Raw genomic sequence first — 55,774 nt, forward strand, 5'->3', positions numbered from 1 at the left:
TACTTCACCCGCGTGTAGGCGGTTCCGGTCGTGGCGCCGTACGCGGTGTCGTTCGGTTCGGTGCCCGCGTAGGTGCGGGTCTCGGCGGTGCGGCCCAGGACATCGGTGATGGTGCGGGTGGCATTGCCGCCCTTGACGGCCGTGGTGGCGGTCGAGTCACCGGTGTAGCTGGTGGCGGTCGACCAACGGTCCTCACCGAAGACGGTAAACGTGCTGGTCGTCGGACGTGCTGCCTCGTCGTACGTGGTCCGCGTCAGGGCCGGGGTGTGGGCGTAGGAGGCGCGGGCGTACTTGCCGTCCGGAGCGTTGAGGTTGTCGTAGATGTCGGCGTACGTCTCGTAGGCGAGGCCACGTGAGTCGTAGCGGGTGTCGGTCAGTACGCGGCCCCCGAGCGGCGACTCGGTCTGCGTCTGGAGGGGGCGCAGGAGTGCGTCGGTGATGGCGTAGCTGGTCCGGTAGGTCTTGTTGTCGCCCTTGATGGTGGCCACGGAGGTCCAGGGCTGGCTGCCGCGGGCGAAGTTGTAGGCGTACTTCGCGTTCGGAGTGTCCGTTTCCTTGTGGCGGTTGGGCGCCCAGGTGCCGGTGATGCGGCCGAGTGCGTCGTAGCTGTTCTCGGTCTTCTTGACGTTGGCGTCGAGGATGCTGGTGACCGAGCCGCGTGCCGGGTCGACGTAGGTGTACGTCTTGTGGGACTGGCCGTTGGAGGCGAGCTTGGGGGCGGCGACAATGGTGGAGGTGAGCGGGCCGGCCGCTGCAGGGTAGTACGTCGTGGTGGTGGCGTTGCCCTTGGCGTCCGTGACGCTGAGCGGCCGTCCGAGGGTGTCGTGCGTGGTCCTGGTGACCGTCTGCCAGCCGCCGTCGAGGGCAGGGGTGCGGTCGTTCGTACCGATCGCGGCCGGGTATGCCTTGGCCCTGCCGGTCCAGGTGGCAAGGCCTCGGGTCGGGGACTGGGAGGCCGACCAGCCGGTGGCCGTCGCGTTGTCGTACACGGCCGCCGTGTCGGAGAGCACGTCGCCGCGGGTCTTGGAGTCCGCCGGGAGGTTCAGTTTGTCGTCGGTGATGGCGGCCCCGGAGCTCAGGCAGGCGGATCCGACGACGCGGGTGCGGGAGACGAGACTGGTGAGTCCCTTGTCCGGGTTGCGCGCGTACCAGACCCGGGTGCAGGTCTCGTCCCCGGTCTTGGCCTGGTCGCCGATGGCTTCGGACTGGGTGACCATGCCGTACGTGTCGTCATAGGTGTGCGAGGTGTAGCTGCGGCGCCACGTGTTGCTGAGGGGCAGATAGGTGTAGGCGTAGGTGCGGCCGGTGCGGACGAAGTACGCCTTGGCGTTGGCGTAGGACCGCTGCTGGCTGGCGGTCAGCTGGTTCCAGAAGTTGTTGACCGTGACGCTGACCGGCTGGGCACCGTTGTAGGTGATTTCCTCACGCAGGGACCCTGCGTACTGGTCGTAGTCTGTGGCATCCGACACGTCCAGGCCTGCCACGTCGATGCCGGCGACGGTGACGCTTCGGGTGGTGGTGTCCTTGCGTTTGTCGCCGTGCATGCCCTGCATGTACAGGCGGACCGTCTTGGACTGGGGACGACCGGCCTTACCGGTGTAGGCGGTGACCTTCTGGTAGCCGCGCCAGCTGGACCAGCTCCGCTCCTTCTCCGGGGTGAAGGGGTCGTCGTTGTAGTGCCAGCCGGGGCGCTCGTAGGTGTAGGAGTTCTCCACCGTCTCGTTCTGGCCCGCGGGGTCCGCGGTGGACACGGAGATGACGTTGTACTTGTGGAACCAGTCCAGTTGCGAGTCGCCGCCGTTGATGTCCCAGTACACGGGGTAGCAGGACAGGCTGTTGTCGTCCTCGGCCTTCGGCATCTTGCTGCCGCGGACGCACTCCGGCTCGGAGAGGGTGACCGTGGTGATGGCGCCGGTCTCGGTGGTGATGGTGTTGATGCGGGGACGCTTGAACGGGAGGACGTTTTCGCTGTCGGAGGCCACGCGGTTAGGCCGCATGTGGTAGCCGAACTCCACCGGCGGCACGGTGACGGTGCCGCCGTTCTTGCCGGTGCGCTGGAGCGACTTGAGGGTCAGCGTCTTGTCGGACGGGTTGCCGATGTCCGCGCCGTCCAGGAATTCGTAGGTCAGGCTGTAGCTGTCGACCAGCTTGTACGCGTCGGGCTCGGCCGCCGTGGACCATACGTTGGTGTCGATCCCGGTGAGCATCTTGCGGGTGAAGAACGCGGGCCCGGTGGCCAGGCAGTCGGTCTCGTCGGCTGTGCAGATGGCATCGAAGGGGACGTCCGGCCATCTCTTCGCGGTGTCCTCGGTCAGTGAGGAGCAGTCCGTTGCGGTGCAGCGTTCCTTGTAGGTGAACTCGACGGTGCCGGAGGGCTTGCCGGTGAACAGCGTGTCGGAGCGCTGGCCGTACTTGATCTCTTCGAGGTAGCCGCCACGCGTGTAGGCGGCGAGCTTCGTCTTGTCGCCGTTCTTGGCGTAGTGGTTCGTCTCCGCCTTGTACCAGTAGGTGGAGGCGTTGCCCTGGATGTCGGTGACGAGGTCGAGGTTCCAGCGCCATGCCTGGGTCTTGGCGCGGCCGGAGAAGCCTGTTCCGGAGGAATATCCGGGCTCGCCCGAGTCGTCGCCAAAGACGGGGACGGTCCAGACCGAGTTGGTGCGCTCGGTGCCCGCACCGGGGAGTTTGTTCAGGCCGAAGGTGTAGGTGGTGCCGTCGCCGGTGACGACCTTCCAGTACTCGCCCTTGCCGTCTCCCTTGCCACCGACGATGTCGTCGCCGTCGTCGCCGTTGTCGGCGCCGGTCTCGTGGGTGACCCGGGAGGCGTCGTCGTTCTTCAGGTGCCAGACACCCTTGGCGTCGTCCCTGACGAGTTCGGTGGACTTGCCGTTGAGGACGAGGGAGGCGTTCTCGTACTTCCAGCACTGGTCGGACTTGTCGGGCAGGGCGTTGTCCCCGTCCTCCTCGCAAACGCCGTACTTGCGCTCGATGTAGGAGGAGGTGAGGTCGAACCCTTCACCGAGCATGGAGCCCTGGTTGTTGGTGTTCGAGGTGCGCCCGTCCGTGCTGCCGGAGTTGTAGGAGAGCGAGAGCGACGGGGCGGGGCCGGCCGCTGCGGGCGGGACACTGATCGGGTAGGACCAGGTGAATGCCCCTGAGGAACCGCCCGCTTCCCAGCTGGAAGAGGCGGCTAGGGGGGTTGCCTTGTAGTCACCGGACGCGGATGCCGGAGCATCGGCGGTAGCCGTCACGGCGAACACACCCGCCGTCGGAGCAGCGCTCTTGGCAACGGTCGTCTGCGCCAGGGAGACCTGCGCGGAGACGCTCTGCTTCTTCGCGTCGTTCCTGGACGGGACGGGCGTCTGCGTGCGGCACTCGGCCTTCTGCGGGCTGCTGAGCGCGCAGGCGGGCAGGGAGACCAGGCCGAGGCGAGATCCCCAGTTGCCACCGATCGTGTCGGCGAAGGTGGAGTAGTCGACGTTGATTCCGGCGGTGCCGGGGGATTCGGCCGAGGCGGTGAACACGATGCCGGTGACACCCGCGTTGCGGGCCGTCTTCTGGTCCAGCACGTTCACCGTGGCGGCGCCTGCGGCGGCAGCGGCCGGCTTTCCGCCGCGCGCGGCGGCCTTCGCCGGGCGGGGGGCTGTCACCAGGACGGGGCCCGTTCCCGGCTTGCCGGATATCTTCTGCGTGCTGTGTGAAGCCTTCAGCCAGTGGGCGGCGCGCTCGCTGCGTGCCTGTGCGGCCTGCTTGTCGTTGGCGGCTCTGTTCTTCGCCACCCGCTCGCGGGCCTCCTTCGCGCCGAACGCGGAGACCGTCCTGACCTTGCTCACGCGTGGGGCTGGGACGTCCGGGCGCCCCAGCGGTTCCGCCGCGACGGCAAGAGGGGTGAGACCCGCAGGCACGGACAGGATCAGGACCAGCGCTCCGACCAAGGGGATGCGGAGTTTCCGGGTGCCCGGGGCAGAGCGGCGTCTTCCGCCGTGTTTCAGAAACGAGGGGAAGGTTCTGGACACAGACACGTCTTCTTCTCCAGGGGATGCCGCCGTCCGGCAACGAGCGGCGGCGATGTGGCGGAGCGGGGCTGGAAGCTGGCGGGGGCCGTCATGAAGTCCGGCCCCCGCTCCATGCGCGGTCGGGTACGGGGCAGGAAAGGTCAGGTGCCGACGATGTCGCTCACCTGGGCTTCGTCGCCCAGCGCTCCCGACCAGATCCGGATATCGCCGATCCGCCCGGGCAGGTAATTGCCCCAGGCGCCGAGGTATCCCTTGCCGACGGAGAACTCACCGGTGCCGACCTGCGCGGTGTAGGCCACGGGATCCTTGCTCTGGGGGTCCGCGGTGAGATAGAGCTGAATGGTGCCGTCCTGGGCGTCGTAGATACCGGTGAGGCGGACCTCGGAGTCGAGGACGGCGTCCTCCCCGCTGACGACTGACGCCCCTGTGCCGTCCGCGGTCAGGCGGCCGAAGTGCCACTGGCCCACAGGCACGGTCTTGTTCACGGGGTTGCCGTTCTCGTCGATGACCGGTTCGTCGTTCTCGTCGAGCGCGGGTTCCTGCCGGGTGCCGGTCTTCTCGAACCACAGGCTCCAGGAAGATCCGGTGGCCGTGCGCTGGCCGAGGATCTGGGCTCTGTAGCCATCCGGCTTCTTCACCATCCCGGCGGCGTCGACGACGGCCTGCGTCGTCACCGTGAACGAACCCGAGTCATCGACCACCGGGCCCGACGCGCTCCCGGCCCCTGCTGTGCCGTCCAGCACCAGTTCGTCGCCGACCAGCGAGGCGCCGGAGGAGAGAGACAGAGTTCCGTCGTAACCAGGCGCGCTGTTCGTCAGGGACGTGCCTGTTGCCTGAGCGGGGTTCCACGAGGCGACGAGCTCCGCCGCAGGCTTTCTGTCTGCGTCGAGAAGCCTGCTCTCCTGCTTCACCTGCAAGTCGGTCAGTGCCTCCTGCCACACCGCGGCTTCATCGACCACGCCCGGGAAGTAGTCCGCGTACGTGCCCGACGATTGAGCGCGACCGATCTGCAGCGGACCGGTCGCCGCCCATGACGCTGCGAAGGGTGTGGTGCCCTGAAGCCGACCATTGACGTACAGACTGATCGTCTTGTCCATGGAGTTGAACACGCCTGCCAGGTGGGTCCACACCTTGGGCACTGCCTGGTTCTTGGAGCTGACCCGTTGGTAGGACGGCGTCCCGCCGGCCGGTGTGTCAGCGGTGGCCTCGCGGAAGGACCACTTCTTGGTGCTCTGCTCGTAGCCCAGGTGGAACGGACTGCGATTCACTCCGTTCTGACCCAGCACGGTGGCGTCCTGAGAAGCCGAGCCCAGGCGGACCCACGCGGCCACCGTGTACGAGGCGCGGGTGTCGATGACGGGACCCGCTGTCGCGGCGTAACCCGTGGTGCCGTTGAGACTCAGGCCGTTGTCCGTGACCTTTTCGGCCGGGGTGCTCTCCGTGGCCGGCTTGACCGTGATCTCGCCACGGCGTCCCTGGGTCGTTCGGACCGCGCCACCGGCGAGGGTGGCGTTGTCCTGGAGCTTCGGGTCGGTGGTGGAGGAGTCCACCGCCTCGTTCCCCGTGTCGTGGAAGTTCCATCGTCCGACCGGCCCGTCGCCCTCCTTGACGACGAAATCAACGGAGTTGTGGGCTCCCGGGCCGTTGTTGTCCTTCGCCTCTACATCCAGGGTGATCGTGCCCGAGGTCGGCGGAACAGGAGCGATCTTCACGGTCGCTCCGGGCACGTAGGCCGACCATGCCGTGTCGGTGGACAGCTTGTACCGGTACGCGGTGTTGACGTCCCCGGCCGCCGGGCCGAGGGTGAAGGACCCCGCCTGGCCAGGCTTGCCTCCTGGGACACACGCGTTCGGCAGGCACAGGCTGTACGGGCCGGTGGCGTTGAACGTGATGGTCGGGGGCTTGGGTGCCTTGCTGTCGACCTTGAAGTAGCACCAGCCGGTTGTGGAAGCGTTCGACGGACCGGCCAGGTATTGAGACCCGTAGTACGACCGGATCCAGGCCCGGTAGCGGTACACCGTGTTCTCTTCCAGTGTTGCGGAGAACGAATCGGTGGCCTTGAAGTTGTCGCCGACCGGAGTGGACGGGACCAGCATGTCTTCCACTGCCTTGGTCCAGGTCGTGCCGGTCTTCTTGTCCAGGGACATGACGATCCGCAGGCTGGCCCCTCGTTCTCCACCTGATTCCGTTTGGGTCGTGGCGGTCAATGCGGGGGTGGGATCGGTGGCGATCGCCGGGGCGGACTCGTTGGTCGTGCACGTCTGGCTGGACCCCGTGACCAGGCCGATGGCGCTCGGCTTGGCCGGCTTGCCCACGTAATCAACGCTCAGGACCGCGTCGTCGTCGAAGCGCTTCCACGAGACCGTGTCCTTCTCGTCCTTGGCCATAAGCATCAGCGTCAGGCGTGAGATCTTTCCGGCGGCGAAGTTCCGAACGGTCGGCGTCAGGTTCTCGTCCGGCTCCGCCGCGTTGTCATGGAACTTGATCGGAGCGCGCGGCTGGGACGGACTGCAGTTGCTGCCGCGGCCCGCGGACACGTTCCGGTCGCCCATCTGGTCCAGCTTTGTGGGGCCGGGCCACTTCGACGACGGCGAGATGTTGTTCGTACGCTCCAGATCGACCCACCGCGCGTCGCAGGAGAACGACCACGTCTCCGTGATATCGAACCGGGCGTCCAGAATGTGCTTCCCCTTCAGATTGGCCGGGTCGAATTCGAAGTACATCCGGTTCACGTATCCGCTGCCGCAGTAGTACGAAATGCCGCCGATCACCGCGGATCCGCACTTGCCCACGCTCATGCCGTTGTCGCCGCCGGAGAAGTTCCAGAACACGTCGCCGTCCGAGGACAGCACGGTGCGCTCCGACTCGTTGAGCTCGATCGACGGATCGATGTACAGCGGGAAGTCCGACTTGTCGGTGGCCGACAGCAGTTCAGGGTCCGGCGTGACCGTCACGGTCTTCTCCGTGACAGCCAGATCGAGAACCGAGGACGTGTCGCCCGCCCCAGGGCCAGCCAACGGGTCGCCTTCCTCTGCAGGGCCAGCCGGCACCGGCTCGCCCGCATCGGCCTGGGTCGGCCCGGCCAGGTACAGCGACTGCTGCGCGGCGGCGGGGGCGGCGTCGTCCCCTGCGGAGTTCCACATCCGTGCCGCGGGTGAACGGAACACCGGACGCCCATTGCCGTCCAGCGCGTCCACCCCGCCCCCCGCTCCGGCCCGGACCGTCAGGTTCTCCGCGCCGAGCCGGTATTCGATACGGTTCAGCGCCGGGTTCGCCGCAGCCTCGGCCGTCTTCACCTCCAGCACCTGGCGGAAGCCCTCGACCGTCGCGGTGAGGACCAGATCCACATCGGGCAGAACGTTCTCGTACACAGCGCGGGCGCCATCGAGCCGCGGAGCGGGCAGGGCGCCGGGCCAGCCCAGCGACACCGACTGCGTGCCCTCAGCGATCGTGACCAACTCTCCGTCAGTGCCGCCGGAGGAGAACGAGAGGCCCACGGCAGCCGCCTTCGGACCGACCGAACCGTCGGTATTCTTCACCAGCGTCGCGTCGGGTTTCACCCAGCCACCGCCCTGGGTGGCGACCCGTACCGGCGCAACCGACTTCTCCAGCGTGAATGTCGTCCCGTCAGGGTTCGCGAACACCGTCTCCCGCTCTGTCCGCTCCTCCACGACTTCCACACGCTCACCCGATGCGGCCGCCGCCCTCGACTCCGGTGAGGCCGATTCCTTCGCAGCGTCACCGACCGCTGCGGGAAAGGCTGTTGCCTGCCAGGTCAGAGCAGGTACCGAACCCATCACCGTGGCCGTGACGGCCAGCGCACACACACCGTGACGCGCTCGACGCCACAACCCACCGTTCACAGATCCCGCCCCATTACCCACATAGCCTTCACAAAAGTCAGCCAAATGTCGGGGCGAGATCATGGGCGGTCAAGAGTGACGTGCGTCACTCCAACGGGGGCTTGCGGCAGCTAAGCCGCCGAGCCCGCCACGCGAGTGCGGCCGACCCGACCGCGAGAAACAGGCCGTGAGGTACTTAAATTCATGGAAGCGCTTGCCTCAGTCGACCGCTTCGTCCCCCGACCCGCTCGCGTGCGGCAGGCGGGATCTCTACCTCAAGCCGAACCATCTTCCGCAATGCAAATCTCACTCAAGCCGCGTCAAGGCCCTGCCAAAGGGGGGCACGCGGACAACTTGCGGAGGCACAACTACCAATCGGAGGAGAGCAGAAGGAAGTCACCGCCACGCCAAGCCGACCAACGCATCGCCACTCTGCGTGACGAATCCGCAACCACAACGATTCGGGTGAGGCTCAGCCAGGTCGTCGGCACACGAGCTGCCGAACCTGAGCCACGGGGACCGGCAGCGGGCTTTCAACGAACCGCAGAGTCCGGGCGCCGCCTCCCACTAGCAGGCGGCCACCACCTCCTGTGCCGAGTGGACCCGCGTGTACGCTGCCCGGAATCCGGACCGTCCCCGATGAACGGATCGACCTCGTGCACGTTGAATTCACCGGCCGCGTCATCGAGTGGCGGGGGCCTTCGCCGTTCTACTTCGCCGCCGTCCCCGCCGAACAGGCCGCCGACATCCGCGAGGTGGCCGCGCTGGCCACGTACGGCTGGGGCGCGGTCCCGGTGGACGCGCGCATCGGCGAGACCGCCTTCACCACGTCGCTCTTTCCCAAGGACGGCAGTTACCTGCTGCCGCTGAAGAACGCGGTCCGTAAGCCGCAGGGCCTCTCGGCCGGTGACGAAGTGACCGTGGCCATGACCGTTCAGCTGTAGCCGTCAGACGGGCGGCATCAGGTCGCTCTCGCTGATGGTGTACGCCAGCTGGGGGTAGACGAAGTCCGATTCATTGTTCTCACGGCGCCGCAGTCGGTAGAACTCGCCTCTCTGATAGTCGTCGGCCGACACGAGGCGCGCACCCTGCGGGAGGTACGCCTTTCCGTCGCGAAACCGTACGAAGGTCTTCGACGTCCGGAACGTCACGCCCAACCACTGGTTGTCCGGCGTCCCGACGGGCGCGTCCAAGACGATCTTGTGCCGAAGTCGCCGATTCGATTCGACGGAGAACGCGACGATGCTGTTGTGGGCGAGGGGGATCTCGAACTTCTCGCCCTCGGACCCCTTCGATTCGAAGATCAGCTTCCTCGGCGGGCCCGCTTCGGGGTGTCGGTAGCAGGAGAAGACGGCGATGAACGACTCGTCGGCCAGATCGAGGGCCTGGTCGGAATGGCCGCCCATGGTTCTGTAGGCGTTCGTGTAGCTCTCGATGAGGGCGTTGTTGAAGCCGACCGGAAGCGCCGCCCGTTCTTGAATCCGTTCTTGGATCTGTTGCGCCAGCCGTTCGTGCACCGCCCGGAAACGCTGCGCCGGACTGCTGTATCGAGTGGTGGTACGTACGAGAGGCACACCGTCCGCCTCGTCGGCCCTGGTGAGCACGGCGCCTCGCCGGCCTTTTCCCACGTCTTCCAGACGGGCCGACTCGGACAGCTCCGCAAAGGGATTCTCCTCGGTCGGCAGAGCGTACGAGAGAATCTCGTCCGAGATCCTAGACGTGGGGGGCAACGTAGTCTCCCGAGTTCATGCTGAAGAGGAATTCGTCGCCGTATTCGATGAAGGACGAGGTCCTGTTCTCCTCGGCGTACCGCCTGCGCAGCTCGTCCATGCCCTCCGGTGTGGGTGGCCCCAGCTTCACCGGATCTCCGTCTCCGGCCGCTTTGAGGTACGTCTGGCCGTCCTTGTGAACGGCTTCGGCGCTCGAACAGCGCACCACGTATCCCAGGCGGGTCGGGAGCAGTTCGGCGTCCAGCGACGAGGGCCGGATCTCGTGCGTGTACAGGCGGTTGGTGGACAGCGGCATGAAGAACACGGAGCCGGGGTGGAGAGTCAGGGTGAACTGCGCGGGCAGTGCGATCCCGTCGTGTTCCGCGGTCGGATCCTTGAGGCGGAAGTGGAGTCTGGTCAGCCCGCTGGCGCCCTTCACGCCGTAGTCGAAGGCGTCTTCGGCCAGGGGCTTCAGCTTGTCGAGCCGGTCGTAGAAGGTGCAGAAGGCCATGATGCCGTTGGCGGGCATGTCCTTGGTCTTGTCGGCATGGGCCGAGATCTTGGCCTTGGACTGCTTGCGCCCGGCCGTGGCAAGGGTGTTGTGGTAGATCTGGGCGAGAACGTGATTCAGCGGCGCCTGGTTCCGGAAGACGGCGGCGGCCTCGCGGTTCAGCTCCTCGACGATGCCCGTGTCGGTCGGGCGGAAGCCCTCGGTCGGCCCCGAGAGGTTCGTGGAGCACCGGAGCAGGCGGAAGTGCAGTTCGTCACCGTTCTGTGTGACGGGCGTCAGATAGATCCCGCTGCGACGGGCCGTTCCGGGCTTGGTGGACTCCGTCAGGGACTGGAATTCGTGCTCCGCACCGATCCGCCCGAAGTGATCGGCGCCGAGGCCGAAGAAGCGGCGGTAGTACACGCCGACGCCGTGTACGCGGAGGGGAACCCGGCCGAGGTCGACGGGGGTCCAGGGTCTGTCGTCGTCCTCGTGGTAACCCTGCGACAGCTCCTGGACCACGAACACCCGAGCTGCCGCCCGCAGTTGGCCGGTGCTGAACTTGGACACGTCGCCGCACAGGTAGACGGTCCGCTGCGCGAGGTCGGTCGAACCGGAGGCAAGGTCCTCCGGCGTGATCGTGGACCCGAAGAAGTCCCTGACCACGTCATGGTCCCGCAACGCCGAAGGCGCGACCAAGATGTTGCCCGCATCCTCGATGCGGGCCTCCGCCGACTCCGTCGTGTACATCAAACCGCACCTTCCATTCGCACCGTTCGCACTCCGGACACGGACCCGCGGAGCCGCCCTCTCCTCAGCGCTCCCGCGTGTACGTCACGATCCACGCGACGGTGAAGACAACTCCGAGCACCCCCACGCCGAAGATGCCGGCGGCCTTCCAGATCCCCTCCCCGGCCATCGCGGCGCGCACCCCGCCGGCGAGCCCGCCGACGGCCATGGCGACGCCGAGGACGAACGCCCGTGATCCCCGGGGGCTCAGCCAGTGCGACAGGCTCGGACGGCGGCGGCCGGGCGGCGGCGGGCCTGCGGAGTGCGTCACCGGTACCTCACCTTTCCCGGTTCTGCCGGGGCTTCCACGCGGGTGTCACTGAGTTCCTTCTTCGACGGGGTGTAGTAGAAGTCGATCCCCGTCGCCACCACGGCGACCGGTGCACCGAATATCTTGCCGCCGAACTTGCCGATCGAGTTCATGAACGTGGGGCGGTGGTGCTTCCCCTTCACGTCGCTCAGGATCGATCCCTTCTCCAGATGCTTGCTGGCCTCGCCCGCGGCGTAGGCGGGCGAGCCGCCGATGAGTCCCTGCGCCGTGCCGTTGAGGTCTCCGTGCAGGAACGACTCCCCTGCACCCATCCAGGACCGGTAACTGAGGAACTCGGCAATGGGTTTGATGGTGCCGCTGCCCCACTTCTTGGGGGGCTCGTACTCCGTCTTGTCCAGCTTCGTCCGCTGTTCCTGGACCATGCCCGTCTTCGCGTCCTTCAGCGAGCCGTAGTGCATGCTGCTGAACTCGTGCGGGTCCTTGGTGAGGTCTCTCAGTCCCCAGGCGCAGAGCGCGTCGGCGTCGACCGCGCGCTGGAGAATGGCCTCCAGCCGATCGACGAGTGCGTCGACGTCACCCTGGGCCGCGCTGGAGCCCTCCGGGTGCGTGATGACTCCGTCCGGGTCGATCTTGAGGCCGTGCGGCGGGTTCTCGTAGATCGTTTCGAGATCGGCCTTGGCCCGCGTCAGCTCACCGTAGGCGTCCTTGAGGATGTTGACGATGCTCTCGGCCTGGATCACCGCATCGGTGAACTCGGCCGCCGTCCTCGTGACGAACGGCTTGGTGACGGAAGCGTTCTCGCCCTTCCAGGCCGTCCCTTGCGCATAGGTACTCATGTCCCCCGCGTCCTTGGCGAGTTCCTTGAGCTTTTTGACCATGGCGACCCAGTCGTCGATCGCCGAATCGAGCGGCTTGGTCTTCAGGTTGAGAAGCTGCTGGAAAACCAGCACCGTGCACCTCGCCCGGGTGGGGAATGAAGGACAGTGAGCAGAAAGGGAAAGAAGGGTGGATCAGATGATGGGGCCCTCGGCCTTCGGGATCGAGGGCTTGGTGTCCTCTTCGGGGACGTCGTAGTAGCCGACGATCTTGGACGCGCTGACCTGGGCGGCGACCCATTCGTCGTCCTTCTTCTTCGACGCCTTCGAGAAGTCGAGGTGGTTGGAGATGTGCGCGCAGGCGTCGGTCAGCGTCCCGACCTGCTTGTCCCAGGCCTTGGATGCGGCGGTCAGCGCCTTGCCCATCTCGAACCCGTCCGACGCAAGGCTCGTACCGGCGGCCTCGGTCGTGGTCCGGGCGTGCTTGCCGTCGGCCTTCAGGTTGTTGTGCAACCGGTAGGCGAAATGACCGATCTTGCCCAGCTCGTCGTCGTGGACGACGAGGTCCCCGCCGGACGGCCCCGCTCCCGGGCCCTCGGCCGGCGCGCTGTTCAACTGCATGCGGGCGGCCGCGTCCGCCTTGAGGCCGGCCCACTCCTCTTCGAAGGACATGAACCCTCCCGTTGATCGCGATGGCTGGTCAGCTCGGGTCGGAGCCTCGGCAGTTGACCATGCTAATCCGTCACGCGTTCGGATCGACGGGGCGCCCCCGTCGGCCGGAAAGCAGAGCGGGGTGCCCCTGTCCGGCGGACAGAGGCACCCCGTGCGGGCCGACGTGCGCGGAGGTCAGCAGCCGCCGCAGTTGTAGAACGTCACGTCCCAGTGGTTGCCCTCGTCGGCGTAGACGTTGCCGGAGCCCGCCTGGTACTGGGGGGCGCCGTCACCGCGTACACCGATGTAGGTGAAGACGTTGTGGACGTAGTTGGTGAGGCAGGTCGACTTGGCGAAGTCGAGCTTGTAGCCGTTCCAGTGCGAGTACGTGCCGCCGGCGTGCCCCGTCTCGGTGCCGCCGGTGATGTTCAGCGCGCAGCCCGTGGCGCCCTTGAGGGTCTGGGCGCCCTGGGCGGTGGCCAGGTTGAGCTGGTCGAACGAGGTGCAGGTGGCGACGTTGCGGTCGGAGCAGCCGCCGGAGGACGACCAGGTGACTCCGGAGGAGCTGAACCGGGCGGTGGCCTCGGCGTGCGTGAGCTTGGTGGCGGCGTGGGCCTGGGGGGCGCCACCGCCGAGGACACCGACGCCCGGGGCGAAGAGAACGCCCAGGACGAGGGCGAATGCGGTCAGGACGGGGCGCAGTCTCATATGGGACAGCATGGGGGGACTCCTCCTGCTCATGACAAGTAAGGGCATGCAGATACTGCCCGAGTTCTACGCGCGTCCGCCAGAGGGGGACGGCAACGACCGGCAGCAATTGAGCCGACGTTCGGCCCGCGTTCACAACACCCCCACTCCTAGATGTTGAAGGTTGAACTAGATCGCGCTACAGTCATTCTCGTTGAAGGTTAAACAATCACTTCGACCCCGCTCGATCACGTCCCCCGAGGAGGAGCCATGGCTCTGTTCAACCGCAAGAACAACAACGCCCCGTCCGCCACCGCGACCATCGCCCCCGCCGTGGACCCGGCCCTGGCCGCCCTCACCGGCGAGTACGCGATCGACCCGGCGCACAGCAGCATCGGCTTCACCGTGCGCCACGCGATGGTCACCAATGTGCGCGGCTCCTTCGGCGAGCACGAGGGCACGCTGAAGCTGGACGGCTCCGACCCGGCGAACTCCACCGCGTCCATCGACGTCAGGATCGCCAGCATCGACACCGGCATCGCCGACCGCGACGGCCACCTGGTCAGCGGCGACTTCTTCGACGCCGAGAAGTTCCCGCTCATGACGTTCCGCTCCACGCACGCCGAGCAGCTCGGCGGTGACACGTACCGCGTCACCGGTGACCTCACCATCAAGGACGTCACGCGTCCGCTCTCCATCGACCTGGAGTTCAACGGCTCCGCCACCGACGTCTACGGCAACGAGCGGGTCGGCTTCGAGGGCAGCGCCGACATCCTGCGCTCCGACTGGGGCCTGACCTGGAACGCGGCGCTGGAGACCGGCGGCGTGATGGTCAGCGACAAGGTCAAGCTCAACTTCGACATCTCCGCGATCAAGTCCGCCGTGACCCAGGCCTGACGCCCCACGCCGCCCCACGCCTGAACCCGAGCGCGCCCGCTCTCTCCTCCCCCGCCGGGGAGGGAGGCGGGCGCTCGGCGTTGCGGGGCGGGCCCGGCCGGGGTCAGGCGCGGCGGGCGGCGACCGCGCGGTTCACGTCGTCGGTGATCAGGTCCGCGTTGATCGCGGCGGCGGCCTGCACCCCGGCTGCGGCGGCGATCACGACCTTGCCCTTCGGATCGGCGACATTGCCGGCCACCCAGATGCCGGGCACCTCCGTCTCCCCGGCCGGATCGGCGGCGACGTACGTACCGATCACCTCGCCGCCCATCTTCAGTTCGGCCGCCCCCAGGCCCAGACCCGCCAGCACGTCCGCGCGGCCGATGAGGCCGGTCTGCACCACCACGGCCTCGCGCGGGACCACCCGGCCGTCGGCCAGCCGCACCCCGGTAAGCCGGTCGTCCGTCACTTCGAGGCCGGCCACCTCGCCGTCGACCACGGCGATGCCGCGGGCGGCCAGCTGCTCGTACTCTTCGTCCGTGGGCTCGGGCCCGGTGTGGCGGAAGAGAGTGATGTCCTCGCTCCACTGGCGCCACATCAGTGCCTGGTGCACGGCCAGCGGGCCGGTGGACAGGACGCCGATCGGGCGGGAGGCCACCTCCCAGCCGTGGCAGTACGGGCAGTGCAGGACCTCGCGCCCCCACCGTTCGGCCAGGCCCGGCACCTCGGGCAGTTCGTCGACCAGGCCGGTGGCCACCAGGAGCCTGCGCGCCACGACCGGGTCCCCGTCCTTCCGTTCGACCCGGAATCCCGCGCCGTCGGGCAGCCGCTCGGCGGCCACCACGGCATCCTGGACGACCTCTCCCCCGTAGCGGGTCACCTCGTCCCGGCCGATGGCCAGCAGCTCCGAGGGCGGGGTGCCGTCGTGCCCGAGGTAGCCGTGCATGTGCGAGGCGGGGGCGTTGCGCGGGTGTCCCGCGTCGATCACCAGCACCCTGCGCCGCGCCCTGGCCAGGGTCACGGCTCCGCTCAGTCCGGCGGCGCCGCCGCCGATCACCACCACGTCGTAGGGGCGGTCCGCGCCGCCGGTCATCTCCCGGTCGCCGGTCGCGCCGCCGGTCATGTCGCAGGTCGCATCGCCGGCCATGTCGCTCATGAGGAGCACCTCCCTTTCGCCTTGTCCTGAGAGGGTCCGCGACATGGCGCGAAATCAGCAAATATCATTGCTGGAGTGGCAAATCATGCGGGAGGTGGCGCTAGAAGCCGTCGAGCAGCGGCTCGTCCGACCCGGACTCGCCGACCGCCTGCTCGGACCAGATGACCTTGCCCGTCTCGGTGTATCGGGTCCCCCAGCGTTCGGCGAACTGGGCGACGAGGAACAGGCCACGGCCGCCCTCGTCGGTCGTCGCCGCGTAGCGCAGATGCGGGGAGGTGCTGCTGCTGTCGGAGACCTCGCAGATCAGGTTGCGGTCGTACAGCAGGCGGACCTCGATGGGCGCCGTGCCGTAGCGCACCGCGTTGGTGACCAGTTCGCTCAGGATCAGTTCGGTGGCGAACGCCTCCTCCTCCAGGCCCCGGTCGGTGAGCCACTGGGCGACGTTCTTGCGGACCCCGGCGACGGCCGCCGGGTCGGTGGCCACCGCCCACTGCGCGACCTGGTCGGGATCGAGCGTGCGGGTGCGGGCCACGAGCAGCGCGACATCGTCGTTCGGCCGGTCGTGCAGCAGTGCGTCGAGCACGTCGTCGCAGGTCTCCTCCGGTGTCCGGTCGCGGCCGGCGAGGGAGTCGCGCAGCAGGGCGAGACCGGTGTCGATGTCCCGGCCCCGGCGTTCCACGAGCCCGTCCGTGTAGAGGACCAGCCGGCTGCCCTCGGGTACGTGGAACTCGGCCGCCTCGAAGGGCATGCCGCCGATGCCGAGCGGGAGTCCGGTCGGGACCTCGGGGAACTCGACCGTGCCGTCGGGCCGGACCAGCACGGGCCCGGGGTGGCCGGCCCGGGCCACCGCGCAGTTCCCGGAGACCGCGTCGTAGATCGCGTACAGGCAGGTGGCTCCGGCGATCTCCGCACCGTGGTCGTCGGCCTCGTCCCGGTCGATGCGGCTGACCATTTCGTCGAGATGCCCGAGGAGTTCGTCGGGGGCGGGATCCAGCGAGGAGAAGTTGTGGACGCTGGTGCGCAGCCGCCCCATGGTGGCCGCGGCGTGCAGCCCGTGCCCGACCACGTCGCCGACGACCAGCGCCACCCGGGCACCGGACAGCGGGATCACGTCGAACCAGTCGCCGCCCACCCCTTCGTACGCGGGGAGATAGCGGTAGGCGACATCGAGGGCGTTCTGCTCGGGCAGGCCGCGCGGCAGCAGACTGCGCTGCAGGGTCACGGCCAAGGAGTGCTCCCGCGTGTAGCGGCGGGCGTTGTCCACGCCGACCGCGCCCCGGGCCACCAGTTCCTCCGCGAAGGACAGGTCGTCGTCGTCGAACGGCTCCGAGTCGCCCGAGCGCCAGAAGTTGGCCATGCCCAGCACCGTGCCGCGGGCGTGCATCGGCACCGACACCAGCGAGTGGAACCCCTGCTCCCTGAGCCGCTCGGCCACGTCGGGGTCCCAGTTCCGCCAGCCCAGCCTCCTGAAGTCGCCCTGCAGATCTGCGTCGTCGCTGTGCACCCGCATGGCCCGGGTCCTGGTGGGGACGAAGCCCACCGGATGGCCGACCGGGTACAGCGGGTGATCCGGACGGACCGACGCGACGGCGGTGCGGCGCATCTCCAGCGTGCCGCCGTCCGGGGTCACCGGCTCGTCCCCGTGCAGTACGGGGTCGGCGAGGTCGACCGTCGCGGCGTCGGCGAAGCCGGGGATCGCCACTTCCGTCAGCTCCTGGGCCGTGCGGGTCACGTCGAGAGTGGTGCCGATCCGGGCGCCCGCCTCGTACAGGAGCAGCAGCCGTTCGGTGGCGTACTCCGCCTGTCCCGTGACCGCGCGGAGTTCGGTGGTGTCCCGCAGGGTCACCACGGTGCCGGGCGGCCCGCCGCGCGTGTCGGTCGGGCGGAGGTTGACGGCCAGCAGCCGGTTGCCGGACCGCAGCACCTCGTCCGTGACGGTCCGGCCGGAGACCAGCAGTTCCGCGGTGCCGGGGTCCAGTCCGAGGCCCGCCACCGGCCGGCCCTCCGCGTCCGGGGGCAGGTCGAGGAGCCTGCGGGCCTCGTCGTTGGCGAGGGTCAGCCGCCGGTCCGCCTCGACGATGAGGACGCCCTCGCGGACCGCGTGCAGCACCGCGTCGTGGTGCTCGTACATCCGGGTCATCTCGGCGGCCCCGAGGCCGTGGGTCTGGCGGCGCAGCCGCCTGCTCAGGAACGCGGCGCCGCCCGCGGTGAGCGCGAGGGCGACCGCCGCCGCACCCGCACTGAACGGGATGGAGCGGTCCGCGACGCTGTTCACCGACTCGACGTCGATCCCCACCGAGACCAGTCCGGCGACCGAGCCGTCGGGCCGGGGCACGGGCACGACCGAGATGACCGTGCGCCCACGGCTGGCGGTGACGGTCCGGGTGAAGCCCGGCCCGGTCAGCGCCTCCTTGTAGGGGCCTATGACGTGCTTGCCGATCAGCGCGGGGTCGGGGTGGGTGTAGCGGATGCCCTGGGGGCTCATGACGACGACGTACTCGACGTGGGTCCGTTTGCGCACCTCCTCGGCGCGCGGCTGCAGGATCGCGGTGGGGTCCTTGCTGTCCAGCGCGGCGGCGGTCCCGGGTGCGTAGGCGAAGGTCTCGGCGACGCTCAGGGTGTGGGCCCGCGCCTCGTCCATGGTGTCGCGGCGGCCCTGCACCACCAGGGCGACCGCCCCCGCCACGACGAGCAGCAGCACGAGGCCGAGGATGAAGACGAAGACCTGGCCGGCCACGGTGCGCACATTGAGCAGGGAGCGCAGTTGGCGGCCCGGGGACGGGTCGCTCAGATCCCGGCCGGACGGCGCGGGCGCCTGTCGGCCCGGGCGTCCTTCATCGGGCCGATGTGATCGGCGGGCGGAGCGTCGCAGCCTCGCCCGGAATCGGCCGATACCAGACATAACTTCAGGTCTAGCATGAATCGCACCTGCCCGAGCGGTCACCGGTCGCCGGTCGGCGGCTCAGAACCCGCCCCCGTCGAACCCGCCGCCGCCCCCGAAGTCGCCTCCCCCTCCGAAGCCTCCGCCGTCGAAGCCCGAGGAGTCGAAGTCGGCTCCGGAGAAGTCGCCGCCGCCCCAGTCCCCGCCGGAGCCGAAATCTCCGCCGCCGTACTCCGCCGCGTACGCGGGGCTCGACAGCATGGAGCCGAGCAGCGTGCCGACGAGCAGGCCGGGGAGCAGGCCGCCGCCGAAGTAGCCGCCCGCCCACGGACCGTAGGCCGGGCCCGCCTCCCAGTACGGGCGGCGGCCGTCGGGGGTGTCGACGGTGCGGCTCAGCGGTTCCTCGCCGACGCGCAGCCGGACCTCGTCGGCCGCGCAGACCGGGACCTCGCGTGCGGTGCCGCCGGACGGGGACCAGTGGACGTCGGCGACCGAGGGGCCGTGGCGCGGGTCGAAGAAGCACGGCGGGCGGCGGGCCGGCAGTTCGCCGCCGGTCCGGCGGGCATCGAGGACCGCGAGGGAGAAGCGGCCGTCCTCCAGGGCCTGGGTGACCCCGCGTACGTCGGACGGGTGGCGGGCGGCCGACATGCGGGACTTCGCGGTCTCGTACGAGTCGAGCGCCCGCTCGTAGTCCGCGCGCATGACGTCGTCGGCGCCCGCCTCGGCGGGATGGAAGTCGAGCCGGTCCAGGGTTTCGCCGTACGCGGTGATGTCCTCGTCCACGACGACCCGCAGCTTGTCGAGCGCGGCCCGTTCCTCGGTCTCCTTGCGCTTCCGGTTGCGGCGCACGATCGTGTAGGCCGTGCCGCCGCCCAGCACCAGGAGCGCGCCGACCGTGATCAGCCCGACGGCGGAGGACGATCCGCCGCCGGACGAGCCGCCCCAGGAGGCGGGGGCGCTGCCCCGGGCCTGTTCCACGGACCGGTCGACGAAGGCGTTGAGCTGGGTCGCGGCGTCGGTGTCCACGCCGGGCGTCTTCACCGCGGCGGTGAGGTTGTGGACCGCCCGGGTGGACATCACCTGCGGGTCGGCGCCCGCGTCGAAGCCGTTGCCGAGGCGGACCGCGTAGACGCCGGTGATTCCGGTGTCGGTGCGCAAAGTGGTCAGCAGGGTCTTCGCGGGGAACGCGGAGGTCTGCGGCAGCACCGCCACGAAGACGGGCTTGTCGGCGTCCTTGATCTTCTTCGTCAGGGCGGCGGCCTGGCCGGGTGAGAGCTGGCCGGACGCCGCCGGGTCGACGTACACCGGGCTCTTGCGCAGGGCCTGCGCGACATCGTCGACGGTGGCTGCCCCGGTCGACGTCGTCGAGCCCGGGGCCATACCGAGGACGGCCGCCGCCAGGATCAGCAGCAGGCCGGCCAGCAACGTCGGGAACAGCCTGTTCCGCATAGTTCGAAACTAACCCGAATGGGTGGCGGGTGCGACAGCCCGGCCCGCCGCCTCAGCCGCCCCGGGTGAGGCGGATGGTGTCGCGGTACCACTTGGCGCTGTCCTTCGGCGTCCGCTCCTGCGTCCCGTAGTCGACGCGGACGATGCCGAACCGCTTGTCGTAGCCGTAGGACCACTCGAAGTTGTCCATCAGCGACCAGGCGAAGTAGCCCCGGACGTCGGCCCCGGCGGCGCGGGCCGCCGCGACGGCGGCGATGTGGTCGGCGAGATAGGCGGTGCGGTCGGCGTCGTGGACCTGTCCGTCCGCGTCGACGGTGTCGTCGAACGCGGCGCCGTTCTCGGTGATCACCGTCGGGACGCCGTAGTCCTGCTCCAGTCCCACCAGCAGGTCGGTGAGGGCGGTGGGGGTGATCTCCCAGTCCATCGCGGTACGCGGCAGATCGCGCTCCACGCCACGGGTGACGGGCAGCCCTTCGGCGTCCACCGGGGAGCCGTCCTCCGTGACGCCGGAGAAGAGGGTGCCGCGGTAGAAGTTGACGCCGAGGACGTCGATCGGGGTGGCGATGACGGCCAGGTCGCCCTCCTGGACCGGGAGCACCGCGTCGCGCAGCGCGAGGTCGGCGACGACGTCCTCGGGGTAGCCGCCCCTGACCAGCGGGTCCAGGTAGAGGCGGCGGCCCATTCCGTCGGCGCGGCGGCAGGCCTCGGCGTCCTCGGGACTGTCGGTCTCGGGGGTGGCGGTGCCGAGGTTGAGCGTGATGCCGAGTTCGAGTTCATTGCCCCGGTCCGCGGCCGCCCGGCGGATGTGCCGCGCGGCCAGGCCGTGGCCGAGGAGCAGATGGTGGACGGCCCTGATCGCGTCGCCGAAGTCCTGCCGGCCGGGCGCCTGGTTGCCGTACGCGTAACCGAGCATGGCCGAGCACCACGGCTCGTTCAGCGTCGTCCAGTGCTTCACCCGGTCACCGAGCGCGTCGTAGGCGAGCGCGGCGTACTCGGCGAAGCGGTGGGCGGTGTCACGGGCCGGCCAGCCGCCGGCGTCCTCCAGCTCCTGCGGGAGGTCCCAGTGGTAGAGGGTGACCCAGGGGGTGACGCCGGCGGCCTCCAGCTCGTCGAGCAGCCGCTTGTAGAAGTCCAGCCCCTTCGCGTTGGCCGGGCCGCGCCCGCCCGGCTGGATGCGCGGCCAGGCCAGCGAGAAGCGGTACGTGTCGACGCCCAGGTCCGCGATCAGCCGCACGTCCTCGGGCATCCGGTGGTAGTGGTCGCAGGCCACATCGCCGTTCTCGCCGCGGACGACCATGCCGGGCACCCTGCAGTAGGTGTCCCAGATGGACGGGGTCCGGCCGTCCTCGGCGGCGGCCCCCTCGATCTGGTAGGCGGCGGTGGCGACGCCCCAGCGGAAATCGGCTGGCAGGCCGGGGACGGCGCGGGCGGCGAGCCCGCGGGGCTGGGCGTGGGCCTGGGAGGTGACGTGATTCATGGGTCTCCTGTGGTGTGCGTGGGGTCGCTACGGGCGGGGTGCGGCGGTCGCCGGGGCCGGCCGGTGGAGCCAGCAGGCCACCGTGCGCGACGCGTCCCCGTCCGGTGCGGCGAGCACCGGGACATGGCCGGCGCAGGCGTCGAGCGCCTTGCCGCAGCGGGGGTGGAAGGCGCAGCCGGCCGGCATCGCGGACAGGTGCGGGGGCGAGCCGGGGATGCCGGTCAGTTCGCGGCGGGCGCCGTGCAGTGCGGGGAAGGAGTGGAGCAGCCCGTCGCTGTAGGGGTGGTGGGGGTCGCGGTAGATCGCGGCGGCCCGCGCCTCCTCGACGATCCGGCCGCCGTACATGATCGCGATCCGGTCCGAGAACTCGATCAGCAGCGAGATGTCATGGGTGATGAAGACGACCGAGAAGCCCAGCTCCTCGCGCAGCCTGACCAGTTGGCTCAGGATCTGGCGCTGCATGACGACGTCCAGGGCCGTCGTGGGTTCGTCCATGATGACGATCTCGGGCTCCAGCGCGAGCGCCATCGCGATCATCACGCGCTGGCGCATCCCGCCGGAGAGCTGGTGCGGGTAGGCGGAGAGCCGGTCGGCGGAGATGCCGACGAGCGCCAGCAACTCCCGGGCCCGGGCGGTCCGTTCGGACCGTTTCATTCCCGGGCGGTGGGCCCGCAGTACGTCGGTGAGCTGGCTGTGGACCGTGTGCACCGGGTTGAGCGAGTTCATCGCGCCCTGGAACACGATCGACAGCTCCTGCCAGCGGAAGGCCCTCAGCCCGGCGGCCGACAGGGCCAGCAGGTCGAGCGCCCCGCCGTCCCGCCGGTGGTAGTGGACCTCGCCGCCGGTGATCACCCCGGGCGGCGAGAGCAGCCGGGTGACGGCGTACGCGAGGGTCGACTTGCCGGACCCGGACTCGCCCGCCAGGCCCAGCACTTCGCCCCGGTGCAGGGTGAGGTCGATGTCGCGCAGCGCGTGCACGGCGTCGTCCCCGGTCCCGTAGTCCACGTTCAGCCCGCGGACGGTGAGGACGGGCTCGCTCATGGGCGGGTCTCCTTCTCAGAGGTGCCGGTACGTGCGACCGGGGTGAAGCCGACCCGCATCCGGACCTTCCGGGACGCGCCGCTCTCCGTGCGCAGGCGCGGGTTGACGAACTCGTCGATGCCGAAGTTGATCAGGCCGAGCGACATGCCGAGCAGGGCGATGCAGAGTCCGGCCGGGACGAACCACCACCACGCGCCCTGTGCCAGGGCCTGGTTGGACTGCGCCCAGAACAGGACGGTCCCCCAGTTCCAGTCGGAGATGTCGGCGACACCGATGAAGGCGAGGGTGATCTCGGAGAGGATCGCGAAGACGACGGTGCCGACGAAGCCGGAGGCGATGACCGCCGTCAGGTTCGGCAGCACCTCGAAGAGGATGATCCGCCAGGTCGATTCGCCGGTCGCGCGGGCCGCCTCGACGTAGTCCCGGCGCCGCAGCGACAGCGTCTGGGCGCGCAGCACGCGCGCACCCCAGGCCCACGAGGTGAAGGCGATGACGGCGGCGATCAGCAGGTCGCCGGCGTCGGAGACCAGACTGGCGATGATGATGATCAGCGGCAGTCCCGGGATGACCAGGAAGACATTGGAGAGCAGCGAGAGCAGCTCGTCGGCCGTGCCGCCGAGGAAGCCCGCGCTGACCCCGATCAGTACGGACAGGACCGTCGCGAGAATTCCGGCGACGAAGCCGACGACCAGGACCCCGCGGGTGCCGACGAGGATCTGCGAGAGCACGTCCTGACCGGTGTGCGTGGTGCCGAACCAATGGGCACCGGACGGCGGTTGGAGCAGCGCGTCGCTCATGGCGTCCGGGTCGTACGGGGCGATCCACGGCCCGATGACCGCGATCACGGCGAAGAAGGCGAGGATCCCGAGACCGACGACGGTCTTGCGGCCGCGCAGGAAGCGCAGCCGGCGCCGGCCGGGTGCCGGGGGCTCGGTCGCGTCGGTCACGGCGACCTCGGCGGCGGCGGTGACAGCCATGCCCTAGGCCTCCCTTCGGGTACGGGGGTCGAGGGCCATGTAGATCACGTCGGCCAGGAGGTTCGCCGCGAGGACGGAGAGCGTGATGATCAGGAAGACGCCCTGCATCAGCGGGTAGTCCTTGGCGCCGACGGCCTGGAAGAGCTGGAGGCCGATGCCGGGATAGGAGAAGACCATCTCGACGAGGAGGGTGCCTCCGACGATGAAGCCGATGGAGAGGGCGAAGCCGGAGATGTTGGGCAGGACCGCGTTGCGTGCCGCGTATCCGAACATCACCCGGCGCTCGGAGAGCCCCTTGGCCTGGGCGACCATGACGTAGTCCTCCGAGGACACCGTCACCATCATGTTCCGCATCCCGAGGATCCAGCCGGCCACCGCGCTGAGCACGATGGTGAGACCGGGCAGCACTCCGTGGTAGAGCGCGCTGGAGATGAACGGCCAGTCGAAGGCCGGGACGAGCGAGTTGTCGTAGCCGCCCGATTCGGGGAAGAGCGGCCACTTCACGGCGAACAGCGCGATGGCGATGAGCCCCAGCCAGAAGTACGGGATGGCCGAGATGAAGGTGGTGACGGGGAGCAGCCCGTCCAGCCAGGAGCCGCGCCGCCACCCGGTGAACACCCCGATGCCGGTGCCGAGCACGAAGCTGATCAGGGTGGTGAGGCCGACGAGGGCGAGCGTCCAGGGCAGTGACTGGGCGATCACCTCGCTGACCGGTGTCGGGAAGAAGGTGAAGGACAGGCCCAGGTCGCCGTCGAGCAGATGCGACCAGTAGTCGGTGTACTGCTGCCAGAGCGACTGGTTCCTGTCGAGGCCGAAGAGCGCGGTGAGCGAATCGACGGCGCTGGTGTCGAGCTGGCCCTGGAAGCGGGCGAGCAGCGCCTGGACCGGGTCGCCCGGCATCATGCGCGGGATCAGGAAGTTGATGGTGATCGCGGCCCACGCGGTGACCAGGTAGAAGGCGAGCCGTTGCAGCAGGTACTTCACTTCGCGGCTTCTTTCTGCGTGTGGTCCGCGCCGTCGTCGCCACGGCCGGTCGCCCGGTCCGCGCCGCCGTCCGCGTACAGCCAGCAGGCCGCCCACTGCCCGTCTTCGAGGTCGAATCGCGGCGGCGGTTCGGTGCGGCAGCGCTCCAGGGCCTTCGGGCAGCGGGGGTGGAAGCGGCAGCCGGCGGGCGGGGCGATCAGTGAGGGCGGTTCGCCGCTGCCGGTCTCCTCCTGTTCCGTCTCGGCGACCACCCGGTCCGGGTCGGGCGCGGAGGCGATGAGGAGCTGGGTGTAGGGGTGGGCGGGGTGCTGGGTGACGGTCTCACTGTCACCGCCCTCGACGATCCGGCCCGCGTACATCACCAGCGTGGTGTCCGCGAAGTAGCGGGCCGACGCGATGTCATGGGTGATGTAGAGGATCGCGAGGCGCAGCCGGTCCTTGAGGTCCTTCAGCAGGTTGAGCACGCCGAGCCGGATCGAGACGTCCAGCATGGAGACCGGCTCGTCGGCGAGCAGCACCTGGGGATCGGCGCCGAGCGCGCGGGCGATGGCCACGCGCTGGCGCTGTCCCCCGGACAGTTCGTGCGGGAACTTGTCCAGGTACTGCTGGGGCGGGGTCAGCTGGACCCGCTCCAGCAGGGCGGTCAGGCGCTCCTCCAGCTCCGCCTCGCCGCTGCCGGCCCGGCCGTGGATCCGCAGGGCCCGGGTGAGGTGGTAGCGCACGGTGTGCACCGGGTTCAGCGAGGCGAACGGGTCCTGGAAGACGATCTGGACCCGGCGTACGTAGGCGCGGAAGGACCGGCCCCGTCCGGCCTTCACCGCCGTGCCGTCCAGCCGGATCTCGCCTCCGGTCAGCGGATACAGCTGGGCGAGCAGCCGGGCGACGGTGGATTTCCCGGATCCCGACTCCCCCACCAGCGCCGTGACGGTGCCCCGGCGCAGTTCCAGCGAGACGTCGTCGACGGCGTGGACGGTCCGGCGCCTGCCCGCGAGCAGGTCGCGTCCGGTGCGGCGTACCGGGAAGTGCTTGGTGACTGAGCGTGCTTCGAGCACGACGTGGTTGTGTGCGGGCTGTTTCGACATGGCCGGTCCCTGTGTCCCGTGATCCCTGGCTCTACTTGGCGGGCTGGAGCTTCAGCACGATCTGGAGCGCGGACGGCTGGGTGTGCTGCGGCGGCGCGTACGGGTCGGCCTCGGTCGGCCAGCCCACCCAGTTCTTCGTGGAGTACTCGGCGCCGATCGGGGCGGCGGCCGTCGGGATCATCGGCGCCTGCTCGACCATGATCTTCTGAAGGGTGTTCATGGCCGTGGTGCGGGCGGAGTCCTCGGTGGCGTTGGCGAAGGCCTTGAGCGCCGCGGTGGCCTCGTCGTTCTTGAAACGGCCGAAGTTGCCGAGCTGGGAGGCCTTGCCGACGGGCTGGAGGAGCGCGCCGTCCATGATGTTCTGGTACATGTCGTACGGGGTGGCGCCGCTGTTGGTCCAGTGCAGGGTGGCGTCGAAGTTGCCGTTGGCGACGTCCGCGCCCCAGGCCTCCGCGGTCTGCGTCTTGACCTGGGCCTCGATGCCGAGCTGCTTGATGTTGTCCTTGATGATCGCGAGACCGGTGATGTAGTCGTTCCAGCCGGCCGGGTCGGTGAAGGTGAGCTTCACCGGCTTGCCGTCCGGGTCCTTCAGCACGCCGCCGCCGAGCGTGAACCCGGCGTCGGCGAGCACCTTCTTGGCTCCCGCCACGTCCGGTGCGGTGGTGGCGCTCTTGTACTCGGGGGCGAGGAAGGACTCACCGGCGGGCAGCGGGATGCCGGTCGGGTTGGTGATCTCCGGGTAGAGGGTGGCCTCGGCCTGGGTGTAGATCGCCTTGCGGTCCACGACCATCGCCATGGCCCTGCGCAGCGCCGGGTTGTCGAAGGGCTTGCGGGCGGTGTTGAACCAGAGTCCGTGGACGCCGAGCCCGGAGGGGAACCACAGCTTGTGGTTCTTCGGGTCCTTGGCGACGAACAGCTGCTTGTAGTTGGGCATGAAGACGAACGACCACTCGACCTTGCCGTTCGCCAGCGCCGTGGTCGCCGCGCTGTTGTCGTTGTAGGCGGTGTAGCGCAGCTCCTTGACCTTGGTCCCGCCCTTCCAGTAGGTGGGCGTGGCGGTCAGTGTGGTGGTCTGCGGGGTGAACGTCTTGAGCTTGTACGGGCCGGAGCCGACGGGTGTGCGGTTGGGCCAGGTCTCGGGGTTGTCGACGCCTTCCCAGATGTGCTTGGGCACGATGAACTGCTGGATGATCTTGTTCTGGTTGACGTACTGGGATTCCTTGAAGGTCAGCTCGACCGTCTTGCCCCGCACCGTGATCCGGTCGAAGGGGATGCCGTTGCCGTTCAGCGCCGGGTGCTTCTTCAGCAGCTCGAAGGTGTACGCGACGTCGTCGGCGGTCAGCGGCTTGCCGTCGGCCCACTTGGCCTTGGGGTCCAGGGTGAAGGTGACCCTGGTGAAGTTGGACTCCCACTTCCAGCCGGTCGCCAGCCACGGGGCGGCCTTGTCCGCGGGCCGGATCTGGTTCGTCATGGCCAGCGGCTCGTAGATCATGAAGCGGTAGCCGAGCGTGGCGCCCGCCGAGGTGCTGAGGAACGGGTTGCTGTTGTCGGTCTGCGGCCCGTCCGGCTTGCCCAGGGTCAGTACGCCGGAGGCGCCGCCCCCTTTGTTGGCACCCGAGTTGGCGGACGAGCAACCGGCGGCGAGCGCGACCACCGCGGTGGCGATCGAGAGCGCTCTCAACGTGGCACGACGTCGTACGGACATGGCGACTCCAAGAGGGACTGCGGTCGGAAGGATCCGGAGGTACGAAGGGGCAGTCGGCCGTGGACTCCGGCCGGACCGCTACGGCGCCGAGTGGCGCACGACCAGTTCGGTGGGCAGCACGACCGGCGCTTCGGGTACGGGCGTGCCACCGAGGTGGGAGAGCAGCAGCCGTGCGGCCGTCTCGCCCATCCGCCGGGCGGGCTGGCGCACGGTGGTCAGTGGTGGTTCGGTGTGCTCGGCCATCGGGATGTCGTCGAAGCCGACCACGGCGATGTCGTCCGGCACGGAGCGTCCGGCGGCGCGCAGGGCCCGCAGCACGCCCGCCGCGCTGATGTCGTTGTGCGCGAAGACGGAGTCGAACCCGGCGCCGGAGGCGATGAGTTGTTCCACGGCCAGCCGTCCGCTGCGTTCGGTGAAGTCCCCGTGCACGACGAGATCGGTGGGCAGGACGGCACGGAATCCGTCGAGCCGGTCGCGTACGCAGCCGAAGTGCTGGGGGCCGGTGATGACCAGGGGTCTGGTGCGTCCGGCGGCCAGCAGGTGCCGGGCCGCGGACGCGCCTCCTTCGCGGTTGGTGGTCACGACGGAGGGGAATTCGGGGTGGTGGCCGCGGTCGTCGATCAGCACGATCGGCAGGCCGCCGCGGTGCAGTGCGGTGAGGTGGTCGAGGGTGTTCTCGGGTTCGACCACCAGGAGTCCGTCGAAGGCGCGTGCCGACACCTGGCCGGTGAAGCGCCGTACGGACTCGGCGCCGCGGTTGCAGGTGAAGAGCAGCAGCCCGTAGTCGGCGGCCTCGACGGTGTCCACGACGCCCTGGAGCACTTCGCCCATCCACGGCCAGGTGAGCGAGGGCACCAGCATGCCGACCGTGCGGCTGCTGCCGCGGGCCAGTCCGACGGCGCCCGAGCTGGGTACGTAGCCGAGCTGTGCGATCACTTCACGAACGCGGGCGGCCGTGGAACCGCCCACCTCGCCCTTGGCGTTGACGACCCGTGACACGGTCGTCTTGCTGACGCCGGCCTCGCGGGCGACATCGGCGATGGTGACACGCATCGGGGCCTCCGGGACAAGGCATGGCGGACAGCTGGAACCGGTACCGCAACCGGTTCCGGAACCGGTACCGGCGTTGCGGCGTGAGTTAACCCCGCCGGAAGAGTGCCGTCAATACTTCACACCGACATTGGTCCGTACCCATCTCCCGTACGAGCAGGGCATGTTGTGCGTTCAGCTTCTGAACGCGGCCGTCGCTCGTCCCCGTGGCCGGCGCGCCCGCCATGACGGCCTTCGGCCGGCCCGGGTTCCATGATTCACATCACGCGCGAGGGCCAGAACCACGGCTCGCGCGATCAGCATCCTCGATCCCGTCAACTACGTTCGCCCGCAAAGGAGTCCCATGAATCGCCGTCGCGTTTCCGCCGCCGTACTGCTCGGCTCCGCCGCCATCGCGCTGACCACCGCCTGCGGCCCGGAGGAGTCCGGCGCGGCAGCCACCGGCTCCGGCCCGGCCTCCTCGGCGGGCGGCTCCACGGCCGAGGTGCCGGCCGGCTCCGCCACCACCGCCTCCGACACCGGTTCCCGGCCGGCCTCGGCCCCGGCCGCGAAGGGCACCACGGGCGGGAAGACCGGCTCCGGCGACAAGCCCTGCTTCCACCCGGAGGGCTACGACCACTTCCTCGAACTGGCGTCCGCCGAGGTCGACCAGGGCGACACCCGGGTGAACTTCACCGAGGTCAGCTGCACCTACGACCCCGCCGACGAGCAGAACGTCACGTACACCGCCGTCCGCAAGGGCTCGGCCCTGATCCACGCCGGCACCGAGGTCCAGGTGGTCGGCGACACCGGGAACCCGCGCACCGTCCCGGCCGGCTGGCTGGTGGACCACAAGCCGCCCAACACCCCGTACTTCTACTACCGGGCCGACGCCCAGGGCCGGATCACCGCGATGCAGGAGATCTACCACCCCTGACCGCGGCCCGGGGCCGGGCCCTCCCCGGCCCCGCCCGGCCCGCGCCGGCTACTCCGTCGGCTCGACCCCCGCCCGCAGCAGCCCATAGGTGTACGCGTCCTCCAGCGCCTGCCAGGACGCGGCGATGACGTTCTCGGCGACGCCGACCGTCGCCCAGTCACCGGTGCCGTCGCCGGTGGTGATGAGGACTCGGGTGGTGGACTCGGTGCCGGTGCGGCCTTCGAGGATGCGGACCTTGTAGTCGATCAGCTCCAGCTTGGCGAGCTGCGGGTAGATCCGTTCCAGGGCGACGCGGAGCGCCCGGTCGAGGGCGTTGACGGGGCCGTTGCCCTCGGCGGTGGCGACGATCCGCTCGCCCTTGGCCCAGAGCTTCACGGTGGCCTCGTTGGCATGCGTGCCGTCGGGGCGGTCCTCGACGATGGCGCGCCAGGACTCGGTGCGGAAGTAGCGGCGTACCCGGCCCTCGGCCTCGGCCCGCAGCAGCAGTTCGAAGGAGGCGTCGGCGGCCTCGTAGGTGTAGCCCTTGAGCTCGCGCTCCTTGACCCGCTCGACGACCCGGCCGACCAGCGCCCGGTCGCCGCCGAGGTCGATGCCGAGCTCCTTGCCCTTGAGCTCGATGGAGGCGCGGCCGGCCATGTCGGAGACCAGCATCCGCATGGTGTTGCCGACCAGGGCCGGGTCGATGTGCTGGTAGAGGTCGGGGTCGACCTTGATCGCGGAGGCGTGCAGTCCGGCCTTGTGGGCGAAGGCGGAAACACCCACATAGGGCTGGTGGGTGGAGGGGGTCAGGTTGACGACCTCGGCGATGGCGTGCGAGACCCGGGTCATGTCGGCGAGCGCGCCCTCGGGCAGGACGGTCTTGCCGTACTTGAGTTCCAGGGCGGCGACCACCGGGAAGAGGTTGGCGTTGCCGACGCGTTCGCCGTAGCCGTTGGCGGTGCACTGGACGTGGGTGGCGCCCGCGTCGACGGCGGCGAGGGTGTTGGCGACGGCGCAGCCGGTGTCGTCCTGGGCGTGGATGCCGAGCCGGGCGCCGGTGTCGGCGAGGACGGTGGCGACGACGGCCTGGACCTGGGCGGGGAGCATGCCGCCGTTGGTGTCGCAGAGGATGACGACATCGGCGCCGGCCTCGGAGGCGGCGCGCACCACGGCCTTGGCGTACTCGGGGTTGGCGCGGTAGCCGTCGAAGAAGTGCTCGCAGTCCACGAAGACCCGGCGGCCCTGTTCGCGGAGGTAGGAGACGGTGTCGACGACCATCTCCAGGTTCTCTTCGAGGGTGGTGCGCAGCGCGAGTTCCACATGGCGGTCGTGGGACTTGGCGACCAGGGTGATCACCGGAGCGCCGGACTCCAGCAGCGCCTTGACCTGGGGGTCCTCGGCGGCCTTGCCACCGGCCCGGCGGGTCGCGCCGAAGGCGACCAGCTCGGCGTTCTTGAACTCGATCTCCTGCTGGGCGCGGGCGAAGAACTCGGTGTCGCGGGGGTTGGCGCCGGGCCAGCCGCCCTCGATGAAGCCCACGCCGAAGTTGTCCAGGTGCCGGGCAATGGTGAGCTTGTCCGCGACCGTCAGGTTGATGCCTTCACGCTGGGCCCCGTCGCGCAGTGTGGTGTCGAAGACATGGAAACTGTCGTCGGTGGCCTTGGCCTTGGTGGTCATGCTGGTCTGACTCCTGTCGGATGAGCGGATCCGGACGATCTGGCTCCACTTGCCCCCATCATCCCGCGTGCGCCTCGCGCCGGCCGAGGTGAGGGCCGGAAAACGAAAAAACCCCTCGCGGGTGCGAGAGGTCTGCGCGCGGGTCTGGGGCACGGTGGCCGTGCCGCACGTGGTGGTGCGGGACGGTCACTGCGGACCGGCGCGCCTGCTGCCGATAATCATGGCGTTCGAGGGCACGGAAGCAGTCTTGCACAGGGCCGCCTCCGTGCCCCGCCCCGTCTCAGGATGCGGGCGTGACGCTCGTCGCCCCGGACCGCTCCGCGCTCTCCCGGTCCGCGTCCTCGGCACCGACCCGGCCCAGGTCGATGTCCCGGGTCTCGCGCATGGTCAGGTAGACGACCAGGGAGACCGCCGCGCAGCCCGCCACGTACCAGTAGAAGCCGGACTCGATGCCCGCCTTCTTGAACCAGAGCGCCACGTACTCGGCGGTGCCGCCGAAGAGCGCGTTGGCGATGGCGTACGGAAGGGCGACGCCCAGGGCGCGAATGCCGGTCGGGAAGAGTTCCGCCTTCACACAGGCGTTGATGGAGGTGTACCCGGTGACGACGACCAGGGCGAGCAGCGCCAGGCCGAACGCGGGCCAGAACGTGCCCGCGTGCTTGAGCATCGTCATGATCGGCACGGTCAGGAACGTGGAGCCGACGGCGAAGGTGATCAGCAGCGGGCGGCGGCCGATCCGGTCGGAGAGCATGCCGGCCAGCGGCTGGATGCACATGAAGACGAACAGGGCGCAGAAGCTGACGAGCGAGGCGGTGGGCTTGGCCATCCCGGCGCTGGTGGAGAGGAACTTGGAGAGGTACGTCGTGTACGTGTAGTACGCGACGGTCCCGCCCATGGTCAGCGCCATCACCAGGAACGCCTCGCGCTTGTGCCGCCACAGCGCCTTCAGCGTCCCGCGGTCGTCCTGGTCGGCGGCGCCGGACTCCGCGTACACCTCGGTCTCCAGCATCGAGCGGCGCAGATAGAAGACGATCGCGGCGCCGAGCGCGCCGACGATGAACGGGATGCGCCAGCCCCAGCTGTGCAGGGCCGCCTCGGACATGTTGCGCTGGAGGACGATCTGGAGGCCGAGGCCGACCAGCTGTCCCGCGGTCATGGACACGTACTGGAAGCTGGAGGCGAAGCCGCGCCGGTCGGGGGCGGACGCCTCGGTGAGGTAGGTGGCGCTGGCGGCGTACTCGCCGCCGACGGACAGCCCCTGGAGCAGCCGGGCCACCAGCAGGACCGCGACCCCGCCGTACCCCGCGACGTCGTACGTCGGCGCGATGGCGATGAGGATCGCGGAGGCCGACATCAGCGTGACGGTGAGGGTGAGCGCCGCCTTGCGGCCCCGGCGGTCACCGATCCGGCCGAGCAGCCAGCCGCCGACCGGCCGCATGAAGAAGCCGACGGCGAAGATGCCCATGGTGTTCATGAGATTGGCGGTCTCATTGCCTTCGGGGAAGAACGAATCCGCGAAGTAGACCGCGAAGGTCGCGTACACGAACCAGTCGAACCACTCGACCATGTTGCCGGCCGAACCGACCCAGATTTTCTTCCACTGCTCTCGTCCCATGGTCCGTCACCGTGCCCGAACAGCCGGGACCGTAACAAGGGCGAAATGCGCAACGATCGCGCGTACTTACGTGCGTTTCGTTCACGGCGGTTCGGCCGCTACCCGATGGCGAGTGACTCCTCGATGAACTCCCTCACCTGTACGAGTACCTGGGAACGTCCGGTGCCGGGGAGGCCGACCGCGACATGGACGCTGAAGCCGTCGAGCAGGGCGCGCAGCCGGGTGGCGAACCGCCCGGCGTCGACCGGCCGGAACTCCCCGGCCGCCGCGCCCCCCTCCAGCAGGGCCACCAGGTCGCGGTGCCAGGCGTCCTCGATGGCGGCCTGCCGGGCGCGGGCGTCGTCGTCCGCGTTCTGCGAGCGGTTCCACACCTCCAGCCAGAGCGTCCAGTGCGGATCGCGGGGGCCGTCGGGCAGGTACAGCTCGATGTACCCGTCCAGCCGCCCGCGGGCCGTCTCGGGCCCCGCCAGCAGGGCCCGCCGCTCCGCGCCGAGCCGCCCCTCGCTCCACTCCAGGGTCTGGAGCAGCAGCTCGTCCTTGGTGCGGAAGTAGTAGAGGAGGTGTCCGCTGCTCATGCCGACCTCGCGGCCGAGCCCGGCCATGGTGAGGCCGTCGAGCCCCCGTTCGGCGATGGTCGCCATGGCGGCGGCCAGCAGTTCCTCACGGGGCGGGGCGGTGTTGCGACGGCGTGGCGCGGGGGGCACGGTTCAGACCTTCGGCTGCTGCTGCGTGATGCAGTGGATGCCTCCACCGCCGGCAAAGATCGTACGTGCGTCGACGAGGGTCACCGTACGGTCGGGGAAGAGTTCGCCGAAGACGGCCGCCGCTTCCTTGTCGCGCGGGTCGTCGAAGGCGCAGAGGACCACACCGCCGTTGCAGAGGTAGTGGTTGATGTAGGAGTAGTCGACCCACTCCCCGTCGGCCTTCAGCACGGTGGGCGCCAGGACCTCGACGACGTCCAGGGAGCGGCCCCTGGCGTCGGTGGCCCCGCGCAGGATGCGCACGGTCTCGCGGGTGATCTCGTGGTCGGGGTGGGCCGGGTCCGGCTGGACATGGGCGACGACGGTGCCGGGGCGGGCGAAGGCGGCGACGATGTCGACATGGCCGAGGGTGCCGTACGTGCCGTAGTCGCCGGACAGTCCGCGCGGCAGCCAGATGGCCTTCTCGGTGCCGAGCCGGGCGTGGACCTCGGACTCGACCTGCTCGCGGGTCCAGTCGGGGTTGCGCTCCTTGCCGAGCTGGACGGTCTCGGTGAGCAGTACGGTGCCCTCGCCGTCCACGTGGATGGCGCCGCCCTCGTTGACCAGCCGGGAGCTCTGCACGGGTACGCCGGCCAGCTCGGCGACGGAGCGGGCGATGTGCTGGTCGTGCTCCCAGCGGGCCCAGCCCTGGGCGCCCCAGCCGTTGAACGTCCAGTCGACGGCGGCCAACCGGTTCCCGTCGGTGACGAAGGTGGGGCCGATGTCCCGCATCCAGGCGTCGTCGAGCGGGCGGACGGCAAGCTCGACGTCCGGGCCGAGGAGCGCGCGGGCGCCGTCCTCCTGGCCGGGTCCGACCACCATCGTGACGGGTTCGAAGCGGCGGACCGCGCGGGCGACGGTGGCCCAGGCGGCGCGGGCCTCCTCCAGCTCGGCGTCGGTGTCGAAGGTGGGGTTGGGGCCCGGCCAGGCCATCCAGGTGCGTTCGTGCGGGGCCCACTCGGGCGGCATGCGGAAGGTCACTGCGGTGTCCTTAGAAGAACTAGAGGAAGTAGAGGCGGTTGAGGGAGACGGAGTCGGCGGGCTCGGAGCGCAGCGGGTCGCCGTCCAGGGTGACCAGACCGCTGTGGGCGTCCACGGCGACCTCTCCGGTACGGGAGTTGTGGACGAGGTCGCCGGGGCCGATGCCGCGGGTGCCGCGCACGCCGACGCGGCGGCGCCGGGTGGGCATCGAGTCGGCGCCGAGCTGGGTCGCCGCCTGCGAGACGAAGGCCACCGAGAGGTCGGCGGCGGTGGCCCCGTACGCCCCGAACTGCGGGCCCAGGACAAGGGGTTCGCAGGTGTCGGTGGCGGCGTTCGGGTCGCCCGTGACGCCGTAGGCGGGGAAGCCGGACTTCAGCACGAGCTGCGGCTTCGCACCGAAGAACTCGGGGCGCCACAGCACGATGTCGGCCATCTTGCCGGTCTCGATGGAGCCGATCTCGTGCGAGAGGCCGTGGGCGATGGCGGGGTTGATGGTGAGCTTGGCGATGTAGCGCAGCACCCGGGCGTTGTCGTCCGCGGGGCCGTCGCCCTCCATCGGGCCCAGCTCGGCCTTCATCTTCCCGGCCATCGCGAAGGTGCGGCGCACCGTCTCACCGGCCCGCCCCATGCCCTGCGCGTCGGACGAGGTGATGCCGATGGCGCCCAGGTCGTGCAGGACGTCCTCGGCGCCCATCGTCCCGGCGCGGATCCGGTCACGGGCCATGGCGGCGTCGCCCGGCAGGTCCGTCTTCAGGTCGTGTACGGAGACGATCATCCCGTAATGCTCGGCGACGGCGTCCCGGCCGAAGGGGAGCGTCGGGTTGGTGGACGAGCCGATGACGTTCTCGACGCCCGCCATCTTCAGGACGTTGGGGACGTGTCCGCCGCCGCAGCCCTCGATGTGGAAGGCGTGGATCGTGCGGCCCTCCAGGACGCGCAGGGTGTCCTCCACCGACAGGCACTCGTTCAGCCCGTCGCTGTGCAGGGCGACCTGGACGTCGTGCTCCTCGGCGACCCGCAGCGCGGTGTCCAGGGCCCGGGTGTGCGCGCCCATGTCCTCGTGGACCTTGAAGCCGCAGGCCCCGCCCTCGGCGAGCGCCTCGACCAGCGGGGCCTGGTGGGAGGACGAACCGCGGCCCAGGAAGCCGATGTTGACCGGCCAGGCGTCGAAGGAGTTGAAGGCGTGGCGCAACGCCCAGGGCGAGTTGACGCCGACGCCCCAGACCGGGCCGAACTCCTGGCCGATGATCGTGGTGACACCGGAGGCGAGCGAGGCCTCCATGATCCGGGGCGAGAGCAGATGGACATGCGTGTCGACGGCGCCCGCCGTCGCGATCATCCCCTCGCCGGAGACGATGGTGGTGCCCGTGCCGACGACGACGTCCACACCGTCCAGGGTGTCGGGGTTGCCGGCCCGGCCGATCGACGCGATCCGGCCCTCGCGGATGCCGATGGACACCTTGCGGATGCCCTGCACGGCGTCGATGACCAGCACATTGCTGATGACGACGTCACAGGTGTCGCGGACCGCGGCGGCCTTGAGGTGCAGCCCGTCGCGGGCGGTCTTGCCGAAGCCGGCGAGGAACTCCTCGCCGTACTCCTGTGCGTCGGACTCGACGCGGACGGTCAGCCCGGAGTCGCCGAGCCGGACCCGGTCCCCGGCGCGCGGGCCGTGGACGGAGGCGTACTCGTACGGATCGATGCTCATCGCTCAGCTCCCAGATATCCACAGGCCGCGGCGCGCCGCAGGGCCTCCTCGCGCGCGCCGGGCGCGTCCAGCGGGCCGTCGACCAGGCCCGCGAAGCCGATCGCGATGCGCTCGCCGCCGATCGGGACGAGCCCCACCTCGACGGTTTCGCCGGGCCCGAACCGGACGGAGGACCCGGCGGGGACGCAGAGCCGCATCCCGTAGGCGTCCGCGCGGGCGAAGTCGAGCCGGGGGTTGGCCTCGAAGAAGTGGAAGTGCGAGGTCACGGAGACCGGCACGGTCGCGGTGTTGTGGACGGTCAGCCGCACCGCGGGCTCCGGCTCGGGCGTGGCGGGCCCGGGGACGACGGCCCCGGGGGCCTCGTCGCCCAGCCCGTCGCCCAGCGGCCGGGAGACCACGGCGAGCCGGGAGCCGTCGTCGAAGACGGCCTCCACATGGACTTCGGTGACGACGTCGGCGACGCCCGGCAGCACGTCGTCGGGGCCGAGCACGGACCGCGCCGCCTCGATGGCCTCGGCGAGCCGGCGCCCGTCCCGGGCGGCCTCGCAGACCGTGTCCGCGATCAGCGCGGTCGCCTCGGGGACGTTGAGCTTCAGCCCCCGGGCGCGGCGGGCCCGGGCCAGTTCGGCGGCGCCGAAGAGCAGCAGCCGGTCACGTTCCGTCGGAGTCAGTCGCACGTCTCCACACCTCTCGGTTAGAGCAGCACTCTAACTCACGGTTAGAGCGGCACTCTAAGGATGTGAGAGGGCACACTCCGGAAAGCTGGCGGACGTGCCCGGGCGCATACGAAAGCCGCGCCCGGCGGTCGTCGGCTCCCGCGAGGTCCCGCCGGTGCCGGCCCGGCTCAGTCGCGGCGGATGAGCTCCGGATCGATACGGCGCCCGACCAAGGGCCAGGTGCCCACCGTCGCGAGCACGAGGACGCCGGCCATGGCGGCCACCAGCAGGGGGACCCCCGCGCCGTCCCAGAAGATCTCGCCACCGCCCGTGATCAGGTAGGCGGACTCGGCGGCCTTGCCTGCCACCAGCGCGAGAACGAGACCGATGGCGAGCGGCAGGAGCACCTGTGTGCACTGGACCAGCCGCAGGGTGCGCGCCCGGGCTCCGAGCAGGGAGAGCGCCGTCACCTGCGGGCGGCGTTCCACGGCCCGGTCGGTGACGGAGACAAGGAACGCCGCGACGCCGATGACCAGACCCATCACCATGCCGAGCGCGAGCAGTGTCTCGATGACGGTGATCTGCTGGAGACCGTCGATGTTGATGCCGGCCGGGTCGACGTCGGCGGTCGGTGCGATGGCGCCGATACGGTCGAGGACCGCGCGCACACTCGCGGGGTCGGAAGCGCCGGCGAGGACGAGCCTGCCGGAGACCGGCTTCGCGTGCGCCGGGAGCGCCGAGGGGGGTACGAGCAGGCCGGGACTGGGCATGTTGGTGACATCGAAGCCGTCGAACAGCACGGTGGCGCGCGGCACTTCGACCTTCAGTGAGGTCTGCCGCCCAGCCGCCGTCAGGAGGAAGGTGGAGGTGGTGAGCGGCTGATCCGAGACCTGCGGGTCGCTGAGGCGGAGCACCTCGCCCTCGACGCAGCCCTCGGCGTGCCGAACCAGCTTCGCGAACTGGGCGCAGGTGGCGACCAGAGCCGGGGCCTGCGCGTCGGACGCGGCATCGGGATCCGTCCGCGGCTCCATGACGAGGGCGTGCGCGGCCACGCCGGGAATGTCGCGCAGTCGCCGCTGCTGGTCCTCGGTGAGCCGGGACTGCGACAGGCTGTACTCCTGCGACGGCGAGTCGTTGTGGGTGATCTGGCGTTCCTCCACCAGGACGCCCTGGGCGAGCGACGCGGAGAAGACCAGCAGGACCAGGCCGGTGACCACACGCATGGCACTGCCGGGTTCGACTTCGTTGCGCCGCATGGCCATGCTGAGCGCGAGACTGCCCGACCGGGCGAGCCGCCTGGCCAGCGTGTACGAGAGCAGCGGCATCACCATGACGAGTCCGGCCCCGGTAAGCAGCACGCCCGCGGGAACCAGGAGGGAGTTCATACCGGTGCTCTGCGCCGGGTGGTCGGTGAAACCGGTCGCGCAGTATCCGGCGACGAGGCCGAGCCCGGCAATGAGCAGGAGGCCGCCCCAGAGGCGGGGCGCGCGCGGCGCCGCGGTGCGCCGGGTACTGAGCGGGTCGGCCGCCGCCGTGCGGGCACTGGCCCGGCCGACGAACCAGGCGAGGGCCGGACAGCCGATCAGACAGACGGCGATGGTGGAGGCGGACAGCGAACCGTCGTCCGGATACCACTTGAGGCCGGGCAGTCCGGTCCTGGCCATGATCTGGTTGAGCACCCAGAACTCACCGAGACCGAGTGCGGCACCGAAGAGCGCCGCGACCACGGTCTCCGCCGCGTTGACGCGTTGCGTGCCCCTGCGGCTGAGGCCGAGCAGACGCAAGGCCGCGAGGCGCCGGTTGCGGCTGGCCGCCGAGAGCTTGGCGCAGACGGAGAGGAAGACGGCCAGGGGCAGCAGGACGAGCGCGGCGAGCGTGAAGCGCAGGATGTCGAGGGTGGAGGCTTCGACGGCCGTGGTGGGGGGATGCTCGGAACCGAAGCTCTTCAACACGCGTGCCTCGGGGCCGAGTCGATCCCTGCTGGTGCCGACGTAGGCGTACAGCTCGTTGGGATCGGTCAGACCGGCAGGCCCGATCAGGCCCTCTTCCCGGCCGGGCAGCAGTCCCCTCAGTCCGGGCTCGCGCCGAAGCTGATCGCGCAGCGCGGGAGAGACGAACACCTCGCCGGGGCCCGGCAGCGCGCTCAGGCCGGGTGGCGGCTCCGGGGTGTCGTCCGTGCCGCGCGCGACGAAGACACGACTGAACGGCTTGGAGCCGTGCGGGTCGGAGCGCTGGAGCACGAGAGTGGGCTGCCCGGCCTTCTTGCCCACGAAGACTTGGGGTTCCCGGTCGGCGGATCGGCCGTCGTGGGCGTCGAGGATCGCCGGGATCGTGAGGACGAGTGCGAGGCAGCACACCCCGAGCGACCCGCCCAGCAGCATCAGCAGGAATCGCGCCCGGTTGCCGCGCCCGGATCCGAACAGCAGCCGAAGGCCGAGGCTGAACTCCCTCATGATTACCGGCCTTTCGGATCGAGTACGCCGTCGGCCATCGTGTAGCGCCGGTCGGCTCGGGCGGCGACCGCCGGGTCGTGGGTGACCAGGAGGACGGCGGTGCCCTGCGAGCGGGCCAGCTCCAGGAATTCCTGCAGGACGGTGGCCGCGTTGGCACTGTCCAGCGAGCCGGTCGGTTCGTCGGCGAAGATGACGGCCGGCCGGTGCACGAGCGCCCGTGCCACGGCCACGCGCTGGCTCTGGCCGCCGGACACCTGTGAGGGACGCCGCTCGCGCAACTCGGCCATGCCGAGGCGGTCGAGTACCTCGGCAGCCGCCTGGAGTGCCGGACGCTTGCGCTGTCCGGCGAGTCTGAGCGGCAGGGCGGTGTTCTCCTCGATGGTCAGCTCGGGGAGCAGTTCGCCGTACTGGAAGACGAAACCGAATCGCTCGCGGCGCAGCGTGCTGATGTCCTCGTCGTCGAGTTCGTCGTACGCGCGGCCCTCGAACCGCACCTGTCCGCGGACGGGCGGCAGCACCCCCGCGAGGCAGTACAGGAGCGAGGACTTGCCGGATCCGCTGGCGCCGGTGATGGCCGCGATCTCGCCGCGGGCCAGGGACAGATGGACGTCCCGGACGGCGAGCGTGGGGCCGTAGGAGAGGTCGACTCCCTTGGCGCTGAGCACTTCTGACGTACTGATCGCTTCCCCCAAGAGGCGAAAGGCCCGGGGCGAAGCCCCGGGCCGGTGGTGTGCGGGTCGGCCGACTACCGCTTGTAGTGCTTGGTCACCGAGCAATTGTCCGGGTGGAACGAGCCGCGGTCACGACAGGCACGGATCCAGGCGTCGCTGGTGTACCGGGCAGCACCGTCGTACGTGTAGTAGTCCTTGTGGACGGTCTTCTTCTGCTTGCCGTTGTAGCGGTTCCAGCTGTAGCCCTCGACCTTGACCTGGACATAGACGTTGTGACCATCGCCCGCGGAGGTGTCCTGGAGATCACCCTTCCAGTGGAAGGCTCCGTACTTGGCGCCGGGCGCCTCGAACTTGTAGTAGCCATTCTTGAACTTGACACCGGAACTCGACAGGGTCGGGATCTTGTGCCACGAGGCGGCGGCTTGGACATTTCCATTCGCACTTGCGAAAGAGACTCCCGCGCCCGCGACAAAGAGTCCGGTGGCGAGCACGCCGACGGCCAGCTTTCGATTCACTGTGTTCTCCCCGTTTACGATGATCCGTTCGCGTTGGATCGCGAACTCCGGCACACTAACACGGCAGATCTATGGGGCAGTTGGATTTTTGACGAGCCGATGCGAGACGGAGTTTCACTCTGTCGCCGCTCTGTGCGGGCTCGGCAATCATTGCGCGAACACCCCGCTTGACCCGCTCGAACCGTCTAGCGTGGGACACAGGAAGGTATGCAACTGCACAGCAATGCCAGGAATGATCCAAGGCCCCGCCACCCCGCCCCGTCCCACGGAGCGCTCCTGCCACCGGGCAGCGGTGCCGTCCGGCAGGAGGCAGCCGACGGTGCGCACGCATGACGCGCGAAGGCCGCGCCCGGCGAACAGCCGGGCGCGGCCTTCGTACGTGCAGGGTCTGGACCGAGGCATCCCGTCCGGACCTCCGCGACCCGCGACAACGCGGTGAGCCGGCGTGCGTGCCGGACCCCGGCCATGATCCGCCGGACAGGCTCTCAGCCCAGGGGGTGCATCCAGCCGTGGGTGTCCTCGGCGACGCCGCGCTGGATGTCCAGCAGGCGCTCGCGCAGCTTCATCGTGACCTGGCCGGGCGTGCCGTCGCCCTGGACCCACTCGCCGCCCTCGGACTTGACGGTGCCGACGGGGGTGATGACGGCGGCGGTGCCGCAGGCGAAGACCTCGGTGAGGGTGCCGTTCGCGGTGTCGTCGCGCCACTGGTCGATGGAGACGCGGCCCTCCTCGGACTCGTAGCCGAGGTCGCGGGCGACCTTGAGCAGCGAGTCACGGGTGACGCCGGCGAGCAGCGAGCCGGTCAGGGCCGGGGTGACGATCTTGTTCCCGTACACGAAGTACAGGTTCATGCCGCCGAGCTCCTCGACCCACTTGTGCTCGACCGCGTCGAGGTAGGCGACCTGGTCGCAGCCCTTCTCGGCGGCCTCGGCCTGGGCGAGCAGCGACGCGGCGTAGTTGCCGCCGGTCTTGGCGTCGCCCATGCCGCCGGGGACGGCGCGCACCCGGTTCTCGGAGAGCCAGATGGAGACCGGCTTCACACCGCCGGGGAAGTACGCGCCGGCGGGCGAGGCGATCACCAGGAACAGGTACTCGTTGGCGGGCCGCACGCCGAGACCGACCTCGGTCGCGATCATGAACGGGCGCAGGTAGAGGGACTCCTCGCCGCCGTGCGCCGGAACCCAGGCCTCGTCCTGCTTGACCAGCGCGTCACAGGCCGCGATGAACGTCTCGACGGGCAGCTCCGGCATGGCCAGCCGGCGGGCGGATGCCTGGAAGCGCTTGGCGTTGGCCTCGGGGCGGAAGGTGGCGACCGAGCCGTCGGGCTGGCGGTAGGCCTTGAGGCCCTCGAAGATCTCCTGCCCGTAGTGCAGGGTCATGTTGGCGGGGTCGAGCGAAAGCGGCGCGTACGGCACGAGCTGGGCGTCGTGCCAGCCTCGGCCCTCGGTCCACCTGATCGTCACCATGTGATCGGTGAAGCGGCGGCCGAATCCGGGATTGACCATGCTCGCCTCGCGCTCCGCGTCGGACAGTGGGTTCGAGGAGGGCTTGAGCTCGATCGTGGGCGTCGTCATGAGTGCGTGTCCTTCACCGTTGTGTGTGTTGGACCGCGCTCACGCCGCTCCTGCCAGACAGGTGCTAGGACGTCCGAGTTTTGTTGCGAGCCACGGCCCCGTTCGATTATCGCTCCCGGGCGGCCGTGCACGAAACGACGCGTGTGCGGTCCAGTGGTCGATGGTGGCACCCGGGGCCGCACAAGGTGAAGCCGCCGGGTGCGGTGGTTGCCCGGCGGCTTCGAAACGGAGTCGTCGGGTCAGTCCGCTACGCGTACCGCGAGCACGTCGCCGATCTGGTCGGTCGTACGGCTCGTGGCACCGTCGCGCTCCGCGAGGTCGGCGGAGACGGCATCCTCGATGCGCACGGCCTCGGCCTCGTAGCCGAGGTGGCGCAGCAGGAGGGCGACGGAGAGGACCGTGGCGGTCGGGTCGGCCTTGCCCTGGCCCGCGATGTCGGGGGCGGAGCCGTGGACCGGTTCGAACATCGACGGGAAGGTGCCCGTCGGGTTGATGTTGCCGGAGGCGGCCAGGCCGATACCGCCGGTCACGGCGGCGGCGAGGTCGGTGAGGATGTCGCCGAAGAGGTTGTCGGTGACGATGACGTCGAAGCGCTCCGGCTGGGTGACGAAGAAGATCGTCGCGGCGTCGACGTGCAGATAGTCGGTGGTGACCTCGGGGTACTCGGTCGCGACCTTGTCGAAGATGTTCTTCCACATGTGGCCCGCGTACACGAGGACGTTGTTCTTGTGCACCAGCGTCAGCTTCTTGCGCGGGCGGGCGTTCGCCCGCTCGAACGCGTCCCGGACGACGCGCTCGACGCCGTACGCGGTGTTGACGCTGACCTCGGTGGCGACCTCGGCCGGCGTACCGGTGCGCAGCGAGCCGCCGTTGCCGGTGTACGGGCCCTCGGTGCCCTCGCGGACGACGACGAAGTCGATGTCCGGGCGGCCGACCAGCGGGGTCGCGGTGTTCGGGAACAGCTTCGACGGCCGCAGGTTGATGAAGTGGTCGAAGGCGAACCGCAGCTTCAGCAGGAGCCCGCGCTCCAGGACGCCCGACGGCACGGAGGGGTCACCGATCGCGCCGAGCAGGATGGCGTCGTGCCCCTTGAGGGCTTCGAGCTCCGCGTCCGGGAGGGTTTCACCGGTGCGGTGCCACCGCTGGGCGCCAAGGTCGTACTCCTTGGTCTCCAGCTTCACGTCCTGCGGGAGAACAGCGTTGAGGACCTTGAGGCCCTGGGCCACGACCTCCTGGCCGATACCGTCACCGGGGATCACTGCGAGATTGATGCTGCGAGACATGTCCGCACCCTACTGCGCGTCCCACCCCATGACACGTCACGTCCACCATACGGACACATGGGGAGCTGTACGTGTACCGTTCACCTATCTGACGGTACGGCGTCGGGCGGCGGGTGGATGTTCTGGTCCATGGACATCCCCCGTTTCGGAATCCCCGAGAAACTCGCCGGCCGCATGAGCATGGCCGAGCAGCACGACTGTCTGCGCACCCGGCTGACCCGGCGCGGCGTGCTGCGTACGGGCGTGGCGACCGCGGCGGTCGCCGGTGCCGGGCTCGGCACCTCGCCCGCGTACGCCGCCCCCACCGTGCTCACCTCGCACCACAGCTCCACCCGGGTGGACGGTTCGCTGGTGGCGCCGTTCGGCCGGCATCTGGCGTACGGCGCGGACCCGAAGACCCGGATGGCGGTCTCCTGGCAGGTCCCGTTCGCCGTGCGGCGGCCGTACATCCGGATCGGCCACAAGCCGTGGGCGCTGAGCCGCCGGATCGACGCCGAGGTCCGCCACCTGACCACCCCGGAGCTGAACGGGGGCAGGATCGCGGCCGCCGAGCAGTTCTACGTGCACGCGAGTCTGGAGCGGCTGCAGCCCGGCACGACGTACTACTACGGCGTCGGCCACGACGGCTTCGACCCCGCCGACACCCGCAACCTGGGCACGCTCGGCACCTTCACCACCGCGCCCGCGCGCGCCGAGGCGTTCACCTTCACCGCCTTCGGCGACCAGGGCGTCAGCTACCACGCGCTGGGCAACGACCAGCTGATCCTGGGCCAGAACCCGGCGTTCCACCTGCACGCGGGCGACATCTGCTACGCCGACCCGTCCGGCTCCGGGCAGAGCACCGACACCTACGACGCCCGCACCTGGGACCAGTTCCTGGCGCAGACGGAGACCGTGTCGAAGACCGTGCCGTGGATGGTGACCACCGGCAACCACGACATGGAGGCCTGGTACTCGCCGGACGGCTACGGCGGCCAGAACGCCCGCTGGACGCTGCCCGACAACGGCCCGGACCCGGTGAACCAGCCCGGCGCCTACTCGTTCGTGCACGGCAATGTGGGGGTCGTCGCCCTCGACGCCAATGACGTCTCGTACGAGATCCCGGCCAACTTCGGGATCAGCGACGGCCGGCAGACCCGCTGGCTGGACCGGCGCCTCGGTGAGCTGCGGGCCCGTCACGACATCGACTTCGTCGTGGTCTTCTTCCACCACTGCGCCTTCTCCACCACCAACGCGCACGCCTCCGACGGCGGGGTGCGCGACGCGTGGGTGCCGCTCTTCGAGAAGCACCAGGTGGACCTGGTCATCAACGGCCACAACCACGTCTACGAGCGCACCGACGCGATCCTGAACAACGCCGTCCGGCGCAGGGTGCCGATCGGCGAGCGCACCGACCCGACGCGGGACGGCATCGTGTACGTCACCGCGGGCGGCGCGGGCAAGGCGCTGTACGACTTCCCGGTGCCGGACACCTACGAGGGCCATGTCGCGGACCGGGAGAGCGTGGACACGTACCACGTGGTCAAGGGCGGCGGAAAGGCCGCCGAGACCGTGGAGTGGTCCCGGGTGCGCTACACCGGCTTCTCGTTCCTGGCGGTGGAGGTGCAGCCCGGCCGGCACGCCCGGATGAAGGTCACCGCGCTCGCCGAGTCGGGCGAGCGCATCGACCACTTCGAGATCAGCCGGGGCTGACCGTCCGCCGGGCCGGTCCGTCGACCGGCCCGTTCAGCCGGTCTCAGTGGCCCGTGGAGCCGCCGTTGTCCCTGCGGTCGAGGGCGCGCTGGAGGGCGGCGGCGGCGTTCCGGCGCTCCGACTCGGTCGGGCGGTGGGTGTGACGGACACGGCGGGCAGTCGTCTGGACCATGATGGATCGACTCCTTGAGATCGCGAGGATTTCGAGATCGAAAATCGTGAAGATGATTTCGAGATCGGGATTTCGAGGCGCCGGAAGGGGCGGGGAGCGGGCGCCGCAGGGGTTGCCTGCACAAGGGCGCGCACTCACGACCGCCAGTCGCTGGATCTAGCGAGACGTTCGGCTCCTACAAAGCTAGGGCAGCTCGGCCGGTCTGTCTCCACAATTACTCGGACTTCCTACTATCTGAGACGGAGGTTTACCCCCGGCCGTCCCCGGATTCCGGACGAGGGCCCGGACGACAGGACATCGCCCCTGCTCAGACGGGGTGACACGGCCCCCGGGCCGCCTCGTCGGGGCGGGTGTCGCTCACGTCACGTCCCCGTCCCGCCAGTCGAAGACCAGCGTCCCGGAGCCGGTGGGCAGCCCGCGCCCGGCCGCGCCGCGGACATAGGTGCTGCCCTCCTCGCCCGGCAGCCGCTCCACCCCGTACCGCGCCTGCACCGCGATCCGCCCCGGCCACACCCGCCAGCCGCGCCCGGCGTACAGCGCGGCCCCGGCGGCCGACGCGGACAGCGCGCCGAAGGCGTACGCCCCGTCGACGACCTTCTCCAGCTCGGCCATGATCCGCCCGCCGAGCCCTTCCCGGCGCCGGTCCGCGCGGACCGCCACGGCCTCCACGTAGCCGATCCGGTACGAGCGGCCCAGGTGGACCACCCGGCGCTGGATGACGCTGCCGTGCGCCAGCAGACCGCTGCCGTCGCGTATCCACGCGTGGATGCCGCCGAGGCTGTGGTCCCAGTCGTCGTCGCTGAAGTCGCCCTCGAACGCGGTGTCCAGGAGCACGCGGATCTCATCGAGGTCGGCCGGGCCCAGTCGGCAGGTGTGTGCGGTGCGAAGGATCGGCTCAGTCATGTCCCTCAGCATCTCAGCCACCACGGCCGCCGAATACTCAGTGGGCATCTGAGTACCTGCCACGTGTCGAAGGACTGTGCGTCGCACGACAGTTGGACACATGAACGGCCTCTACGCTCTCAAGCCCTGGTACGCGGACCGGCTCTCCGGAGTCCGCGCCTCGCTGGTCCGCCGTGAGGTGTCGCCCGACACCCTCACCGCGGCCGGCGTGGTCTCGGCGGCCGGTGCCGCCGCCGCGCTGGCCTGGCTGCCCGCCGGCCTCGCCGCCCTGCCGGTCGCCGTACTGCTCGCCGCCCGGCTCGCCTTCGCCAACCTGGACGGCGCGCTGGCCCGCGACACCGGCCGGACGACCCGGCGCGGCGCGGTGCTCAACGAGCTCGGCGACCGGGTGGCGGATCTGGTGGTGCTGGCCGGCTTCCTGGCGCTCGCCCCGCTGTGGCTGGTGGCGGTGGCCGGGCTCGCGGCGACCCTGCCGTCCTGGGTGTCGCTGGCCGGGGCGGCTGCGGGCGCGCCCCGGCGCAACGGCGGCCCGGTCGGCAAGACCGAACGCTGCCTGCTGGTCGTGGTCGCGGCGGCGAGCGGCTGGGCGGTACCCGTACTGATCGTGATCGCCGCCGGTTCGCTGCTCACCGCGGTGCTCCGGCTGGCGGGCCTGTGGCGGGAGCTGGCATGAGCGCCGTACTGATCGCGGAGGAAGCTGCGGCGCGGGCCGTGCCGCTGGTCGCGGGGGTGCTGGGGGCGGGCGGTGTCGCCGTCGCCGTACTGCCGTCGAAGGTCCGGATGCGGGCCGAGCTGCGCAAGCGGTGGCGGACCTGGGCGCTGGTGGCGCCGGTCTTCCTGGGGGCGTACTTCCTGGGCGGCGGCGGGACGTTCGCGCTGGCCGCGGGGCTCGGGGTGGTCGCGGCGGGCGAGTTCGCGCGGATGGCCGGGCTGCGCCGCGGCGATCTCGCGGTGCTCGTGACGGCCGCGGTGGCGCTCCCCGCGCTGGCGTGGCTGGCGCCGCGGCTCCTCGACGTCCGGGCGGCGGCGCTGCTGCTGGTCGCGGCCGCGCTGGCGCCGGTGCTCGGCGGGGACGACCGGACCGGCTTCACCCGCACCGCACGCACCGCCTTCGGGCTGCTGTGGATCCCGGTCGCGCTGACCGGTCTGGTGACGCTCGGGGACACGGGGGTCGCGGTGGGTCTCGCGGTGGCGCTCGGCGACGTCGGCGCCTGGTGCGGCGGTACGGCGCTGGGCCGCCGGGGCCCGCTCGCCCGGCCGCTGTCGCCGCTCTCCCCCAACAAGACCTGGGCGGGGGTGCTGGGCGCGGCGGTGGCGACGGCCCTGCTGCTGCTCGTGCTCGGCGAGTTCACGCTCCCGCTGTGGGCCGCGGTGACCGGCGGCTGTGTCCTCGGTGACCTGCTCGAATCGATGGTCAAGCGCGAGTCGGGGGTGAAGGACGCGGGCAGCTGGCTGCCCGGCTTCGGCGGCCTCCTCGACCGGATCGACTCCCTGTTGGTGGCCCTTCTCCTGACGATGGTGATGACATGACCGGCACCCTTGCGCGCATGCCCGGCCGGGTCGCGCCGCCCGCACGTTCCCGGTTCACCGCCGCGCTCCGGCGCGGTCTGTGGTGGGGCGCCCTCAGTCTCACCGGCGGGGTGGAGCGGCGCGGCCGGCTGCCGCGCGGCGGCTGTGTCGTCGTCGCCAACCACTCCTCGCACGCCGACACGGCGGCGCTGCTCGCCGCGCTCGACGCCCGGCACACCCCGGCGATCGGCGCGGCGGCCGACTACTGGTTCGCCTCGCCGTGGCGGCGCCGGATCTGCCGCCGGCTCGCGGCCGGCTTCCCGGTGCGGCGCAGTGGCGGCGGCATGGACGACCTGCTGTCCATGGCGGACGAGCTCCGCTCCGGCCGGGCTGTCGTCCTGTTCCCGGAGGGGACCCGGGGCAAGGACGGCGAGCTGGGCTCCTTCCACCGCGGCGCGCTGGTGCTGGCCGAGCGGGCGGGCGTCCCGGTGGTGCCGGTGGGGATCGCGGGCACGGACCGACTGCTGCCCAAGCACGGCCGGCTGCGCTCGGCGCTGGTGCGGGTGTCGATCGGTGATCCGCTGCCGTCGACGACCGGTCCGCGGGAGGCCCGCGACGCGGTGGTCGCGCTGCACGCACGCACGGTCGCCGAGCCGCTGCGGGACTCCGCGACGCGGCGCCGGGTGGCGTCGGTCGTCACCTCGCGCCGGGGTGTCCCGCTGGCCTTCGGGTGGGCGCTGGCGGAGGCGCTGAGCTGGCCGCTGATGCCGGAGCTGCTGCTGGCCGTGGTCTGTGTGGCGGTGCCGGGGGCGGCGCTGCGGATGTCGCTGGGCGCGCTCGCCGGCAGTCTCGCCGGCGGTCTGCTCGCCCTTCAGCTGGCCTCGGCCGGCGTACATCTGCCCGCCCCGCTGACCACGGACCGGATGCGCGCCGAGGTCCGGGCCGAGCTGGCGCTGGAGGGCGCCTCGGCGGTGCGGCACCAGCCGTGGAACGGCATTCCGTTCAAGGTGTACGGGGCCGAGGCGGGCCGCGCCGGTGTGCCCGCGCTCGACTGGCTCACCGCTTCGGCGACGGCCCGGGGCTCCCGGACGCTCACCGTGGGGCTCGGCTTCGCCGCCTTCGGGCTGCTGATGCGCCGCCACCGCCGCCGGTACGGCCACTATCTGGTCCTGCTGGGCGGCGGGTTCACGGCGGGGCTCTCGATGATCGTCGCGGGCTGGGGCTGAGCGGACACTGACCGACGGGCGCGCCGCTTCTGTCCGAGGACGCTCTGGTCCGGACCAGTCGCCGCGCGCCACACTGCCGGGATGTCCGACACCACAGCCGTACCCCAGCAGTGGACGCCCATCCATGGCGCGCCCTACCAGCCGGTCCCCCACCGCCCCGAACGGATCCCGGCAGACGAGTCGCTCGCACGGGCCGCCCGGCTGCGGGAGGCGATGGGCGGGCGCAGGACCGTGCGCCAGTTCTCGTCCGACCCCGTTCCCGAGCAGGTCGTGAAGGACGCGATCGCCTGTGCCGCGACCGCCCCGTCCGGCGCCCATCAGCAGCCGTGGACCTTCGTCCTGGTCAAGGACCCGCAGGTGCGCGGGCTCATCCGTGAGGCGGCCGAGCACGAGGAGCGGATCAGCTACGACGGCAGGCTCGGCGAGGAGTGGCTGGCGGCGCTGCGCCCGCTGGGCACGGACGCCGTCAAGGCCCACATGACGGACGCCCCGGCCCTGGTCGTGGTCTTCCAGCAGCGGTACTGGGTGGGCGAGGACGGCACCCGGCACAAGCACTACTACGTCGACGAGTCGGTCGGGATCGCCGTCGGGATGCTGCTCTCGGCCCTGCACCTGTCGGGCCTGGCGGCGCTGATCCACACGCCGAGCCCGATGCGGTTCCTGCGCGAGGTGCTGGACCGGCCGGAGAACGAGAAGGCGTTCGCGGTGATTCCGGTCGGGTATCCGGCCGACGACTGCCAGGTGCCCGGCCTGGTACGGAAGTCGCTGGACCAGGTGCTCGTGGAGATCTGAGACGAGACGAATGGAAACCGCCTCCCGGCCGGCAGGGGAACCGGGCGGGAGGCGGAATTCGTGGCGGGGCGCCGGGGGTGGGGGCGCCCCGGGGGAGGAAGGCGGCGGGTGGCCTCGGACCGGATGGCGGACGCGGTCTGGTGCGTGCGATTCCAAGGCGGAGGAGGGAGGCGACGCGGAGCGTCGCCGACCGACGACAACGCCGGAAGCGTGCGTGCCAGGGCGTGGCCGCCCGGTCAGAGGCCACCCGCCACCCTCTTAGCCCTGGTGGGGGTAGGTGTAGTCGGTCGGCGGGACCAGCGTCTCCTTGATGGCCCGGGTCAGGGTCCAGCGCTGCAGGTTCTGCGGGGCGCCCGCCTTGTCGTTCGTACCCGAGGCACGGCCACCGCCGAAGGGCTGCTGGCCGACGACGGCACCGGTCGACTTGTCGTTGATGTAGAAGTTGCCCGCGGCGTAGCGCAGCTTCTCCATCGTGTACGCGGCCGCGGCGCGGTCGTTCGAGATGACGGAACCGGTCAGCGCGTAGTCGGAGACCAACTCCATCTGCTCCAGCATCGCGTCGTACCGGTCGTCCTCGTAGACGTGCACGGCGAGGATCGGGCCGAAGTACTCGGTCGTGAAGACCTCGTTCTCCGGGTCGCTGCACTCGATGACGGTCGGGCGGACGAAGTAGCCCACCGAGTCGTCGTACGTGCCGCCCGCGACGATCGTGCAGGACGGGTCGGACTTCGCGCGGTCGATCGCGGCCTTGTTCTTGGCGAACGAACGCTCGTCGATGACGGCGCCGATGAAGTTCGACAGGTCGGTGACGTCACCCATGGAGATGGAGTCGACCTCGGCGGCGAACTTCTCCTTGAAACCGGAGTTCCAGATGGAGGCCGGGACGTACGCGCGGGAGGAGGCCGAGCACTTCTGGCCCTGGAACTCGAAGGAGCCCCGGGTCAGCGCGGTCTTCAGGACGGCGTGGTCGGCCGACGGGTGGGCGACGACGAAGTCCTTGCCACCGGTCTCGCCGACGAGCCGCGGGTAGGTGCGGTAATTGGCGATGTTGTTGCCGACCGTCTTCCACAGGTGCTGGAAGGTGGGGGTCGAGCCGGTGAAGTGGATGCCGGCCAGGTCGCGGTGGTTCAGGGCCACCTCGGAGACGGCGATGCCGTCACCGGTCACCAGGTTGATGACGCCCTTGGGCAGACCGGCCTCTTCCAGCAGCTGCATCAGCAGCACGGCGGCGTGGGTCTGCGTCGGGGACGGCTTCCACACCACGACGTTGCCCATGAGGGCGGGGGCGGTGGGCAGGTTGCCCGCGATGGCCGTGAAGTTGAACGGCGTGATCGCGTAGACGAAGCCCTCCAGCGGGCGGTGGTCCATGCGGTTCCACACGCCCGGCGAGTTGGCCGGCGGCTGCTCGGCGAGGATCTGGCGCGCGTAGTGCACGTTGAAGCGCCAGAAGTCGACGAGCTCGCAGGGGGTGTCGATCTCGGCCTGCTGCGCGGTCTTGGACTGGCCGAGCATCGTGGAGGCGGCCATCGTCTCGCGCCACGGGCCGGACAGCAGCTCGGCGGCGCGCAGGATGATCGCGGCGCGGTCGTCGAAGGACATCGCGCGCCAGGCCGGGGCGGCGGCGAGCGCGGCGTCGATCGCGTCCTGCGCGTCCTGCTGGGTGGCGCCCGCGAAGGTACCGATGACGGCCTTGTGGTTGTGCGGCTGTACGACGTCGAAGCGCTCGCCGCCGCCCATCCGCTTCTCGCCACCGATGGTCATCGGAAGGTCGATCGGGTTCTCGGCGAGCTCCTTGAGCTTCACCTCCAGGCGGGCACGCTCCGGGGAGCCCGGGGCGTAGGAGTGGACCGGCTCGTTGACCGGCGCGGGGACCTGGGTGACAGCGTCCATGGGTTCCGTTGCTCCTTGGGTAGAGAGGTGGAGGGGGGCTCAGCCCTTGGTGAGGATGGAGCGGCCGAAGAACAGCAGGTTCGCCGGCTTCTCGGCGAGGCGGCGCATGAAGTAGCCGTACCAGTCGGTGCCGTACGCGGTGTAGACACGCATCCGGTGTCCCTCGGCCGCGAGCCGGAGGTGCTCGTCGCTGCGGATGCCGTACAGCATCTGGAACTCGTACTCATCCAGTTTGCGCCCGGCCTTGCGGCCCAGCTCCTGGGCGATGGCGATCAGACGCGGGTCGTGCGACCCGATCATCGGGTAGCCCTCGCCCTCCATGAGGATCCGCAGGATACGGACGTACGCCTTGTCGATCTCGGCCTTGTCCTGGTACGCGACGGAGGCGGGCTCCTTGTAGGCGCCCTTCACGATGCGGACGCGGCTGCCGGCGGCGGCCAGCCGGCGGGCGTCGTCCTCGGTGCGGAACAGGTAGGCCTGGATCACACAGCCGGTCTGCGGGAAGTCCCTCCGCAGTTCCTCGTGGATGGCGAACATCGAGTCGAGGGTGGTGTGGTCCTCGGCGTCCAGCGTGACCGTGGTGCCGATCTCGGCGGCGGCCTCGACGACCGGGCGGACGTTGGCGAGCGCCAGCTCGTGGCCGCCGTCCAGCGCCTGTCCGAACATGGAGAGCTTGACGGACATCTCGGCCCTGGTGCCCAGGCCGAGGTCCTTGAGGCGCTCGATCAGTTCGAGGTAGGCGTCGCGGGCGTCGGCGGCCTGCTCGGGGGTGGTGATGTCCTCGCCGACCACGTCGAGGGTGACTTCGAGACCCTTGCCGGCGGCGTCCTCGATGATCGGGACGACCTGGTCGACGGTCTCACCGGCGATGAACCGGTCGACGACCTGCTTGGTGCCAGGTGCGGCCGAGATGAAACGGCGCATCTTGTCGCTGCGGGACGCGGCGAGAATCACGGGACCCAGCACGGGGCACCTCCACGGAAAGTACGAACGAAGGCCATACCGGCAGATTGGGAACAGACCGGTACAGCACGGAGAACCACCGTGAAATCTAAGGATCTCTCCGATCCTGTGCCATCGACAGCTGTCACGCATCCGTTCCCCGGTTCTCAGACATATGTCTGAAGGGGTGCGAGAATGGCCGGGTGAAGGGCGATTACCAGGAGCTGGTCGACGAGATCTCCGGGCTGCTCGGCGCCCCCGCGACGCTGGAGAACCGGGACTTCGGCCTGGTCGCCTTCGGCGCCCACGACAGCGACGACGACACCGCGATGGACCCGGTCCGCACCCGCTCGATCCTGACCCGCCGCTCCACGCCCGCCGTCCGCGCCTGGTTCGAGGGCTTCGGCATCACCCGCGCCACCGGACCGGTCCGCATCCCCGCGGCCCCGGAGGCCGGGGTCTTCCGGGACCGGATCTGCCTGCCGGTGCGCCATCGGGGTGCCGTGCTCGGCTACGTATGGCTGCTCGACGCCGACCCCGGGCCGACCGACGAACAGCTGAAGGCGGCGATGGAAGTGGCGGCCCGGATCGGGGCGCTGCTCGCCGACGAGGCGCGGGCGGGCACCGATCCGTCCCGGGAGTTCGGTGCGGTGCTGACCGCCGGGCGGGGCTGGCAGCGCGACATGGCGGTGGCCGCGCTGTACGAGGCGCTGGGGCCGGACGCCCAGGGGCTGCACACGGTGGTGTGCGTGGCCCCGTGGCCGGACGATCCGCCGTCGGTCCGGGCGGTCCCGTCGGCGGCGGCGCTGTCCTCGGTGCCCGGGACCGGAGGGTTCCCCTCGCTGGCCGCGCTGGTCCGGCTGCGCTCCACCGATGTCCTCGAACCGGCGCTCACCGCCGCGGACCGGCTGCGGTCGGCCGCGGGCCGGGACGCCACCGCCGGGGTCGCGGTGCCCCGCCGGGGTCTCGCGGAGCTGGCCGCGGCCTGGCAGGAGGCGGTGGGGGCCGCCCGCGCGGCGGCGGCCGAGTCCCGGTTCGGCCCGGTGGCGCGGTGGTCGTCGATCGGGCCGTACCGGCTGCTGACCGCGCTCCCCGCGGAGGCGGTCGCGGACCCGGTGGTCCGCGCCCTGCTCACCCCGCCGCACAAGGATCTGGCCCGCACCGCCGAGGTGTTCCTCGACTGCGCGGGCCAGGCGTCCCGGACGGCCGCGGCCCTCGGGGTCCACCGCCAGACGCTCTACTACCGGCTCTCCCGGATCCAGCAGCTCACCGGCCTCGATCTCAACGACGGCGAGGACCGGCTGCTGCTGCACATGGCGCTCAAGAGCGCACGGCTCAGGAGGTAGAGCCTCCCCGGCCCTCCAGCACGACCTTCAGACCGTCCGTCAAGTCCTGTGCGGACGGGGCGGATTCACTGTCCATCAGCCACTGCACCATCACGCCCGCGAGCAGCGCCTGACAGAACAGCCCGGCCACCCGCGCCTTCTCCGGGTCCTTCTCCGGGTCGATGCCGAGCATGCCCTCGGCGAGCCCGTCGCGCCCCTCACGCTGCGGGTCCAGCAGGGCCTTCCGCAGCTCCGGGTCCTTGTCGATCCGGGAGACGACCTCCATCTGGAGCTGCCAGACGGACCGGGTCTCCTCGAAGCTGTCGATCACCCGCTCCCAGGTGTCGCGGAACTGGTCGAGCGGCGGCCCGGACGCGTCGTCGCCCTCCGCGCGCTCCTGCCCGTCGTCGGTGAGCAGATCCCCCCACTCCTCCGTCACCTTGACAAAGGCGAGGTTGAGCAGGGCCTCCTTGGAGCCGTAGTGGTAGCCGATGGAGGCGAGGTTCGTACCGGAGGCGGCCACGATGTCGCGCGCCGTCGTCCGGGCGTATCCCTTCTCCAGCAGGCAGCGCTTGGCGCCTTCGAGCAGATCCTCACGGTGTCCCATGAAAGCAGCGTACCCGGCATGCAGACGTTTGTGTAAGACGCACGTCTAGATGCCGGGTACGCGGAAGGGCTCCGGAACCGTCAGTCGGTCAGGTTCACCGTGCGGGCCGAATTGGCACCGATCTCGGTGGAGATCTCGGCGAGCACCGACGCCGGGACGTCGTCGTCGACGGTGAGCACGACCAGCGCCTCGCCACCCGCGTCCGTCCGCGACACCTGCATGCCCGCGATGTTCAGACCGGCCTCGCCGAGGATCCGGCCGACCGTGCCGACGACACCGGGACGGTCCTCGTAACGCAGCACCACCATGTGGTCGGCCAGCGCCAGGTCCACGTCGTACTCGCCGACGGCGACGATCTTCTGGAGGTGCTTGGGCCCGGCCAGCGTGCCGGAGACCGAGACCTCCTCGCCGCCCGAGAGCGTGCCGCGGACGGTGACCACATTGCGGTGCTCGGGCGACTCGGAGCTGGTGGTGAGGCGGACCTCGACACCGCGCTCCTGCGCGAAGAGCGGAGCGTTCACATACGACACGGTCTCGTCGACGACGTCCTCGAACACGCCCTTGAGCGCGGAGAGTTCGAGCACCTTGACGTCGTGCTGGGTGATCTCGCCGTACACCTCGACGTCGAGACGGACCGCGACCTCGCCCGCGAGCGCGGTGAAGATCCGGCCGAGCTTCTCGGCGAGCGGCAGACCCGGGCGCACGTCCTCGGCGATCACGCCGCCCTGGACGTTGACCGCGTCCGGCACCAGCTCACCGGCGAGCGCCAGGCGCACGGACTTGGCGACCGCGATGCCCGCCTTCTCCTGGGCCTCGTCGGTGGAGGCACCGAGGTGCGGGGTGCAGACGACCTGGTCGAACTCGAACAGCGGGGAGTCCGTGCAGGGCTCCTTCGCGTACACGTCGAGACCGGCGCCGGCGACGCGGCCCTCCTTGAGGGCGGAGGCGAGCGCCGCCTCGTCGACGATGCCACCGCGCGCGGCGTTGACGATCCGGACCGAGGGCTTCACCTTGTGCAGCGCCTCGTCGCCGATCAGGCCGAGCGTCTCGGGGGTCTTGGGCAGGTGCACGGTGATGAAGTCCGCGACCTCCAGCAGCTCGTCGAGCGTGAGGAGCTTGACGCCCATCTGCGCGGCGCGCGCGGGCTGCACATAGGGGTCGTACGCGACGATCTTCATACCGAAGGCCGACATCCGCTGCGCGACCAGGACGCCGATGCGGCCGAGGCCGACGACACCGAGGGTCTTCTCGCTGAGCTCGACGCCGGTGTACTTGGAGCGCTTCCACTCGCCGTTCTTGAGGGCGCTGTTGGCCTGCGGGATGTTGCGCGCGGTGGCGACCAGCAGACCGCAGGCCAGCTCGGCGGCGGTGACGATGTTGGAGGTCGGCGCGTTCACGACCATCACGCCGGCCTTGGTGGCGGCGGAGACGTCGACGTTGTCGAGACCGACGCCCGCACGGGCGACGACCTTCAGCTTCTTCGCGGCGGCGACGGCCTCGGCGTCGACCTTGGTGGCGGAGCGCACCAGGATGGCATCGACATCGGCGATCGCGGGGAGGAGCTCGGCGCGGTCCGCGCCGTTGCAGTGCCGGATTTCGAAGTCCGGGCCCAGCGCGTCCACCGTGGCGGGCGACAGCTCTTCAGCGATGAGTACGACAGGTTTCGAGCTCACGTGAGTCCTCACAGGTCCAGTGCGGACGGCCGTCCCGACGGCCGCAGGCGGTGGAGGGGCTTGCCGCGTGGAAGACGCACGACACTGTGGGCCTGACGCGTGTATGTGTGGAGAAGTGTAGTCATGCGCCAGGACGCATACTGCGCCCCGTTGGAAGGATCACCCACACGGGGGTGGACGACTTGTACACACGTACGACGCCGCCTCTTCCAGCGGTGAAGAAGGAGGCGCCCCGGGGGGCGGGCCGGCAGACCCGCCCCCCGGGGCGTCGGTGTTACGCGTCCTCGTCGTTGACCCAGCTCATGAGCTTGCGCAGCTCGCGGCCGGTAG

The 55,774-nt window shown here is 70.2% G+C and carries 44 protein-coding genes; 9 read left to right on the top strand and 35 right to left on the bottom strand.

The features are described 5' to 3' along the window. A partial coding sequence (locus EES42_RS00940; protein ID WP_277426093.1) for an RHS repeat domain-containing protein occupies positions 1–3,830 on the bottom strand: 3,830 nt, incomplete at its 3' end. A 323-nt stretch (positions 3,831–4,153) separates the two neighbouring features. Then, a complete protein-coding gene (locus EES42_RS00945; RefSeq protein ID WP_241196188.1) occupies positions 4,154–7,684 on the bottom strand; it encodes a laminin G domain-containing protein in 3,531 nt (1,176 codons plus the stop codon). Between the two features lie 827 nt (positions 7,685–8,511). On the opposite strand from EES42_RS00945, the gene EES42_RS00950 reads away from it, so the two are divergent. Further along, positions 8,512–8,799 carry a DUF1905 domain-containing protein gene (locus tag EES42_RS00950; protein ID WP_124716188.1) on the top strand — a complete coding sequence of 96 codons (288 nt, stop codon included), beginning with the start codon at positions 8,512–8,514 and terminating at the stop codon, positions 8,797–8,799. Between the two features lie 3 nt (positions 8,800–8,802). Here EES42_RS00950 and EES42_RS00955 read toward each other — a convergent pair whose 3' ends face one another. The 6 genes from EES42_RS00955 to EES42_RS00980 form a co-directional block, all read right to left on the bottom strand. Next, positions 8,803–9,585: an alpha-ketoglutarate-dependent dioxygenase AlkB gene (locus tag EES42_RS00955; protein WP_124716189.1), complete on the bottom strand. Its 783-nt coding sequence runs from the start codon at positions 9,583–9,585 to the stop codon at positions 8,803–8,805. Next, positions 9,569–10,804 carry a hypothetical protein gene (locus EES42_RS00960; protein ID WP_206433330.1) on the bottom strand — a complete coding sequence of 412 codons (1,236 nt, stop codon included), beginning with the start codon at positions 10,802–10,804 and terminating at the stop codon, positions 9,569–9,571. Before EES42_RS00960 ends, EES42_RS00955 begins: the two co-directional genes overlap by 17 nt. A gap of 64 nt (positions 10,805–10,868) precedes the next feature. Beyond that, positions 10,869–11,114, bottom strand: a complete 246-nt coding sequence (locus EES42_RS00965; RefSeq protein ID WP_124716191.1) for a hypothetical protein — start codon at positions 11,112–11,114, stop codon at positions 10,869–10,871. Further along, complete coding sequence (locus tag EES42_RS00970) at positions 11,111–12,064, bottom strand: hypothetical protein (protein WP_124716192.1); 954 nt, start codon at positions 12,062–12,064, stop codon at positions 11,111–11,113. The genes EES42_RS00965 and EES42_RS00970 overlap by 4 nt, the downstream gene beginning before the upstream one ends. 60 nt (positions 12,065–12,124) lie before the next feature. After that, entirely contained in the window at positions 12,125–12,601 is a 477-nt protein-coding gene (locus tag EES42_RS00975) for a hypothetical protein (protein ID WP_124716193.1), read from the bottom strand. Between the two features lie 174 nt (positions 12,602–12,775). Beyond that, complete coding sequence (locus tag EES42_RS00980; protein ID WP_124716194.1) at positions 12,776–13,300, bottom strand: hypothetical protein; 525 nt, start codon at positions 13,298–13,300, stop codon at positions 12,776–12,778. A gap of 237 nt (positions 13,301–13,537) precedes the next feature. On the opposite strand from EES42_RS00980, the gene EES42_RS00985 reads away from it, so the two are divergent. Beyond that, on the top strand, positions 13,538–14,164 hold the full coding sequence (locus tag EES42_RS00985) for a YceI family protein (protein WP_124716195.1): 627 nt from the start codon (positions 13,538–13,540) through the stop codon (positions 14,162–14,164). Between the two features lie 103 nt (positions 14,165–14,267). On the opposite strand, the gene EES42_RS00990 is transcribed toward EES42_RS00985, so the two are convergent. From EES42_RS00990 to EES42_RS01035, 10 genes are all read right to left on the bottom strand, one after another. Continuing rightward, complete coding sequence (locus tag EES42_RS00990; RefSeq protein ID WP_124717332.1) at positions 14,268–15,236, bottom strand: NAD(P)/FAD-dependent oxidoreductase; 969 nt, start codon at positions 15,234–15,236, stop codon at positions 14,268–14,270. A gap of 163 nt (positions 15,237–15,399) precedes the next feature. Then, complete coding sequence (locus tag EES42_RS00995) at positions 15,400–18,063, bottom strand: SpoIIE family protein phosphatase (RefSeq protein WP_346775381.1); 2,664 nt, start codon at positions 18,061–18,063, stop codon at positions 15,400–15,402. A 198-nt stretch (positions 18,064–18,261) separates the two neighbouring features. Continuing rightward, entirely contained in the window at positions 18,262–19,629 is a 1,368-nt protein-coding gene (locus tag EES42_RS01000) for a hypothetical protein (protein WP_124716197.1), read from the bottom strand. A 52-nt stretch (positions 19,630–19,681) separates the two neighbouring features. Continuing rightward, the gene (locus tag EES42_RS01005; protein ID WP_124716198.1) at positions 19,682–21,106 is read right to left on the bottom strand and encodes a GH1 family beta-glucosidase; all 1,425 of its coding nucleotides are present in this window, start codon (positions 21,104–21,106) and stop codon (positions 19,682–19,684) included. A 27-nt stretch (positions 21,107–21,133) separates the two neighbouring features. After that, positions 21,134–22,147 carry an ABC transporter ATP-binding protein gene (locus tag EES42_RS01010; RefSeq protein ID WP_124716199.1) on the bottom strand — a complete coding sequence of 338 codons (1,014 nt, stop codon included), beginning with the start codon at positions 22,145–22,147 and terminating at the stop codon, positions 21,134–21,136. Further along, positions 22,144–23,124 carry an ABC transporter permease gene (locus tag EES42_RS01015; RefSeq protein WP_124716200.1) on the bottom strand — a complete coding sequence of 327 codons (981 nt, stop codon included), beginning with the start codon at positions 23,122–23,124 and terminating at the stop codon, positions 22,144–22,146. Before EES42_RS01015 ends, EES42_RS01010 begins: the two co-directional genes overlap by 4 nt. A gap of 3 nt (positions 23,125–23,127) precedes the next feature. Continuing rightward, the gene (locus EES42_RS01020) at positions 23,128–24,108 is read right to left on the bottom strand and encodes an ABC transporter permease (RefSeq protein ID WP_124716201.1); all 981 of its coding nucleotides are present in this window, start codon (positions 24,106–24,108) and stop codon (positions 23,128–23,130) included. Next, positions 24,105–25,190, bottom strand: a complete 1,086-nt coding sequence (locus tag EES42_RS01025) for an ABC transporter ATP-binding protein (protein WP_241196189.1) — start codon at positions 25,188–25,190, stop codon at positions 24,105–24,107. Before EES42_RS01025 ends, EES42_RS01020 begins: the two co-directional genes overlap by 4 nt. 31 nt (positions 25,191–25,221) lie before the next feature. Further along, on the bottom strand, positions 25,222–26,895 hold the full coding sequence (locus tag EES42_RS01030; RefSeq protein ID WP_124716202.1) for an ABC transporter substrate-binding protein: 1,674 nt from the start codon (positions 26,893–26,895) through the stop codon (positions 25,222–25,224). Positions 26,896–26,973: 78 nt separating this feature from the next. After that, complete coding sequence (locus EES42_RS01035) at positions 26,974–27,948, bottom strand: LacI family DNA-binding transcriptional regulator (RefSeq protein ID WP_124716203.1); 975 nt, start codon at positions 27,946–27,948, stop codon at positions 26,974–26,976. A gap of 340 nt (positions 27,949–28,288) precedes the next feature. Here EES42_RS01035 and EES42_RS01040 point away from each other — a divergent pair, with 340 nt between their 5' ends. Next, positions 28,289–28,861 carry a hypothetical protein gene (locus EES42_RS01040; protein ID WP_124716204.1) on the top strand — a complete coding sequence of 191 codons (573 nt, stop codon included), beginning with the start codon at positions 28,289–28,291 and terminating at the stop codon, positions 28,859–28,861. 48 nt (positions 28,862–28,909) lie between these two features. Here EES42_RS01040 and cimA read toward each other — a convergent pair whose 3' ends face one another. The 11 genes from cimA to EES42_RS01095 all read right to left on the bottom strand — a co-directional run bounded on the left by cimA (position 28,910) and on the right by EES42_RS01095 (position 42,713). Further along, complete coding sequence (gene cimA / locus EES42_RS01045) at positions 28,910–30,517, bottom strand: citramalate synthase (protein WP_124716205.1); 1,608 nt, start codon at positions 30,515–30,517, stop codon at positions 28,910–28,912. Positions 30,518–30,797: 280 nt separating this feature from the next. Beyond that, entirely contained in the window at positions 30,798–32,132 is a 1,335-nt protein-coding gene (locus EES42_RS01050; protein ID WP_124716206.1) for an MFS transporter, read from the bottom strand. 98 nt (positions 32,133–32,230) lie between these two features. Then, positions 32,231–32,836, bottom strand: a complete 606-nt coding sequence (locus tag EES42_RS01055; RefSeq protein ID WP_124716207.1) for a TetR/AcrR family transcriptional regulator — start codon at positions 32,834–32,836, stop codon at positions 32,231–32,233. Positions 32,837–32,839: 3 nt separating this feature from the next. Further along, the gene (locus tag EES42_RS01060) at positions 32,840–33,841 is read right to left on the bottom strand and encodes an agmatine deiminase family protein (RefSeq protein WP_124717333.1); all 1,002 of its coding nucleotides are present in this window, start codon (positions 33,839–33,841) and stop codon (positions 32,840–32,842) included. Between the two features lie 31 nt (positions 33,842–33,872). After that, positions 33,873–35,561 carry an urease subunit alpha gene (locus tag EES42_RS01065; protein WP_206433331.1) on the bottom strand — a complete coding sequence of 563 codons (1,689 nt, stop codon included), beginning with the start codon at positions 35,559–35,561 and terminating at the stop codon, positions 33,873–33,875. Next, positions 35,558–36,238 carry an urease subunit gamma gene (ureA, locus tag EES42_RS01070; RefSeq protein ID WP_124716208.1) on the bottom strand — a complete coding sequence of 227 codons (681 nt, stop codon included), beginning with the start codon at positions 36,236–36,238 and terminating at the stop codon, positions 35,558–35,560. Before ureA ends, EES42_RS01065 begins: the two co-directional genes overlap by 4 nt. A 167-nt stretch (positions 36,239–36,405) precedes the next feature. Then, on the bottom strand, positions 36,406–38,670 hold the full coding sequence (locus EES42_RS01075) for an FtsX-like permease family protein (RefSeq protein ID WP_124716209.1): 2,265 nt from the start codon (positions 38,668–38,670) through the stop codon (positions 36,406–36,408). A gap of 2 nt (positions 38,671–38,672) precedes the next feature. Beyond that, positions 38,673–39,335 (bottom strand): ABC transporter ATP-binding protein, encoded by a 663-nt coding sequence (locus EES42_RS01080; protein WP_124716210.1) that lies wholly within the window; start codon positions 39,333–39,335, stop codon positions 38,673–38,675. An 80-nt stretch (positions 39,336–39,415) separates the two neighbouring features. Beyond that, positions 39,416–39,856, bottom strand: coding sequence for a hypothetical protein (locus EES42_RS01085; protein WP_124716211.1), 441 nt, complete (start codon positions 39,854–39,856; stop codon positions 39,416–39,418). Between the two features lie 485 nt (positions 39,857–40,341). Next, entirely contained in the window at positions 40,342–41,430 is a 1,089-nt protein-coding gene (locus EES42_RS01090) for a branched-chain amino acid aminotransferase (RefSeq protein WP_124716212.1), read from the bottom strand. Positions 41,431–41,669: 239 nt separating this feature from the next. Then, positions 41,670–42,713: a 3-isopropylmalate dehydrogenase gene (locus tag EES42_RS01095; RefSeq protein WP_124716213.1), complete on the bottom strand. Its 1,044-nt coding sequence runs from the start codon at positions 42,711–42,713 to the stop codon at positions 41,670–41,672. A 129-nt stretch (positions 42,714–42,842) separates the two neighbouring features. Between EES42_RS01095 and EES42_RS01100 the strand changes: the two genes are divergently transcribed. Continuing rightward, positions 42,843–44,405 (top strand): purple acid phosphatase family protein, encoded by a 1,563-nt coding sequence (locus tag EES42_RS01100; RefSeq protein ID WP_124716214.1) that lies wholly within the window; start codon positions 42,843–42,845, stop codon positions 44,403–44,405. Between the two features lie 43 nt (positions 44,406–44,448). Here the strand turns inward: EES42_RS01100 and EES42_RS47215 are convergent, their stop codons facing one another. Further along, complete coding sequence (locus EES42_RS47215) at positions 44,449–44,577, bottom strand: hypothetical protein (protein ID WP_259934858.1); 129 nt, start codon at positions 44,575–44,577, stop codon at positions 44,449–44,451. A gap of 357 nt (positions 44,578–44,934) precedes the next feature. After that, entirely contained in the window at positions 44,935–45,480 is a 546-nt protein-coding gene (locus EES42_RS01105; RefSeq protein WP_124716215.1) for a GNAT family N-acetyltransferase, read from the bottom strand. Positions 45,481–45,580: 100 nt separating this feature from the next. Between EES42_RS01105 and EES42_RS01110 the strand changes: the two genes are divergently transcribed. The 4 genes from EES42_RS01110 to EES42_RS01125 all read left to right on the top strand — a co-directional run bounded on the left by EES42_RS01110 (position 45,581) and on the right by EES42_RS01125 (position 49,007). After that, a complete protein-coding gene (locus EES42_RS01110) occupies positions 45,581–46,153 on the top strand; it encodes a CDP-alcohol phosphatidyltransferase family protein (protein WP_124716216.1) in 573 nt (190 codons plus the stop codon). After that, positions 46,150–47,010: a phosphatidate cytidylyltransferase gene (locus tag EES42_RS01115; RefSeq protein WP_124716217.1), complete on the top strand. Its 861-nt coding sequence runs from the start codon at positions 46,150–46,152 to the stop codon at positions 47,008–47,010. Before EES42_RS01110 ends, EES42_RS01115 begins: the two co-directional genes overlap by 4 nt. A gap of 17 nt (positions 47,011–47,027) precedes the next feature. After that, positions 47,028–48,215 carry a lysophospholipid acyltransferase family protein gene (locus tag EES42_RS01120; protein ID WP_164495183.1) on the top strand — a complete coding sequence of 396 codons (1,188 nt, stop codon included), beginning with the start codon at positions 47,028–47,030 and terminating at the stop codon, positions 48,213–48,215. Positions 48,216–48,296: 81 nt separating this feature from the next. Beyond that, on the top strand, positions 48,297–49,007 hold the full coding sequence (locus tag EES42_RS01125) for a nitroreductase family protein (RefSeq protein WP_124716219.1): 711 nt from the start codon (positions 48,297–48,299) through the stop codon (positions 49,005–49,007). Between the two features lie 258 nt (positions 49,008–49,265). Here the strand turns inward: EES42_RS01125 and pruA are convergent, their stop codons facing one another. After that, positions 49,266–50,897, bottom strand: a complete 1,632-nt coding sequence (gene pruA / locus EES42_RS01130; RefSeq protein ID WP_124716220.1) for an L-glutamate gamma-semialdehyde dehydrogenase — start codon at positions 50,895–50,897, stop codon at positions 49,266–49,268. A gap of 39 nt (positions 50,898–50,936) precedes the next feature. Beyond that, positions 50,937–51,863, bottom strand: coding sequence for a proline dehydrogenase family protein (locus tag EES42_RS01135; RefSeq protein WP_124716221.1), 927 nt, complete (start codon positions 51,861–51,863; stop codon positions 50,937–50,939). Between the two features lie 179 nt (positions 51,864–52,042). Here EES42_RS01135 and EES42_RS01140 point away from each other — a divergent pair, with 179 nt between their 5' ends. Next, the gene (locus EES42_RS01140; RefSeq protein ID WP_124716222.1) at positions 52,043–53,185 is read left to right on the top strand and encodes a PucR family transcriptional regulator; all 1,143 of its coding nucleotides are present in this window, start codon (positions 52,043–52,045) and stop codon (positions 53,183–53,185) included. On the opposite strand, the gene EES42_RS01145 is transcribed toward EES42_RS01140, so the two are convergent. Both EES42_RS01145 and serA read right to left on the bottom strand, forming a co-directional pair. After that, on the bottom strand, positions 53,175–53,771 hold the full coding sequence (locus EES42_RS01145; protein ID WP_124716223.1) for a TetR/AcrR family transcriptional regulator: 597 nt from the start codon (positions 53,769–53,771) through the stop codon (positions 53,175–53,177). The two genes, EES42_RS01140 and EES42_RS01145, sit on opposite strands and share 11 nt — an antisense overlap. An 80-nt stretch (positions 53,772–53,851) precedes the next feature. Then, the gene (gene serA / locus EES42_RS01150; protein ID WP_124716224.1) at positions 53,852–55,444 is read right to left on the bottom strand and encodes a phosphoglycerate dehydrogenase; all 1,593 of its coding nucleotides are present in this window, start codon (positions 55,442–55,444) and stop codon (positions 53,852–53,854) included. Positions 55,445–55,774: the final 330 nt, after the last annotated feature.

Origin of the sequence: Streptomyces sp. ADI95-17 (assembly GCF_003846175.1) — a bacterium.
Taxonomy (GTDB): domain Bacteria; phylum Actinomycetota; class Actinomycetes; order Streptomycetales; family Streptomycetaceae; genus Streptomyces; species Streptomyces sanglieri.

Coding starts and splice junctions, on each gene's coding strand:
- EES42_RS01065 (WP_206433331.1), bottom strand. CDS start 35,561: ATGAGCATCGATCCGTACGAGTACGCCTCCGTCCACGGCCCGCGCGCC.
- EES42_RS01025 (WP_241196189.1), bottom strand. CDS start 25,190: ATGTCGAAACAGCCCGCACACAACCACGTCGTGCTCGAAGCACGCTCA.
- EES42_RS01090 (WP_124716212.1), bottom strand. CDS start 41,430: ATGACGACGCCCACGATCGAGCTCAAGCCCTCCTCGAACCCACTGTCC.
- pruA (WP_124716220.1), bottom strand. CDS start 50,897: ATGGACGCTGTCACCCAGGTCCCCGCGCCGGTCAACGAGCCGGTCCAC.
- EES42_RS01075 (WP_124716209.1), bottom strand. CDS start 38,670: ATGAGGGAGTTCAGCCTCGGCCTTCGGCTGCTGTTCGGATCCGGGCGC.
- EES42_RS01040 (WP_124716204.1), top strand. CDS start 28,289: ATGAATCGCCGTCGCGTTTCCGCCGCCGTACTGCTCGGCTCCGCCGCC.
- EES42_RS01120 (WP_164495183.1), top strand. CDS start 47,028: ATGCCCGGCCGGGTCGCGCCGCCCGCACGTTCCCGGTTCACCGCCGCG.
- EES42_RS01015 (WP_124716200.1), bottom strand. CDS start 23,124: ATGGCTGTCACCGCCGCCGCCGAGGTCGCCGTGACCGACGCGACCGAG.
- EES42_RS01060 (WP_124717333.1), bottom strand. CDS start 33,841: ATGCCGCCCGAGTGGGCCCCGCACGAACGCACCTGGATGGCCTGGCCG.
- EES42_RS00980 (WP_124716194.1), bottom strand. CDS start 13,300: ATGCTGTCCCATATGAGACTGCGCCCCGTCCTGACCGCATTCGCCCTC.
- EES42_RS01030 (WP_124716202.1), bottom strand. CDS start 26,895: ATGTCCGTACGACGTCGTGCCACGTTGAGAGCGCTCTCGATCGCCACC.
- EES42_RS01110 (WP_124716216.1), top strand. CDS start 45,581: ATGAACGGCCTCTACGCTCTCAAGCCCTGGTACGCGGACCGGCTCTCC.
- EES42_RS01000 (WP_124716197.1), bottom strand. CDS start 19,629: ATGCGGAACAGGCTGTTCCCGACGTTGCTGGCCGGCCTGCTGCTGATC.
- EES42_RS01100 (WP_124716214.1), top strand. CDS start 42,843: ATGGACATCCCCCGTTTCGGAATCCCCGAGAAACTCGCCGGCCGCATG.
- EES42_RS00985 (WP_124716195.1), top strand. CDS start 13,538: ATGGCTCTGTTCAACCGCAAGAACAACAACGCCCCGTCCGCCACCGCG.
- EES42_RS01050 (WP_124716206.1), bottom strand. CDS start 32,132: ATGGGACGAGAGCAGTGGAAGAAAATCTGGGTCGGTTCGGCCGGCAAC.
- EES42_RS01125 (WP_124716219.1), top strand. CDS start 48,297: ATGTCCGACACCACAGCCGTACCCCAGCAGTGGACGCCCATCCATGGC.
- EES42_RS47215 (WP_259934858.1), bottom strand. CDS start 44,577: ATGGTCCAGACGACTGCCCGCCGTGTCCGTCACACCCACCGCCCGACC.
- EES42_RS01105 (WP_124716215.1), bottom strand. CDS start 45,480: ATGACTGAGCCGATCCTTCGCACCGCACACACCTGCCGACTGGGCCCG.
- EES42_RS01095 (WP_124716213.1), bottom strand. CDS start 42,713: ATGTCTCGCAGCATCAATCTCGCAGTGATCCCCGGTGACGGTATCGGC.
- EES42_RS00990 (WP_124717332.1), bottom strand. CDS start 15,236: ATGACCGGCGGCGCGGACCGCCCCTACGACGTGGTGGTGATCGGCGGC.
- EES42_RS00960 (WP_206433330.1), bottom strand. CDS start 10,804: ATGTACACGACGGAGTCGGCGGAGGCCCGCATCGAGGATGCGGGCAAC.
- EES42_RS01005 (WP_124716198.1), bottom strand. CDS start 21,106: ATGAATCACGTCACCTCCCAGGCCCACGCCCAGCCCCGCGGGCTCGCC.
- cimA (WP_124716205.1), bottom strand. CDS start 30,517: ATGACCACCAAGGCCAAGGCCACCGACGACAGTTTCCATGTCTTCGAC.
- EES42_RS00975 (WP_124716193.1), bottom strand. CDS start 12,601: ATGTCCTTCGAAGAGGAGTGGGCCGGCCTCAAGGCGGACGCGGCCGCC.
- EES42_RS01010 (WP_124716199.1), bottom strand. CDS start 22,147: ATGAGCGAGCCCGTCCTCACCGTCCGCGGGCTGAACGTGGACTACGGG.
- EES42_RS01035 (WP_124716203.1), bottom strand. CDS start 27,948: ATGCGTGTCACCATCGCCGATGTCGCCCGCGAGGCCGGCGTCAGCAAG.
- EES42_RS01145 (WP_124716223.1), bottom strand. CDS start 53,771: ATGGGACACCGTGAGGATCTGCTCGAAGGCGCCAAGCGCTGCCTGCTG.
- EES42_RS01115 (WP_124716217.1), top strand. CDS start 46,150: ATGAGCGCCGTACTGATCGCGGAGGAAGCTGCGGCGCGGGCCGTGCCG.